This is a genomic window from Frateuria sp. Soil773, from assembly GCF_001428405.1.
Lineage (GTDB): Bacteria > Pseudomonadota > Gammaproteobacteria > Xanthomonadales > Rhodanobacteraceae > LMSL01.
In genome coordinates this window covers 528-55,467 of sequence record NZ_LMSL01000038.1, presented here as the reverse complement: position 1 = coordinate 55,467, position 54,940 = coordinate 528, and the positions used below count along the sequence as shown (strand labels likewise).

At 70.0% G+C, this 54,940-nt stretch carries 53 protein-coding genes (1 of these 53 running past the window's edge); 36 read left to right on the top strand and 17 right to left on the bottom strand.

What is annotated here, in order from left to right; genetic code table 11:
* The 3 genes in view from rdgB to rph are tightly spaced (at most 5 nt apart) and all read right to left on the bottom strand, a layout consistent with a single transcriptional unit that may run on beyond the window.
* Positions 1-446 carry the 5' portion of an RdgB/HAM1 family non-canonical purine NTP pyrophosphatase gene (gene rdgB / locus ASG87_RS11855; RefSeq protein ID WP_056005143.1) on the bottom strand. The gene continues 154 nt to the left of window position 1, outside the view, so only the first 446 of its 600 coding nucleotides appear in the window; the start codon lies at positions 444-446; its stop codon lies off the left edge, out of view.
* A gap of 4 nt (positions 447-450) precedes the next feature.
* Positions 451-969, bottom strand: a complete 519-nt coding sequence (locus ASG87_RS11850) for an N-acetyltransferase (RefSeq protein ID WP_056005140.1) — start codon at positions 967-969, stop codon at positions 451-453.
* 5 nt (positions 970-974) lie between these two features.
* The gene (gene rph, locus ASG87_RS11845; protein ID WP_056005137.1) at positions 975-1,706 is read right to left on the bottom strand and encodes a ribonuclease PH; all 732 of its coding nucleotides are present in this window, start codon (positions 1,704-1,706) and stop codon (positions 975-977) included.
* Positions 1,707-1,786: 80 nt separating this feature from the next.
* Here rph and ASG87_RS11840 point away from each other — a divergent pair, with 80 nt between their 5' ends.
* From ASG87_RS11840 to ASG87_RS11810, 7 genes are all read left to right on the top strand, one after another.
* The gene (locus tag ASG87_RS11840) at positions 1,787-2,650 is read left to right on the top strand and encodes a YicC/YloC family endoribonuclease (protein WP_056005135.1); all 864 of its coding nucleotides are present in this window, start codon (positions 1,787-1,789) and stop codon (positions 2,648-2,650) included.
* Entirely contained in the window at positions 2,647-3,294 is a 648-nt protein-coding gene (gmk, locus tag ASG87_RS11835; RefSeq protein ID WP_056005133.1) for a guanylate kinase, read from the top strand. The genes ASG87_RS11840 and gmk overlap by 4 nt, the downstream gene beginning before the upstream one ends.
* A 79-nt stretch (positions 3,295-3,373) precedes the next feature.
* The gene (locus ASG87_RS11830; RefSeq protein WP_056005131.1) at positions 3,374-4,210 is read left to right on the top strand and encodes an ABC transporter ATP-binding protein; all 837 of its coding nucleotides are present in this window, start codon (positions 3,374-3,376) and stop codon (positions 4,208-4,210) included.
* Complete coding sequence (gene mlaE, locus ASG87_RS11825) at positions 4,207-4,977, top strand: lipid asymmetry maintenance ABC transporter permease subunit MlaE (protein WP_056005129.1); 771 nt, start codon at positions 4,207-4,209, stop codon at positions 4,975-4,977. Before ASG87_RS11830 ends, mlaE begins: the two co-directional genes overlap by 4 nt.
* A gap of 45 nt (positions 4,978-5,022) precedes the next feature.
* On the top strand, positions 5,023-5,892 hold the full coding sequence (gene mlaD / locus ASG87_RS11820; protein ID WP_056005128.1) for an outer membrane lipid asymmetry maintenance protein MlaD: 870 nt from the start codon (positions 5,023-5,025) through the stop codon (positions 5,890-5,892).
* Positions 5,893-5,959: 67 nt separating this feature from the next.
* Positions 5,960-6,634: an ABC transporter substrate-binding protein gene (locus tag ASG87_RS11815; protein WP_056005127.1), complete on the top strand. Its 675-nt coding sequence runs from the start codon at positions 5,960-5,962 to the stop codon at positions 6,632-6,634.
* Positions 6,631-6,927: an STAS domain-containing protein gene (locus ASG87_RS11810; RefSeq protein ID WP_056005126.1), complete on the top strand. Its 297-nt coding sequence runs from the start codon at positions 6,631-6,633 to the stop codon at positions 6,925-6,927. The genes ASG87_RS11815 and ASG87_RS11810 overlap by 4 nt, the downstream gene beginning before the upstream one ends.
* A gap of 70 nt (positions 6,928-6,997) precedes the next feature.
* Here ASG87_RS11810 and ASG87_RS11805 read toward each other — a convergent pair whose 3' ends face one another.
* A complete protein-coding gene (locus ASG87_RS11805) occupies positions 6,998-7,831 on the bottom strand; it encodes a VacJ family lipoprotein (RefSeq protein WP_056005125.1) in 834 nt (277 codons plus the stop codon).
* Positions 7,832-8,033: 202 nt separating this feature from the next.
* Here ASG87_RS11805 and rpoZ point away from each other — a divergent pair, with 202 nt between their 5' ends.
* The 8 genes from rpoZ to ASG87_RS11765 all read left to right on the top strand — a co-directional run bounded on the left by rpoZ (position 8,034) and on the right by ASG87_RS11765 (position 16,720).
* On the top strand, positions 8,034-8,324 hold the full coding sequence (gene rpoZ, locus ASG87_RS11800; protein ID WP_056005123.1) for a DNA-directed RNA polymerase subunit omega: 291 nt from the start codon (positions 8,034-8,036) through the stop codon (positions 8,322-8,324).
* Positions 8,325-8,436: 112 nt separating this feature from the next.
* Positions 8,437-10,605, top strand: a complete 2,169-nt coding sequence (locus ASG87_RS11795; RefSeq protein WP_056005121.1) for a bifunctional (p)ppGpp synthetase/guanosine-3',5'-bis(diphosphate) 3'-pyrophosphohydrolase — start codon at positions 8,437-8,439, stop codon at positions 10,603-10,605.
* Between the two features lie 10 nt (positions 10,606-10,615).
* Positions 10,616-11,152, top strand: a complete 537-nt coding sequence (locus tag ASG87_RS11790) for an isochorismatase family protein (RefSeq protein WP_056005119.1) — start codon at positions 10,616-10,618, stop codon at positions 11,150-11,152.
* An 89-nt stretch (positions 11,153-11,241) separates the two neighbouring features.
* A complete protein-coding gene (locus ASG87_RS11785; protein WP_056005117.1) occupies positions 11,242-11,625 on the top strand; it encodes a RidA family protein in 384 nt (127 codons plus the stop codon).
* A gap of 81 nt (positions 11,626-11,706) precedes the next feature.
* Positions 11,707-13,818, top strand: coding sequence for an ATP-dependent DNA helicase RecG (recG, locus tag ASG87_RS11780; protein ID WP_056005115.1), 2,112 nt, complete (start codon positions 11,707-11,709; stop codon positions 13,816-13,818).
* Positions 13,819-13,901: 83 nt separating this feature from the next.
* Positions 13,902-14,831 carry a nucleoside hydrolase gene (locus ASG87_RS11775; protein ID WP_056005113.1) on the top strand — a complete coding sequence of 310 codons (930 nt, stop codon included), beginning with the start codon at positions 13,902-13,904 and terminating at the stop codon, positions 14,829-14,831.
* 96 nt (positions 14,832-14,927) lie between these two features.
* Positions 14,928-15,173, top strand: a complete 246-nt coding sequence (locus ASG87_RS11770) for a type B 50S ribosomal protein L31 (protein ID WP_056005111.1) — start codon at positions 14,928-14,930, stop codon at positions 15,171-15,173.
* Positions 15,174-15,424: 251 nt separating this feature from the next.
* The gene (locus tag ASG87_RS11765) at positions 15,425-16,720 is read left to right on the top strand and encodes a citrate synthase (protein WP_056005109.1); all 1,296 of its coding nucleotides are present in this window, start codon (positions 15,425-15,427) and stop codon (positions 16,718-16,720) included.
* A gap of 67 nt (positions 16,721-16,787) precedes the next feature.
* On the opposite strand, the gene ASG87_RS11760 is transcribed toward ASG87_RS11765, so the two are convergent.
* Both ASG87_RS11760 and ASG87_RS11755 read right to left on the bottom strand, forming a co-directional pair.
* On the bottom strand, positions 16,788-17,465 hold the full coding sequence (locus ASG87_RS11760; RefSeq protein ID WP_056005107.1) for a hypothetical protein: 678 nt from the start codon (positions 17,463-17,465) through the stop codon (positions 16,788-16,790).
* An 82-nt stretch (positions 17,466-17,547) separates the two neighbouring features.
* Positions 17,548-20,073 (bottom strand): penicillin-binding protein 1A, encoded by a 2,526-nt coding sequence (locus ASG87_RS11755; protein WP_056005105.1) that lies wholly within the window; start codon positions 20,071-20,073, stop codon positions 17,548-17,550.
* 254 nt (positions 20,074-20,327) lie between these two features.
* Here ASG87_RS11755 and ASG87_RS11750 point away from each other — a divergent pair, with 254 nt between their 5' ends.
* The 11 genes from ASG87_RS11750 (at position 20,328) to ASG87_RS11700 (ending at position 32,853) form a co-directional block, all read left to right on the top strand.
* Positions 20,328-21,386: a pilus assembly protein PilM gene (locus ASG87_RS11750; RefSeq protein ID WP_056005103.1), complete on the top strand. Its 1,059-nt coding sequence runs from the start codon at positions 20,328-20,330 to the stop codon at positions 21,384-21,386.
* Positions 21,386-22,153 carry a PilN domain-containing protein gene (locus ASG87_RS11745; RefSeq protein ID WP_056005100.1) on the top strand — a complete coding sequence of 256 codons (768 nt, stop codon included), beginning with the start codon at positions 21,386-21,388 and terminating at the stop codon, positions 22,151-22,153. The genes ASG87_RS11750 and ASG87_RS11745 overlap by 1 nt, the downstream gene beginning before the upstream one ends.
* Complete coding sequence (pilO, locus tag ASG87_RS11740) at positions 22,150-22,818, top strand: type 4a pilus biogenesis protein PilO (protein ID WP_056005098.1); 669 nt, start codon at positions 22,150-22,152, stop codon at positions 22,816-22,818. The genes ASG87_RS11745 and pilO overlap by 4 nt, the downstream gene beginning before the upstream one ends.
* Positions 22,819-22,850: 32 nt before the next feature.
* The gene (locus ASG87_RS11735) at positions 22,851-23,357 is read left to right on the top strand and encodes a pilus assembly protein PilP (protein WP_235499635.1); all 507 of its coding nucleotides are present in this window, start codon (positions 22,851-22,853) and stop codon (positions 23,355-23,357) included.
* Positions 23,358-23,412: 55 nt separating this feature from the next.
* Complete coding sequence (locus ASG87_RS11730; protein ID WP_056005094.1) at positions 23,413-25,686, top strand: type IV pilus secretin PilQ; 2,274 nt, start codon at positions 23,413-23,415, stop codon at positions 25,684-25,686.
* Positions 25,687-25,830: 144 nt separating this feature from the next.
* Positions 25,831-26,826: a MoxR family ATPase gene (locus tag ASG87_RS11725; RefSeq protein ID WP_056005092.1), complete on the top strand. Its 996-nt coding sequence runs from the start codon at positions 25,831-25,833 to the stop codon at positions 26,824-26,826.
* A complete protein-coding gene (locus ASG87_RS11720) occupies positions 26,823-27,767 on the top strand; it encodes a DUF58 domain-containing protein (RefSeq protein ID WP_235499634.1) in 945 nt (314 codons plus the stop codon). Before ASG87_RS11725 ends, ASG87_RS11720 begins: the two co-directional genes overlap by 4 nt.
* Complete coding sequence (locus ASG87_RS11715) at positions 27,764-28,276, top strand: DUF4381 domain-containing protein (RefSeq protein WP_056005088.1); 513 nt, start codon at positions 27,764-27,766, stop codon at positions 28,274-28,276. The genes ASG87_RS11720 and ASG87_RS11715 overlap by 4 nt, the downstream gene beginning before the upstream one ends.
* Entirely contained in the window at positions 28,269-29,249 is a 981-nt protein-coding gene (locus tag ASG87_RS11710) for a VWA domain-containing protein (protein ID WP_056005086.1), read from the top strand. The genes ASG87_RS11715 and ASG87_RS11710 overlap by 8 nt, the downstream gene beginning before the upstream one ends.
* Positions 29,246-31,141: a VWA domain-containing protein gene (locus ASG87_RS11705; protein ID WP_056005084.1), complete on the top strand. Its 1,896-nt coding sequence runs from the start codon at positions 29,246-29,248 to the stop codon at positions 31,139-31,141. The genes ASG87_RS11710 and ASG87_RS11705 overlap by 4 nt, the downstream gene beginning before the upstream one ends.
* Entirely contained in the window at positions 31,138-32,853 is a 1,716-nt protein-coding gene (locus tag ASG87_RS11700) for a BatD family protein (protein WP_056005082.1), read from the top strand. Before ASG87_RS11705 ends, ASG87_RS11700 begins: the two co-directional genes overlap by 4 nt.
* Here the strand turns inward: ASG87_RS11700 and ASG87_RS11695 are convergent.
* Positions 32,840-33,361, bottom strand: a complete 522-nt coding sequence (locus ASG87_RS11695; protein ID WP_056005080.1) for an O-acetyl-ADP-ribose deacetylase — start codon at positions 33,359-33,361, stop codon at positions 32,840-32,842. The two genes, ASG87_RS11700 and ASG87_RS11695, sit on opposite strands and share 14 nt — an antisense overlap.
* 67 nt (positions 33,362-33,428) lie before the next feature.
* On the opposite strand from ASG87_RS11695, the gene ASG87_RS11690 reads away from it, so the two are divergent.
* From ASG87_RS11690 to ASG87_RS11680, 3 genes are all read left to right on the top strand, one after another.
* Complete coding sequence (locus ASG87_RS11690) at positions 33,429-33,884, top strand: MarR family transcriptional regulator (protein ID WP_056005076.1); 456 nt, start codon at positions 33,429-33,431, stop codon at positions 33,882-33,884.
* 403 nt (positions 33,885-34,287) lie between these two features.
* Positions 34,288-35,409, top strand: coding sequence for an efflux RND transporter periplasmic adaptor subunit (locus tag ASG87_RS11685; RefSeq protein ID WP_056005074.1), 1,122 nt, complete (start codon positions 34,288-34,290; stop codon positions 35,407-35,409).
* Between the two features lie 18 nt (positions 35,410-35,427).
* Complete coding sequence (locus ASG87_RS11680) at positions 35,428-38,529, top strand: efflux RND transporter permease subunit (RefSeq protein ID WP_056005073.1); 3,102 nt, start codon at positions 35,428-35,430, stop codon at positions 38,527-38,529.
* Positions 38,530-38,548: 19 nt separating this feature from the next.
* Here ASG87_RS11680 and ASG87_RS11675 read toward each other — a convergent pair whose 3' ends face one another.
* From ASG87_RS11675 to ASG87_RS11660, 4 genes are all read right to left on the bottom strand, one after another.
* Positions 38,549-39,895 (bottom strand): PAS domain-containing methyl-accepting chemotaxis protein, encoded by a 1,347-nt coding sequence (locus tag ASG87_RS11675; RefSeq protein WP_056005071.1) that lies wholly within the window; start codon positions 39,893-39,895, stop codon positions 38,549-38,551.
* A 245-nt stretch (positions 39,896-40,140) separates the two neighbouring features.
* Positions 40,141-41,580, bottom strand: a complete 1,440-nt coding sequence (locus tag ASG87_RS11670) for a M20/M25/M40 family metallo-hydrolase (RefSeq protein ID WP_056005068.1) — start codon at positions 41,578-41,580, stop codon at positions 40,141-40,143.
* A 143-nt stretch (positions 41,581-41,723) separates the two neighbouring features.
* The gene (gene mscL, locus ASG87_RS11665) at positions 41,724-42,131 is read right to left on the bottom strand and encodes a large-conductance mechanosensitive channel protein MscL (protein WP_056005066.1); all 408 of its coding nucleotides are present in this window, start codon (positions 42,129-42,131) and stop codon (positions 41,724-41,726) included.
* A 139-nt stretch (positions 42,132-42,270) separates the two neighbouring features.
* Entirely contained in the window at positions 42,271-43,245 is a 975-nt protein-coding gene (locus ASG87_RS11660; protein WP_056005065.1) for an AraC family transcriptional regulator, read from the bottom strand.
* 215 nt (positions 43,246-43,460) lie between these two features.
* Here ASG87_RS11660 and ASG87_RS11655 point away from each other — a divergent pair, with 215 nt between their 5' ends.
* Positions 43,461-44,318: an NAD(P)H-binding protein gene (locus ASG87_RS11655; protein WP_056005222.1), complete on the top strand. Its 858-nt coding sequence runs from the start codon at positions 43,461-43,463 to the stop codon at positions 44,316-44,318.
* Positions 44,319-44,411: 93 nt separating this feature from the next.
* A complete protein-coding gene (locus tag ASG87_RS11650; protein WP_056005063.1) occupies positions 44,412-45,023 on the top strand; it encodes an NAD(P)H-dependent oxidoreductase in 612 nt (203 codons plus the stop codon).
* A gap of 102 nt (positions 45,024-45,125) precedes the next feature.
* On the opposite strand, the gene ASG87_RS11645 is transcribed toward ASG87_RS11650, so the two are convergent.
* Both ASG87_RS11645 and ASG87_RS20505 read right to left on the bottom strand, forming a co-directional pair.
* Positions 45,126-45,812 carry a fumarylacetoacetate hydrolase family protein gene (locus ASG87_RS11645; RefSeq protein ID WP_056005061.1) on the bottom strand — a complete coding sequence of 229 codons (687 nt, stop codon included), beginning with the start codon at positions 45,810-45,812 and terminating at the stop codon, positions 45,126-45,128.
* 166 nt (positions 45,813-45,978) lie between these two features.
* Entirely contained in the window at positions 45,979-46,125 is a 147-nt protein-coding gene (locus ASG87_RS20505) for a hypothetical protein (protein ID WP_162258363.1), read from the bottom strand.
* Here ASG87_RS20505 and ASG87_RS11640 point away from each other — a divergent pair.
* The 4 genes from ASG87_RS11640 (at position 46,066) to ASG87_RS11625 (ending at position 50,558) form a co-directional block, all read left to right on the top strand.
* On the top strand, positions 46,066-47,307 hold the full coding sequence (locus tag ASG87_RS11640; RefSeq protein ID WP_056005059.1) for an efflux RND transporter periplasmic adaptor subunit: 1,242 nt from the start codon (positions 46,066-46,068) through the stop codon (positions 47,305-47,307). The two genes, ASG87_RS20505 and ASG87_RS11640, sit on opposite strands and share 60 nt — an antisense overlap.
* A gap of 69 nt (positions 47,308-47,376) precedes the next feature.
* On the top strand, positions 47,377-48,063 hold the full coding sequence (locus tag ASG87_RS11635) for an ABC transporter ATP-binding protein (protein ID WP_056005057.1): 687 nt from the start codon (positions 47,377-47,379) through the stop codon (positions 48,061-48,063).
* A 10-nt stretch (positions 48,064-48,073) separates the two neighbouring features.
* Positions 48,074-49,240: an ABC transporter permease gene (locus ASG87_RS11630; RefSeq protein ID WP_056005055.1), complete on the top strand. Its 1,167-nt coding sequence runs from the start codon at positions 48,074-48,076 to the stop codon at positions 49,238-49,240.
* A 10-nt stretch (positions 49,241-49,250) separates the two neighbouring features.
* Complete coding sequence (locus ASG87_RS11625) at positions 49,251-50,558, top strand: ABC transporter permease (protein WP_056005053.1); 1,308 nt, start codon at positions 49,251-49,253, stop codon at positions 50,556-50,558.
* A gap of 95 nt (positions 50,559-50,653) precedes the next feature.
* Here ASG87_RS11625 and ASG87_RS11620 read toward each other — a convergent pair whose 3' ends face one another.
* The 4 genes from ASG87_RS11620 to ASG87_RS11605 all read right to left on the bottom strand — a co-directional run bounded on the left by ASG87_RS11620 (position 50,654) and on the right by ASG87_RS11605 (position 54,459).
* The gene (locus ASG87_RS11620) at positions 50,654-52,045 is read right to left on the bottom strand and encodes a TIGR00366 family protein (protein WP_056005051.1); all 1,392 of its coding nucleotides are present in this window, start codon (positions 52,043-52,045) and stop codon (positions 50,654-50,656) included.
* A gap of 131 nt (positions 52,046-52,176) precedes the next feature.
* Entirely contained in the window at positions 52,177-53,088 is a 912-nt protein-coding gene (gene yedA / locus ASG87_RS11615) for a drug/metabolite exporter YedA (protein WP_056005049.1), read from the bottom strand.
* Positions 53,089-53,222: 134 nt separating this feature from the next.
* Complete coding sequence (locus ASG87_RS11610) at positions 53,223-54,110, bottom strand: methylated-DNA--[protein]-cysteine S-methyltransferase (RefSeq protein ID WP_056005046.1); 888 nt, start codon at positions 54,108-54,110, stop codon at positions 53,223-53,225.
* Positions 54,111-54,180: 70 nt separating this feature from the next.
* A complete protein-coding gene (locus ASG87_RS11605) occupies positions 54,181-54,459 on the bottom strand; it encodes a hypothetical protein (protein ID WP_056005044.1) in 279 nt (92 codons plus the stop codon).
* Positions 54,460-54,535: 76 nt separating this feature from the next.
* On the opposite strand from ASG87_RS11605, the gene ASG87_RS11600 reads away from it, so the two are divergent.
* Positions 54,536-54,904, top strand: a complete 369-nt coding sequence (locus ASG87_RS11600; RefSeq protein ID WP_056005042.1) for a Rieske 2Fe-2S domain-containing protein — start codon at positions 54,536-54,538, stop codon at positions 54,902-54,904.
* Positions 54,905-54,940 lie beyond the last annotated feature (36 nt).

Here is a 54,940-nt window from a genome sequence, read left to right as displayed (position 1 = left end):
CGGCCCTCGGCGAGGATGCGGCCGTGCCAGCGCGCCTCGGCGACCAGCGGCGCCGGGTCTTCCGGGTGGCGCAGCAGCACCAGCACGCAGATGAAGAAGGCGCCGCGCCGTTCCGGCGGCACGTCGTCGAGCGCGCGCAGCAGCTTGGCGTTGTTCGCGGCCGCGTCGCCGTGGCCGCCGCTGTAGCGCGCCGAATACAGGCCGGGCGCGCCGTTGAGGTGGTCCACGCACAGGCCCGAGTCGTCGGCCAGCGCCGGCAGCCCGCTGGCCTGCGCGGCGTGGCGCGCCTTGAGCAGCGCGTTCTCCACGAAGGTCAGCCCGGTCTCCTCGGCGTCGGCGATGCCCAGGCTGGCCTGGGGCACGACCTCGAGGCCGCTGTCGGCGAGCAGGGCGCCGAATTCCTTGAGCTTTCCGGGATTGCTGCTGGCGAGGACGATGCGCTGCATGGGGTCATTCCGGGAGTTGGTCGAAGGCGGGCGCGTAATCGACGCGCCCGCGGCAGCCGTCGAGGCCGCCGGGCCGCAGCGCCAGCGCCATGAAGGCGTCGCCGCCGCCGTAGACGTCGTGCAGCCCGGCCTGCGCGGCGGGCGCGAAGCCGAAGCGCGCATAGTAGGCCGGGTCGCCCAGCACCACCGCCAAGCGTGCCGTGCCGGCCTGGCGCAGGACGTCCAGCGAACGGCGGACCAGCGCGCTGCCGACGCCGTGCCGCTGCCAGGGCGGCAGCACGCCCAGCGGGGCCAGGCCGAGCGCGTGGCCGTCGTCGCCGTGTTCGATGCGCACGAGCGAATACATCACGTGCGCGACGACCTCGCCGTCCGCCTCGGCCAGCAGTTCGAGCCGGCTGTCGCCGGCCTGCCGCAGCCGGCGCACCAGCGCGGCCTCGTCCGTCCGCCCGAACGCGGCCTCATGGACGGCCTGGACGGCATCCGGCTCGTCGGGCCGCGGTGCGCGGAAAAGGAGTCGCGCCATCGTTCTCAGGCCGTCGCCAGCGCGGCGCGCTGCGCGGCGACCAGTTCGGCGATGCCCTTCTCGGCCAGCGCCAGCATCGCGTCCATCTCGCCGCGGCGGAACGCATGGCCCTCGGCGGTGCCCTGCACCTCGATGAAGCCGCCGCCGTCGTTCATCACCACGTTCATGTCGGTGTCGCAGTCGGAGTCCTCGGCGTAGTCGAGGTCGAGCACGGGCACGCCCCTGTAGACACCCACCGATACCGCGGCGACCGCGCCGATCACCGGGTTGCGCTTGAGGTTCTCGCGCTTCATCAGCGCGTTCACCGCGTCCACCAGGGCCACGTAGGCGCCGGTGATCGCCGCCGTGCGGGTGCCGCCGTCGGCCTGGATGACGTCGCAGTCGAGCGTGATCACCCGCTCGCCCAGCGCCTGCCGGTTGATACAGGCGCGCAGGCTGCGCCCGATCAGCCGCTGGATCTCCATGGTGCGGCCGCCCTGGCCGCCGCGTGCGGCCTCGCGCTGCATGCGGGTATGGGTGGCGCGCGGCAGCATGCCGTACTCGGCGGTGATCCAGCCCTCGCCCTTGCCGCGCAGCCACGGCGGCACGCGGTCCTCGATGCTGGCGGTGCACAGCACGCGGGTGTCGCCGAAGCCCACCAGGACCGAACCTTCGGCGTGGCGGGTGTAGTGGCGCTCGAGGGTGACGGCGCGCAGCTGGTCGCTGGCACGGCCGCTGGGGCGGGTGGCGGAATTCATCGTGGAGGCGGCCTGGATTGGGCAAGGCGGGACGGGAGAGTTTACCATTGCGCTCTTTTCCTTCATCCCGCAGGCCACCGATGATCCGCAGCATGACGGCCTATGCCTCCGCCGAAGCCGCCGGCCCCACCGGCACGCTCGGTTGCGAGCTGCGCACGGTCAACCACCGTTATCTGGAACTGAGCCCGCGCCTGCCGGACGAGCTGCGCGGCTTCGAGTCGCAACTGCGCGAGCGGATCGCGGCGAAGCTGTCGCGCGGCAAGGTGGACCTCACGGTGCGCCTGCGCGGCAGCGAGGCGCGCGGCGAGGCGCTGCAGGTCAACCAGGCGCTGCTGGCGCGGCTGTCCGAGCTGTCGCTGGACCTGGACGCGCGCTTCCCGAAGATGCGCATCGAGTTCACCGAGTTGCTGCGCTTCCCCGGCGTGTTGCAGCAGGCCGAGGCCGACCCCGAGGCCGTGCAGGCGGCGCTGTTCGACGTGCTGGACCGCGCGCTCGACGCGCTCGGCGCCACCCGCGAGCGCGAGGGCGCCAAGCTGGAGGAGATCCTGCGCGACAAGCTCGACGCGATCGAGCGGATCGTCGCCGACGTGCGTGGCTGGATGCCGGAGATCCGCGCCGGCCTGCGCGCGCGGCTCGAATCGCGGCTGGCCGACCTCAGGCAGCCGGCCGACCCGGGGCGGCTGGAGCAGGAGCTGGTGCTGCAGATCACCCGCTGCGACGTCGACGAGGAGCTCGACCGCCTCGCCACGCACATCGCCGAGACCCGCCGCGTGCTGGGCCTGAAGGAGCCGGTGGGCCGGCGGCTGGACTTCCTGATGCAGGAGTTCAACCGCGAGGCGAATACGCTCGGCTCCAAGTCGGTGGACGCGCGCAGCACCAACGCCGCGGTGGAGCTGAAGGTGCTGATCGAGCAGATGCGCGAACAGGTGCAGAACATCGAATGAACGCCCAGGGCTCTCCGCGCGAAGGCACCTTGTTCGTGGTCGCCGCGCCGTCCGGCGCCGGCAAGTCCACCCTGGTCAACGCGCTGCTGGCCTGCGAGCCGGCGATCTCGCTGTCGGTGTCGCACACCACGCGGCCGCCGCGCGTGGGCGAGGAGTACGGCCGCCACTACTATTTCGTCGAACGGGCGGAGTTCGAGCGGGAGATCGCCGACGGCGTCTTCCTCGAGCACGCCGAGGTGCACGGCAACCTGTACGGCACCTCGCGCACCACGGTGCAGGGGCTGCTGGGGCAGGGGCGCGACGTGTTGCTGGAGATCGACTGGCAGGGCGCGCGGCAGATCCGCCGCAGCCAGCCCGACTGCGTCAGCGTGTTCATCCTGCCGCCCTCGCGGCGCGAGCTGGAGCGCCGCCTGCGCGGCCGCGGCTCGGACAGCGCCGAGGTGATCGAGCGGCGGCTGCACAATTCGCGCGAGGAGATCGGCCACGCGCACGAGTTCGACTACATCATCGTCAACGACCGGTTCGAGGACGCGCTGGGCGACCTGCAGGCGATCGTGCGCGCGGTGCGCCAGCGCAGCGCGCTGCAGTGGCGCCGGCACGAGGCGCTGATCGCCGAGCTGCTGGCCGCGGAGGGGCCGCGGTAAGCGGGCGGAAAGGCCCGCCGCGTAGCCTTCGCCACCGTCTTACGCTACCTTCCATGGCTTTCCCACGGTGCCTTCGCCCATGACCGACCCCGTTCGCGCCACGCCCGCCGACAGCGCCCTGGTGCGCGTGCGCGGCCTGACCACGGTGCTCAACGGCAAGACCATCTTCGACGCGCTGGACCTGGACATCCCGCGCGGCAAGATCACCGCGATCATGGGGCCCAGCGGCACCGGCAAGACTACCCTGCTCAAGCACATCACCGGGCAGATGCGCGGCGACGCCGGCGAGGTGTGGGTGGACGGCCAGAACGTGCCGGCGCTGTCGCGCGAGAAGTTGTTCGAGCTGCGCGAGCGGATCGGCTACCTGTTCCAGAACTCCGCCCTGCTGACCGATTTCGACGTGTTCGAGAACGTCGCCTTCCCGCTGCGCCAGCACGCCGACCTGCCCGAGGTGCTGGTGCGCAACCTGGTGCTGATGAAGCTGCAGGCGGTCGGCCTGCGCGGTGCCGCCGCGCTGATGCCGAGCGAACTGTCCGGCGGCATGGCGCGGCGCGTGGCGCTGGCACGGGCGATCGTGTTCGATCCCATGCTGATCCTGTACGACGAGCCGTTCGTGGGGCTGGACCCGATCGCGCTGAACCAGGTGCTGCGGCTGATCCGCACCCTGAACGAGACGCTGGGCATCACCAGCGTGCTGGTGGCGCACGAGCTGGAGGCGATCAAGCAGGTGGCCGACCACATCTACCTCATCGCCAACGGCAAGGTGGTGGCGCAGGGCGATCCGAAGACCATCGCCGACGACGGCTCGCCGTGGACGCGGCAGTTCTTCGGCGGCGAGATCGACGGCCCGGTGCCGTTCCAGTACCCGGCCGGCGACCTGGCGCAATCGCTCGGCTTCGTCAGGGGGCAGGTATGAACGCGCAGCCGCGGCACAACGTGGTTGCCAACGCGCTGGCGCAGATCGGCGCCTGCGGACTGTTCCTGCTGACCATCCTGGCGGCGGTGCCGCGCAGCTTCCGGCACGGCCGCGAGACGGTGCGCCAGTTGTGGTTCGTCGGCGCGATGAGCCTCACCATCATCATGGTCTGCGGCCTGTTCGTCGGCATGGTGCTGGGCCTGCAGTTGTATTACGTGCTGTCGATCTTCGGCGGCACCGCGGCAAGCGGCACGGTGGTGGCGATCGCGATCTACCGCGAGCTGGGCCCGGTGGTGACCGCGCTGCTGTTCGCCGGCCGCGCCGGCACCTCGGTCACCGCCGAGATCGGCCTGATGCGCGCCACCGACCAGATCGCCGCGATGGAGATGATGGCGGTCGATCCGATCGCCTACGTCGCCGCGCCGCGCTTCCTGGCCGGGCTGATCGCGATGCCGCTGCTGTGCTGCGTGTTCTGCGCGCTGGGCATCTTCGGCGGGCACCTGGTCGGGGTGACCTGGCTGGGCATCGACAACGGCACCTTCTGGTCCAACATGACCGCCACCGTGGACGTGTGGAAGGACGTGGTGAACGGCGTGCTCTACAAGAGTCTCGCGTTCGGCGCGGTGGTCTCGCTGATCGCCGTGTACCAGGGCTACACCACGCCGCCGACCAGCGAGGGCGTGGCCTATGCCACCACCCGCACCGTGGTCGCCTCGTCGATCGCGATCCTCGCGCTCGACTTCGTGTTGACCGCCTTCCTGATGTGACCCGAACGCCATGACCGTTTCCACCCAACTTTCGAGGATCGTGCCGTGAGCCAGAGAAATTCCTATGCCGTCGGCACCGGCCTATTCATCGTGCTCGGCTTCGCCGCGCTGGCCTACCTGGCGACCCAGACCACCTCGGTGGCGAACAGCCGCCAGGGGCGCAGCTACACGGTCGAGGCGCACTTCGCCAACATCGGCCAGTTGAAGGAGCGCGCGCCGGTGAAGGTGGCCGGCGTGCGCGTCGGCCAGGTGCAGTCGATCGCGCTCGACCCGGCGCGCGAGGCGGCGGACGTGAAGCTGTCGATCGACCAGCGCTACAGCAAGATCCCGGTGGACTCGGTGGCGACGATCTACACCAGCGGACTGCTCGGCGACCAGTACGTCGGCATCCAGTACGGCAGCTCGGCCAAGAGCGTGGCCGACGGCGGCACGCTGGCGCTGACCAGGCCGGCGCAGCAACTGGAGGAGATGCTGGGCAAGTTCTTCGGCGCCGGCGGCTCGGCCGACAACCTCGGCGGCACCTACCTGCTCAAGGCCCGCTTCACCAACGTCGGCGCGCTCTCCGCCGGCGCGCCGGTGAAGATGGCCGGCGTGGCCATCGGCAGCGTGCAGTCGGTGCAGGCCGACCCGGTCAAGCTGGACGCCCTGGTGACCCTGGCGATCGACAAGAAATACGGCCAGATCCCGGACGATTCGGCCGCCGCGGTGTTCACCAGCGGTTTGATCGGCACCCAGTACGTTGCGATCCAGCCCGGCGGCTCGCCGGAGCCGCTGAAGGACGGCGACGAGATGGTGCTGACCCAGTCGGCGATGCAGCTGGAAGACCTGATCGGCAAGTTCCTCGTCAACGGCTCGCCCGGCGACAAGAAGCCGGGCGAAGGTTCGTCATCCACTCCCCCGGCCGGCAAGCAGTAGGCGCCGGCCTCCCGCAGTTGAACCGCAGACAGTCGAATCTCAGACAGTCGAACCCAGGAGTTAACCCATGTTGCGCAGTCTGGCTCTCGCCACCGCCATCGCATTCTGCGGCGTGGTCGCCGCACCGGTCTTCGCCCAGGACGCCGCCGCCGCGGCGCCGGCTTCCCAGCAGACGCCCGTGCAGGTGGTGCAAACCATCGCGCACGAGCTGGACAGCACCATCGCCGGCCACCGCGACGAACTGAAGAACGACAAGGACAAGTTGATCGCGGTGATCGACGACGTGTTCCTGCCGCACTTCGACATCGACTACGCCTCGATCCTGGTGCTCGGCCAGCATGCCCGCGAGGCGACGCCACAGCAGCGCGACCGCTTCGCCAAGGCGTTCTACAACTCGATCACCCACCGCTACGCCGAAGGCCTGCTCAACTACACCAAGGGCGCGGTGAAGGTGCTGCCGTTCAACGGCGACCTCAACGACAAGCGCACCGTGGTGCGCACCCAGGTGGTGCTCGACGACGGCAAGAAGCTGTCGGTCGACTACGCGTTCCGCAAGAGCAAGAGCGGCGACTGGAAGGCCTACGACGTGATCATCGAAGGCATCTCCTACGTCACCAACTACCGCAACCAGGTCGATGCGGAGATCCGCAAGGTCGGCATCGACAAGCTGATCTCGAACCTGGAGACCCAGGGCGAGAAGGCGCTGGAGACGATGGAGAAGGAAGGCAAGGCGTCGCCATGAGCCAGGCGTTCCGGCTGTCGCGCGAGGCGCCGCGGGTGCTCGGGGTCGGCGGCGAGCTGACGTTCGCCACCGCGGCCGCCGCGTTGCCGGCGATCGTCCAGGCGCTGGCCGCCGAGCCGTGCGACCGGCTCGACCTGGCCGGCGTGGAGCGCAGCGACAGCGCCGGCCTGGCCTGCGTGCTGGCGGTGCAGGCCGACATGGCGCAGCGCGGGCGCCCGCTGCAGGTGAGCAACGTGCCCGCCGGCATGCGCGCGCTGGCGCTGGTGTGCGAGGTGGACGGCCTGATGGCCTGAGCACGGCTCTCGCCGCCGGCATGGAAAAGGGGCCCGAGGGCCCCTTTTTCGTCGCCGCGTCCCGGCCGGTTCAGGGCTGGCGCGAGGCCTGGCCCGAGTGCTTGTTCTCCCACTGGTGCTGCTCGTCCAGCAACTGCTCGGGATCGAAGTTGCTGTCGTCCAGGCCCTGCATTTGCTGGATGACGGAGGCCGGCGGGTTGCCGTCGTAGATCTGGTACAGCCGGCGCTGCCGGTAGGCGTCGCGCAGGAACACGTAGGGATCGTAGGCCGATTCCAGGAAGCTCTCCGCGTCGATCGCGCGCGCGCGAATGGTCACCAGGTAGAACAGTTGCGGCAGGTACTGCTGGTGGTACTCGTAGTGGTTGTTGCGCGCATAGAGGCTCAGCGGGTCGAAGAAGTAGCTGTCCACCGGCATGCGCCACACGTCGCGCACGGTGGTCGGGCCGACGAAGGGCAGCATCAGGAAGTCGCCCTCGGGCACGCCCCAGCGGGCCAGGGTGACGCCGAAGTCGTTGTCCTCCAGCGGGATGCCGAGCTGGCTGGCCGGGTCGAAGAAGCCGCCCACGCCCAGGGTCAGGTTGACCAGGAAGCGGCCGGTGCTCTGCACCGCCTGCTTCGGGCGCGCCTGCAGCAGGTCGTTGGCCACCGTGATCGGCATGCGGATGTTGGTGAAGAAGTCGCTGAACGCGCGGCGCACCGGCGGGTTGGTGACCTTGCGGTAGCCCACGGCGACGGGCCGGATGATCGCCTTGTCCAGCGAGTCGTTGAACGCGTAGACCTTGCGGTTGAACTTCTCGAGCGGATCGTCGGTACGCGGCTTGGCGATGGCGCAGCCGGCCAGCAGCGCAACCAGGGCCAACGGCAGCACGCGACCGAGCGCGGGGAGGCGGAGTAGGCGGGGCATCGGCGTATAAGGATCCACTACGGGGAAGGGTGCCGCATAAGTGTACCGCTTGGTTTTATAATGTGTACAGGTTTCGGCGGTCTTTCGGCGGGCCTGCCGCCAGCAAACCGCGCATGATACGCGCATGCCGCATTGCCAGCCAAGCGGCGGCTGGCTACACTGTCAACCCTTATAAGTCGCTTTAACGCTTAAGGATTTCACAATGGCACGCATTACCGTGGAAGACTGCCTCGAGGTGGTCGACAACCGATTCGAGCTGGTCCTGATGGCGACCAAGCGCGCCCGCCAGCTCGAAAAGGGTGCCGAGCCGGCGGTCAACCCCGAGCATGACAAGCCGACCGTGGTGGCGCTGCGCGAGATCGCCGACCGCCGCATCGACCAGGCCACCATCGACGAGATCGACAAGGCCGAGCGCGAGCGCGCCGAGCGCGAGGCGCTGGAGTGGGCTGCGGCCGAAGTGGACGACGACCTCTCCAAGGGCGGGGACGACTGATGCAGGACGGCGGCTGTCGAACACGCAGTCGCCGCGCCGCCGTAGCCGGCGGCATCGTCTCGTTGGTCGATCCTGTCTGCGCGGTGGTTACCTGAGCGGGCAGCGCACAGCCTTGCCAGCGGCCACGCCTTCCCCAGTCGTGGAACCGTCCGTGCTGCCTCCGTACGTCCTTGCCCTTAAAGAACGCGTCGCCTACCTGCCCGAGGCGCAGGTGGCACGGGTGCTGCGCGCCTACGAGGTGGGTGCGCACGCGCATGCGGGGCAGGCGCGCAAGAGCGGCGAGCCGTACATCACCCACCCGGTCGCGGTGGCGGGCATCCTGGCCGAGCTGGGGCTGGACGCGGAAACCATCATCGCGGCGATCCTGCACGACACGCTGGAGGACACCGCGCTCAGCCGCGAGGCGCTGGCCGGCGAGTTCGGCGAGGTCGTGGCGGACCTGGTCGACGGCGTCACCAAGCTGGACAAGATGCGCTTCAGCAGCCGGCAGGAGGCCGACGCGGAAAGCTTCCGCAAGATGCTGCTGGCGATGGCGCGCGACATCCGGGTGATCCTGATCAAGCTGGCCGACCGCCTGCACAACATGCGCACGCTGGGCGCCAAGGACAACTCCTCGCGCCGCCGCATCGCCCGCGAGACGCTGGAGATCTACGCGCCGATCGCGCAGCGGCTGGGCATGAACAAGTTCAAGGCCGAGCTGCAGGACCTCGGCTTCCGCTCGCTGTATCCGGACCGCTACCGCGTCATCAGCGAGCGCATCCGCGCCGCGCTCGGCAACCGCCGCGAGGCGATGGCGAAGATCGAGACGGCGCTGTCGGCGCGACTCGCCGCCGACCATCTGCCGGCCCGCGTGGTCGGGCGGATCAAGTCGCCGTGGAGCATCTATTCGAAGATGCGCAGCGAGCACAAGAGCTTTGCCCAACTGATGGATGTGTACGGCTTCCGCGTGGTGGTCGATAGCGCGGTGAGCTGCTACATGGCGCTGGGCGCGGTGCATGCGCTGTACAAGCCGGTGGACCGCCGCTTCAAGGACTTCATCGCGATCCCGAAGGCGAACGGCTACCAATCGCTGCACACCGTGCTGCTGGGGCCGTTCGGCGCGCCGATCGAGGTGCAGATCCGCACCGCCGAGATGGATTCGGTGGCCGAGCGCGGCGTGGCCGCGCACTGGGCCTACAAGACCGACTCGGGTCCGGCCAACAGCGCGCAGGCGCGCGCGCGCGAGTGGCTGTCCTCGCTGGCCGACAGCCAGGCGAACACCGCCTCGTCGGCCGAGTTCATCGAGAACGTCAAGATCGACCTGTTCCCGGACGAGGTCTACCTGTTCACGCCGCGCGGCGACATCCTGTCGCTGCCGCGCAACGCCACCGCGCTGGATTTCGCCTACGCCGTGCACACCGACGTGGGCGACCACGCGGTGGCCGCGCGCGTGGACAAGAAGCTGCTGCCGCTGCGCACGCGGCTGGAATCTGGCCAACTGGTGGAGATCATCACCGCGCCGTCGGCGGTGCCGAACCCGGCCTGGCTGGAGTTCGTGGTCACCGGCAAGGCGCGCACCGCGATCCGCCAGTACCTGAAGCACCTGCAGCACGAGGACGCGGTGGATTTCGGCCACCGCATGCTGGACCGCGCGCTGGACACGCTGGGCACCAACCTCGACGCGATCCCGCCGGCCGTGCTGGACCGCTTCCTGGAGGAGTCCAAGCTGCGCCGGCTGGAGGAGCTGCTGTCCGACATCGCGCTGGGCAACCGCATGCCCGACCAGGTGGCGAGGCAACTGGTGGCGTCGCGCGGTGGCGATGCCGCCGCCGGCCTGCCGGCGGTGCCGCACGCCAGCGAGAAGATCCGCATCACCGGCGCCGAGCGCGGCGTGCTCAGCTTCGGCAACTGCTGCCATCCGCTGCCGGGCGACGAGATCATCGGCTACCTGTCGTCGGGCAAGGGCATCGTGGTGCACCGGGTCGAATGCCCGAACGTGGTGGAGCTGCGCAAGTCGCCCGAGCGCTGCGTGGCGATCGAATGGGGCCGCGAGGTGCAGGGCGACTACCGCGCCGAGCTGCGCATCGAGGTGATCAACCGCCCCGGCGTGCTGGCCACCGTGGCGGCGGCTATCGCCGCCGCCGACTCGAACATCGAGAACGTGGAATACGTCGAGCGCGACGCCGCCGCCGCCACCATGCTGTTCACGATGGAAGTGAAGAACCGCAAGCACCTCGCCGACGTGATCCGCCGCGTGCGCCGCACCGGCGTGGTCAGCGGCGCCTACCGCTATCCGATCTGAGCCCTTGCCCATGACTGCCGCTACCGCACTGATCGTCATCGACCTGCAGGCCGGCGTGCTCGAAGGCTGCTTCGACGCCGACGGCGTGGTGGCGCGCACCCGCGCCCTGGTGGAACGCGCGCGCGCCGCCGCGGTGCCGGTGGTGTGGGTGCAGCACGAGGACGAGTACATGCCGCGCGGCAGCCCGCTCTGGCAGTGGGTGGACGGGCTCGATCCGGCGCCGCTCGAGGTGCGCGTATTCAAGACCTGCTGGGATTCCTTCGCCGACACGCCACTGCGCGAGGTGCTGGAAGGGATGGGCGCACGGCGCCTGGTCGTGGCCGGCGCGCAGAGCGACTACTGCATCCGCACCACGGCGCAGCGGGCCGCGGCGGACGGCTACGAGGTGCTGCTGGCCGGCGACGCCCACACCACCGCGGACAGCGCCTTCGGCGGCGTGGCGATGAGCGGCGAGCAGATCGTGGCGCACGTCAACGGCTACTTCGCCGGCCTGCGCTATCCGGGCACCCGGGTCGGCATCGCCGCGCACGACGTGATCGCGTTCTGACCGGCAGCGTTCCGGCCGGGCATGCGCTGGCCGGATACCCGGGTGGCCGGTTTACACTGGCGGGCCTTACCCGCCACGAGGCCTCCGCCATGTCCCACAGCATCATCCACACCGAGCAGGCGCCCGCCGCGATCGGGCCGTATTCGCAGGCCGTGCGCGCCGGCGACACCGTCTACTTCTCCGGCCAGATCCCGCTGGACCCGGCCACCGGCGCCCTGGTCGACGGCGACATCGCCACGCAGACCCGCCGCGTGTTCGACAACCTCGCGGCGGTCGCGCAGGCCGCCGGCGGCTCGCTGGCGCAGATCGTGCGCGTGGGCATCTACGTCACCGACCTGGCCAACTTCGCCGCGGTCAACGCGGTGATGGCCGAGTACTTCCAGCAGCCGTACCCGGCGCGCTCCACCATCGAGGTCGCCGGCCTGCCCAAGGGTGCGCAGGTCGAGGTCGATGCGGTGATGGTGCTGGGCTGATCGCGCGGGCCGGCATGCGCCGACGCGCCAACCGGAGGCCCACGCTGGGTCGGCGCCGGATGCTCGGCTAGGCTAGCCGCCATGCCTGTTCGACCTTCCCGTTCCCCCGCCGTGCCGGACGATCCCGGCCTGATGCCGGTGGCCGCGCTGCACGGCGTCGGGCCGGCCCTGGCCGAGACCCTGGCGCGGCTCGGGCTGGAACGCGTGCAGGATCTGTGGTTCCACCTGCCGCTGCGCTACGAGGACCGGACCCGGGTCAGCGCGATCGCGGACCTGCGCGCCGGCGAGCGGGCCCAGGTGGCGGGCGTGGTCGAGGCGGTCGAGCGCGGGTTCCGCTACCGGCCGCAACTGAAGGTAGCGATCGGCGACGATTCGCGCCGGACCCTGGTGCTGCGCTTCTTCCATTTCCGCCGCGCCCAGGTCGAGCAGTTGCAGCCCGGCACCCGGCTGCTCTGCTACGGCGAAGTGCGCCATGGCGCGCAGGGGCTGGAGATGGTGCATCCGCAGTACCAGCGGCTGGCCGCGGACGAGCTGGCGACGGTCGACGAGGCGCTGAGCCCGGTCTACCCGACCACCGAGGGGCTGGGGCAGAAGCGCCTGGCCGCGGTGATCGCCAAGGCGCTGGCCCTGCTGCCGGACGAGGCGCGGCTGGAGCTGATCCCGCCGGCGCTGTGCGCCGAGCACGGGCTGGGCTCGCTGCGCGAGGCGCTGCTCTACGTGCACCGGCCGCCGCCGGACGCGCATCTTGGGCAGCTCACCCTGGGCCGGCATCCGGCCCAGCAGCGGCTCGCCTTCGAGGAACTGCTGACCCAGCACCTCAGCCTGCGGCGCATGCGCGCGGCGGTGCGCCGGCGGCGCTCGCCGGTGTTCGACGGGCCGGACGACCTGCGCCGGCAATTGCTGGCGGGCCTGCCGTTCCGGCTGACCGCCGCGCAGCAGCGGGTGGCGCGGGAGGTCGCGGCCGATATGTCGCAGCCCAAGCCGATGCTGCGGCTGGTGCAGGGCGACGTCGGCTCTGGCAAGACGGTGGTCGCAGCGCTGGCCGCGCTGGCCGCCGTGGCGTCCGGCTACCAGGTCGCGCTGATGGCGCCGACCGAGCTGCTGGCCGAGCAGCACCTGCGCAATTTCCGGCATTGGCTGGAGCCGCTCGGCGTAGCGGTGGAGTGGCTGGCCGGCAAGGTGCAGGGCAGGGCGCGCAAGCAGGCCCTGCAGCGCGTGCTGGAGGGCGCGCCGGTGGTGGTCGGCACGCATGCGTTGATGCAGGAGGGTGTGGCGTTCGCGCGGCTGGGGCTGGTGATCGTGGACGAGCAGCACCGCTTCGGCGTGCAGCAGCGGCTCGCGCTGCGCGACAAGGGACTGGAGGGCGAGCAGGTGCCGCACCAACTGGTGCTGACCGCGACGCCGATCCCGCGCACGCTGGCGATGAGCGCGTATGCGGACCTGGACGTGTCCTCCATCGACGAACTGCCGCCGGGACGCACGCCGGTGCAGACCGTCGCCGTTTCCAACGCGCGCCGCGCCGAGGTGATCGAGCGGATCCGCGTGGCCTGCGCCGAAGGGCGGCAGGTGTACTGGGTGTGCACCCTGATCGAGGAATCCGAGCAACTGCGCGCGCAGGCCGCCGAGGTGGCGCACGCGGAGCTGGCCGCGGCACTGGACGGCGGTCGGGTCGGGCTGATCCACGGCCGCATGAAGCCGAGGGAAAAGCAGGCGGTGATGGACGCCTTCAAGGCCGGCGCGCTGGCGGTGCTGGTCGCCACCACGGTGATCGAGGTGGGCGTGGACGTGCCCAACGCCAGCCTGATGGTGATCGAGAACAGCGAACGGCTGGGCCTGGCCCAGTTGCATCAGTTGCGCGGCCGGGTCGGTCGCGGCGCGGTCGCGTCCAACTGCGTGCTGCTGTACCAGCCGCCGCTGGGCCAACTTGCGCGCGAGCGGCTGCAGGTGATGCGCGAGACCAGCGACGGCTTCCGCATCGCCGAGAAGGATCTCGAACTGCGCGGCCCCGGCGAGGTGCTGGGCACGCGCCAGACCGGCCAGCTCAGCTTCCGCATCGCCGACCTGGCGCGCGACGCGCACCTGCTGCCGGCGGTGCAGCAGGTCGGCGCGCACCTGCTGGCCCGGCATCCGCGCGAGGCGGAACGCCTGATCGAGCGCTGGATCGGCGGCGCCGCGCGCTATGCGCATGCGTGAAGCGGGCGGCGCTGCTCTCCGCGCCGGCCTGCGCGCATCGCTCCTTTGCTAAGCTGATCCATTCTCCGCCATCCCATCGCTTCATGACCCGACCGCAATTGCTGATCGATACCGACCCCGGCGTGGACGACGCGCTGGCGATCCTGATGGCCTACGAGCATGCCGACGTCGCCGGCCTGAGCGTGGCCGCCGGCAACGTCGGCCTGGCGCATACCGTGCGCAACGCCTGCGTGCTGGTTGACCTGGTGAAGGCGCGGACGCCGGTGTTCGCCGGTTGCCCGTCGCCGCTGGTGCGCGCGCCGGAAGAGGACGCCGCCTTCGTGCACGGCCGGGACGGCTTCGGCGACGTCGGCTTCGCCGCGCCGGCATCGGCTGCGGCGGCGGAGCAGGCCGCGCTGGCGCTGCTGCGGCTGACCCGCGAGCGGCCGGGCGAGCTGACCCTGGTGGCGCTGGCCCCCCTGACCAACCTCGCGCTGGCGCTGCGGCTGGACCCGAGCCTGCCCGAGCGCGTGGCGCGCCTGGTGGTGATGGGCGGCGCGGTGAACGGGCACGGCAACACCGGCACGCTGCCGGCCGAATTCAACATCGGCTTCGACCCGGAGGCGGCGCACGTGGTGTTCGGTGCGTTCCCGCAGTTCGACCTGGTCGACTGGGAACTGACCCTGCGCCACGCCTTCGACGAGGACGAATTCGACGCCTGGCTCGCCGCCGGCGACCATCGCGCGGACTTCTACGGCAGGATCTGCCAGGTGGCGCGCAACACCAACCGCGAGCGCGGCCGCCGCGGCGTCATCGCCGCCGACGCGCTGGCGATGGCGGTGGCGATCGACCCGTCGCTGGTGCTGCGCAGCGAATCGCGCCACGTGGCGGTGGAACTGGACGGCCGGCTGACCCGCGGCGCCACCGTGGTCGACTGGACCGGCCGGCTGGCCCGGCCGGCGAACGCGCGGGTGGTGCTGGAGCTGGACCAGCCGCGCTTCGCCGCGATGGTGCGGCGGGCGCTGGGCGCGTAGCCCGCCGCCGGCCGCCGCAAGCCCCTGATCCGGCTTGCCATGCGGCGGCCGGGTTCGCTACAATGCCGCTCTTTTCACGCACGCTTTGAGTCCGTCATGAAGCCCGATATCCATCCGAATTACCGCCAGGTGGTGTTCCAGGACCTGTCGTCCGACTTCGCGTTCCTGACGCGCTCGACGATCGCCACCAAGGAAACCGTCAAGTGGGAAGACGGCAACGAGTACCCGCTGATCAAGGTGGATATCTCCAGCCATTCGCACCCGTTCTACACCGGCAAGCAGAAGACGCTGGACGTGGGCGGCCGCGTCGACAAGTTCCGTCGCCGCTACGCGCAGAAGTAAGCGCCGAAGCGATCCGCCGCCCGCAGGGCGCGGCACGGTGACGACCGGAATCCGGACACGGGGCGGGCAGCGGCTCGCCCCGTGTCTTTTCGCGTCCGCCGTTCGACCATCCGCCTACGGATGTTCATCCGGCGTTGTGCGATAATGCGCAGGTTGCATCGTTCGCTTTCCCCGGCGCGATGCCCCATTCCCTTGCCGGCTGGCGTCGTTATCCGGATGCCCCGGCGGTGACATCTGCGAAGGAGGTTCCCGTGTCCGATCCCAAGGTCGTCAAGCTGGTCGACGAGTCGAGCAACCGCAGCACCGAGCTGCCCCTGATCAGCGGCACGCTGGGCCCGGCCTGCATCGACATCAGCCCGTTGTACAAGGACACCGGTCACTTCACCTACGACCCGGGCTACGGCAGCACCGCCAGCACCAAGAGCGCGATCACCTACATCGACGGCGACCAGGGCGTGCTGCTGTACCGCGGCTACCCGATCGAGCAACTGGCGGAGAAGTCCAGCTTCCTGGAGGTGGCCTACCTGCTGCTCAACGGCGAGCTGCCGAACAAGGCCGAGTTCAGCGGCTTCGAGCACCAGATCACGCATCACACGATGATGCACGAGTCGCTGAAGAACTTCTTCCAGGGCTTCCACCACGACGCGCACCCGATGGCCATGCTGGCCGCCTCGGTCGCCTCGCTGTCGGCGTTCTACCACGACGACCTGAACGTGGAGAACCCGGAAGACCGCAAGCTGGCCGCGATCCGCCTGATCGCCAAGATGCCGACCATCGCCGCCGCCTGCTACCGCTACTCGATCGGCTGGCCGCTGCGCTATCCGCGCAACAACCTCGAATACGTCGACCGCTTCCTGCACATGATGTTCGAGGTGCCGAGCGAACCGCTGCAACTGAGCCCGGTGGCCGCCAAGGCGCTGGACCTGCTGTTCATCCTGCACGCCGACCACGAGCAGAACGCCTCCACCTCCACCGTGCGGCTGGTCGGCTCCACCGGCGCCAATCCGTACGCCTCGATCGCGGCCGGCATCACCGCGCTGTGGGGCCCGGCGCACGGCGGCGCCAACGAGGCGGTGCTCAAGCAGCTCGAGGAGATCGGCTCGCCGGACAAGGTCGAGACGGCGGTCAAGCGCGCCAAGGACAAGAACGACAGCTTCCGCCTGATGGGCTTCGGCCACCGCGTGTACAAGAACTTCGACCCGCGCGCGAAGATCATCCGCGAGATGTGCCACAAGGTGCTCGCCGAGCTGGGCGTCAACGACCCGCTGCTCGACGTGGCGATGAAGCTGGAGGAGGCGGCGCTGAAGGACGAATACTTCGTCGAGCGCAAGCTGTACCCGAACGTCGACTTCTACTCGGGCATCATCTACAAGGCGCTGGGCATCCCGACCGAGATGTTCACCGTGATGTTCGCCATCGCGCGCACCGCCGGCTGGATCGCGCACTGGATCGAGCAGCACGAGACCCCGGGATCGCGCATCGGCCGCCCGCGCCAGATCTACACCGGCGCCGACGTGCGCGACTACGTGCCCGCCGACAAGCGCTGATCCCCGCCCGGCAGCACGAACCGCAGGACGCCCCGGCCGGTCGGCCGGGGCGTCCTGCTTTGGGCGGTCAGCGCAGCGCGGCCGACAGTTTGCGTTCGAACGCGTCGTCGGCAGCGTCGTCCTCGGCGAGCAGTTCCTCGACCGCCGCCAGCGAGGCGCGCTGCATCGGCTTCTCGTCGATGCGGTCGAGCGGTGCCTGGCGCAGCGCGTCGAGCGGCATCACGGTGAGGTCGAAGGGGATGTCGTCGGCGGCGAACAGCAGCACCGGGTAGTCGGCCTGCTCGCTGCGGTTCAGGCGCAGCCGGCGCGTCTGAAGTTCCACCGGCACGCCGTGCTCGCGCAGGAACAGCGTGACGGCTTCGGGATCGTCGCTGAACACGTGCAGGCAGACCGCGGAGTGCGCGTCGGCGGTGCCGTCCAGCACCGCGCCGACCAGGCGCGGCTCGTAGGTGGCGAGGAAGCGCATCGCCTCGGCGGCCGCCTCGCGCCGCCGCCGCACCCGCTGCGGCTGGCTGTCGGCGTGGAAGATGCGCTGGTGCTCGCGCAGCGCCTGCTCGATCTCGTGGTTGCGCGGCAGCGCCTGGGCATCGACGATGCCGAGCCGTTCGGCGGCCTTCAGCTTGGCGTGGTGGAAGTCGCGGATGCCGTGCTCGCTCATCAGCCGCGCGGCCTCCTGGGCGACGCGCAGGCGGTTGCGCTGCATGCGGTCCTGCGCGTGGATGCGGTGGTGCTCGCCTCGTGTCATGGTCGCTCCATCGCTGTGGCCGTCCGCGGGAAGCATGCCGCAAGCGAGGCCGCTCCCGCGTGACGGTTTCGTGTCCGCCCGCTCAGAAGATATCGTAGGCGTGCTGCTGCGGGTCGTCCTGTTGCTGCTGCGCGGCCTGGGCGCGCAGGCGGTCGACGTCCTCCACCTTCATCCATTCGTTGATGCCGTCGGGATCGCCGGCGGAGGTGGGCAGGCCGCTCTGGCGGTTGATCAGCACGGTGCTGATCCCGGGCGGCATCGACAGGGTGCTGGAGGGGGCGTCCTTGAGCACCTTGCCCATGTAGTCCATCCAGATCGGCAGGGCCGCCTTGGCGCCGAATTCGCCCCGGCCCAGCGAGCTGAAATCGTCGAAGCCGACCCACGCCGCGGTGGAGAGGTCGCCGTTGAAGCCGACGAACCAGGCGTCGCGGTGGTCGTTGGTGGAGCCGGTCTTGCCGGCCAGGTCGTCGCGGCCGAGCGACTTGGCGGCGAAGCCGGTGCCGCGCAGGATCACGTCCTTCATCAGCGAGGTGATCAGGTAGTCGTTGCGCACGTCGATGACCTGGGGCGCCAGCAGCGGCGGATGCGCGCCGTCGTGCGCGTCGGCGGGCAGCACAGCGTCGCCGACGCCGGCGACGCTGGAGGCCGGCGCCGGCGTGCTGGATGCCTGGGCCACGCCGTTGGCCGGGGTCTTGATCATGTCCGCCGGCGGCGGGCCGGGCGGGCGGGTGTCCAGCAGGCGTTCCTGGCAGGTGCGGCAGGCGCGCGCCGGGTTGGCCACGTAGACGGGCTTGCCGTCGCGGTCGTCGATCTCGCTGATGAAGTACGGCGTGACCAGGTAGCCGCCGTTGGCGAACACCGAGTAGCCGCGCGCCATGCCCATCGGCGACACCGAGGCGGTGCCCAGCGCCATCGACAGGTTGTTGGGCAGGGCATCGAGCGCGAAGCCGAAGCGGGTGAGGTAGTCGCGCGCGTAGCGCACGCCGATCGCGTCGAGCAGGCGCACCGAGACCAGGTTCTTCGATTTCACCAGCGCCTCGCGCAGGCGGATCGGGCCGTCGAACTTGCCGTCGTCGTTGGCCGGCGCCCAGATGCCGTCCGGGCGCGACGGGTCGGGCAGGGCCAGCGGCGCGTCGTTGACGATCGAGGCCGGCGTGAAGCCGCGGTCGAAGGCGGCCGAATAGATGTAGGGCTTGAAGCTGGAGCCGGGCTGGCGCGCGGCCATCACCGCGCGGTTGAACTTGCTGCGCAGGAAGTTGAAGCCGCCGACCAGGGCCTGGATCGAGCCGTCTTCGGGGTTCACCGAGACCAGCGAGCCCTGCACCGCCGGGATCTGGGTCAACTGCCAGTCGCCTTTCTCGTTGCGCGACAGGCGCACGATGTCGCCGCGCTTGAGTACGGCGTCCACCCTCTTGGGCGCGGCGCCGATGCGCGTCTCGCTGATGTAGGGGCGCGCCCAGCCGACGGCGGCGAGATCGAGCGTCGCCGTCTCGCGGTTGGCCATGTACAGCGTGGCCTGGTCCGCCGAGGCGGCGGTGACGATGGCCGGCTGCATGCCGGCGATGTCGGTGTAGCCGGACAGCAGGCGGTCGTAGTCCTCGCTGCCGGCGCTGGCGCCGAGTTCCTGGTGCGCCTCCGGGCCGCGCCAGCCGTGGCGACGGTCGTACTCGATCAGGCCGTTGCGCAGGGCGTCCACCGCGACCTGCTGGCGGTTGCTGGGTACGGTGGTCTTCACCACGTAGCCCTCGGTGAGCGCGTCGTTGCCGAGGCGGTCGAGCACCTGCAGGCGTACCATCTCGGCGAGGTAGGGCGCGTCCAGCTCGATCGGCTGTTCGTGCGGGTAGGCGCGGTTCGGCTCGGCCACCGCCTGGTCGTGCTCGGCCTTGCTGATGTAGTGGTTCTCCAGCATCTGGCCGAGCACCCAGTTGCGGCGGGCGAGCATGCGCCTGGGGTTGTTCAGCGGGTTGACCACCGACGGCAACTGGAAGGTCGAGGCGATCGTCGCGCACTCGGCGGTGGTCAACTGGTCGAGCGTCTTGCCGTAGTAATAGGACGCCGCCGCCGCCACGCCGTAGGAGCGGTGGCCGAGGAACATCTTGTTGAGGTAGAGCTCGAGGATCTGGTCCTTGCTCAGCTCGCTCTCCATGCGCAGCGCGATGAAGATCTCGGTGAGCTTGCGCGAGTAGAGCTTTTCAGGGCTCAGGAAGAAATTGCGCGCGACCTGCTGGGTGATCGTCGATCCGCCGGGGCCCTTGTCGCCGCCGGAGATCACCACGTGCCAGCCGGCGCGCACGATGCCGTGCCAGTCCACGCCCGGATGGCGGTAGAAGTCGCCGTCCTCGGCCGAGAGCACGGCATGCTTGAGCCGGTCGGGCACCTCGGCGATGTTCACCGGGATGCGCCGGGTCTCGCCGAAGCTGGCGATCAGCTTGCCGTCCGCGCTGAGCACGCGCAGCGGCACCTGCATGTGGTAGTCCTTGAGCTTCGCCACCGAGGGCAGCCGGGGCTCGATCAGCCAGTAGGCCACGCCGACGGCGAGGACGGCCAGCAACAGGCCGGAGAAGGCCAGGATCAGGGCCCAGCGCAGCAACCGCTTCAAAATTCGCATGTGTGGTAGATGGTAGCGAGACCTGAGTCAAAACACGCCAGAGTATAGATGTTGCAGTATCTCCCGCCTGAGTCGGGGCTGAGCAGAGCGAAAAAATCAGCCGCGGTAGCCATGGCTCACAATGTGCCGGTCATCACGCCAAAGTGTCGAGAAAGTGCATGTAGGCCGTTGCCATTACGTTAATTTTTGGCTCTAATGCTTGCGCGCATCCACCAGGTTTCTGGTCCGGGGCGTTCAGGGGCAAGGGGGAAAACGTGGGGCTCTTTACACCCAAGAAGCCGCCGCTGATTGGGGTCGACATCAGTTCGACCGCAGTCAAGCTGCTGCAGCTCAGCCAGGCCGGTGGCCGCTATCGCGTGGAACACTACGCGGTCGAGCCGCTGCCCCCCAATGCGGTCGTCGAAAAGAACATCGTCGAGGTCGAGGCGGTGGGCGAGGCGATCCGCCGCGCGCTGGCGCGTTCGGGATCCAAGCTCAAGCACGCGGCGGCGGCGGTGGCCGGCTCGGCCGTCATCACCCGCATCGTGCCCATGTCCGGCGATCTTTCCGACGACGACCTCGAGGGCCAGATCCAGGTCGAGGCGAACCAATACATCCCGTACCCGATCGACGAGGTCAGCCTCGACTTCGAGGTGCTGGGGCCGGTGCGCGACAACCCCGACATGAACAACGTGCTGCTGGCGGCCTCGCGCACCGAGAACGTCGACATGCGCGTGGCGGCGCTCGACCTGGGCGGCCTCGGCGCCCGCGTCGTGGACGTGGAGGCGTTCGCGATGGAGAACGCGTTCGCCATGCTGGTCGACCAGCTCAACGTCGGCCGCGACGCGCTCGTCGCCGTGGTCGACATCGGCGCGACCATGACCACGCTGTCGGTGCTGCGCAACCAGCGCACCATCTATTCGCGCGAGCAGGTGTTCGGCGGCAAGCAGCTCACCGACGAGATCATGCGCCGCTACGGCCTGTCCTACGAGGAGGCCGGCCGCGCCAAGCGCAAGGGCGGCCTGCCCGAATCCTACGAGACCGAGGCGCTGGAGCCGTTCAAGGAATCGCTGATCCAGCAGATCAGCCGCCTGCTGCAGTTCTTCTTCGCCGGCAGCGAGTACAGCAAGGTCGACCAGGTGGTGCTGGCCGGCGGCTGCGCCTCCATCGAGGGCCTGGGCCCGATGCTGGAGGAACAGTTGGGCGTGCCCTGCGTGGTGGCCAATCCGCTGGCGCGCATGTCGCTGTCGCCGCGGGTGCAGGCGCAGGCGCTCGCCCAGGACGCGCCGGCGCTGATGATCGCGGTCGGACTCGCGCTGAGGAGCTTCGACTGATGGCCCACATCAACCTACTTCCGTGGCGCGCCGAGCGCCGCAAGCAGCGCGAGCGCGAGTTCTTCCTGCAACTGGGTGCGGCCTTCGTGGCGGCGGTCCTGGTGCTGATGCTGTGGGTGTTCTGGATGAACCTGCGCATCGACAACCAGAACGAACGCAACGCCTACCTGCAGACCGAGATCAAGCAGGTGGACGAGCGCATCGCCAAGATCAAGGACCTGGAGAAGGTGCGCCAGCGCCTGCTGGCGCGCAAGGAGATCATCGAGCAGCTGCAGGCCAACCGCTCGCAGATGGTGCACCTGTTCGACGAACTGGTTAAGACGATCCCGTCGAGCGCGCGCCTGGCCGGCCTCAAGCAGAGCGGCGACTCGATGTCGCTCGACGGCGTGGCCCAGTCCAACGCGAGCGTCGCCGAGTACATGCGCAACATCGAGGCTTCGCCGTGGATGGGGCACGCCGACCTGCGCAAGACCGAGAACACCCATGGCGACACGCGCATGCCCTATACGTTCGGGCTGGACGTGGCGCTGAGCCGCCCGAAGCAGGATGAAGCCGGACAGGGCGGCACGCCGGTCCTGCTCCCCGCGGCATCCGGCAGCGCGGCGGCCGCTTCTTCGTCTCCGGCGAACTCGTCTCCGGCCAACGCCGCCGCCGTGATCACCGACGTTCCGGCCAAGCCGGCGACGACGGCACCGCCGAAGAGCGCGCAGGCCCCGGCGGCCGGCAAGCCGGCGGGCAATGCAGCGTCGAAAGGAGCCAAGCCATGAAGTTCCTCGACGACCTGCGCAATCTCGACCGCAACAACATCGGCGGCTGGCCCCAGTCGATCAAGGTCTTCTTCACGGTCCTGCTGTTCGGGGTGATCGTGTTCTTCGGCTGGTACCTGTACGTCAGCAACCAGCAGGACGAGCTGGAATCGCTGGTGGGCAAGGAGGAGCAGCTCAAGCAGGAGTTCGCCACCAAGCAGGCGAAATCGGTCAACCTGGAGGCGCTGCAGCAGCAGCTCGACGAGATGCAGGACATGCTGCGCCAGTTGCTGCGCCAGTTGCCCAGCAAAACCGAGATGCCCGAGCTGCTCGTGGACATCTCGCAGACCGCGCTGTCGGCGGGTCTGCAGTCGGACCTGTTCCAGCCCGGGCCGGAAGTGCCCAAGGACTTCTACGCGGAAAAGCCGATCACCCTGCGCATGACCGGCACCTACCACCAGTTCGGTACCTTCATCAGCGGCGTCGCATCATTGCCGCGGGTGGTGATCCTGACCCTGCACGACGTCTCGCTGACGCCGAAGGATGCGGCGGCCGGCAAGGGGGGCGTATCCGGAGCCAGCGGCCAGCTGGTGCTGCAGGGCACGGTGAAGACCTACCGCTACCTGGAAGACGACGAGAGCGCCGAAGCGAAGGCGGCCAATGCCAAGTCCGGGGGGCGGAAATGAACAGATTCGTTCCCGTCACCTCGCGCGGCCTGATGCGCGCCTTCGTGGCCCTCGGCCTGGTACTGGTGCTTGGCGGCTGTACCCGCGGCATGTCCGACCTGCGCGACTGGGTCGCCCAGGAGAAGGCCAAGAAAGGTGCGCCGATCCAGCCGCTGCCGGTGATCAAGACGTTCGAGACCTTCCAGTACAACGACCAGGACCAGCGCGACCCGTTCAGCCCGAGCACTGCCGAGCTGCAGCCGAGCGGCGGCAACGCCGGCCCGCGGCCGGACGAGAACCGCGCCAAGCAGCCGCTGGAGATGTTCGCGCTGGACAGCCTGAAGATGGTCGGCACCGTCGGCGCCGGCGCCGGCATGGAAGTGCTGGTCAAGGATCCGGGCGGAGTGATCCACCGCGTCCACCGCAACGAATACATGGGGCAGAACTACGGTCGCGTCACCGCCATCGCGGATGACCACATCGACCTGGTCGAGCTGGTTTCCAATGGCAATGGTGGCTGGATGGAACGTGCAGCCAGCATCGCGCTCGGCGAGAAATAGGCATACAGGGGCTGATGCAATGAGCAACCAAATCAAACCTATTCGAGGCCGTGCCATGCGCCGAGCGAGCCGTTGCGTGCTGTTGGGCCTGTTGCTGGCCGGCGCCGCCTGGTCGGGCGCTGCCGCAGCGGCGGGCACCACCTTGAAGGACATCAGCTACGACACGCTGCCCGGCGGGCAGGTCGAGCTGCACCTGAACTTCGACAAGGGCCCGGTGCCGCAGCCGAAGATCTTCACCACCGGCAATCCGCCGCGCATCGCGGTCGACTTCGCCGATACCGACAACGCGGCGGCCCGCCACCTCGACATCGGCAAGGGCTCCACCGCCGGCGTCTCGGCCATCGCGGCCGGCGGCCGTACCCGCGTGGTGATCGAGCTGATGCGCGAGTCGTCCTACCGCTCGCGGGTCGACGGCAACAGCCTGGTGCTGACCGTCAGCAACGGCACCGACGCGCAGACCACCACGACGGCCGCGACGATCGACCCGACCAAGGCCCTGCCGTCGTCGATGAACGGCCCGGCGGTGTCCAACATCGATTTCCGCCGCGGACCGAACGGCGAGGGCCGCGTGCTGATCGACTTCAGCGGCGCCGGCGCGCATGCCGAGATGAAGAACCAGGGCGACAAGCTCGTCGTGGACCTCGACCACGTGAACCTGCCGGCGAAGCTGGCGCAGAAGCTGGACGTGCTCGACTTCGCCACCCCGGTGCAGTCGATCTCGACCAAGGCGGGCGTGCGCGGCGGAGCGCGGATGGAAATCGCGGTCAAGGGCGCCGTGGACACCTCGGCCTACCAGACCGCCGAGCAGTACGTGATCGAGGTGGCGCCCAAGAAGAAGGATGCCAAGGCCGACGCCAAGCTGGCCAAGGGACAGGAGCCGGTCTACAACGGCAGCCGCGTCACCTTCAACTTCCAGGACATCCCGGTGCGTTCCGCGCTGCAGCTGCTGGCCGACATCTCCGGGCTCAACCTGGTGGCTTCGGATACCGTGGGCGGCAGCGTCACCCTGCGCCTGGTCAACGTGCCGTGGGACCAGGCACTGGACGTGGTGCTGCGCGCCAAGAGCCTGGACAAGCGCCGCAACGGCAACGTGATCTGGATCGCCCCGCAGAAGGAACTGGCCGACTACGAGCAGAACATCGCCGACGCCCGCCTGAAGGCCGAGGACAATGCCGAGCTGGTCACCGATTACGTGCCGATCAGCTACGGCAAGGCGTCTGACATCGCCAAGCTGCTGACCCAGGGCAGCCTGCAGGGCGGCGGCGGTGCGAGCGGCGGCGGCGCGGGCGGCAACAACAACCGCGGCTTCCTCTCGCCGCGCGGCAGCGTCTCGTTCGACGAGCGCACCAATACCCTGCTGATCAACGACAACCCGCAGAAGATCAAGGAGCTGCGCGACCTGATCGCAGTGCTCGACAAGCCGGTGCAGCAGGTGCTGATCGAGTCGCGCATCGTGGTGGCCACCGATGACTTCACCCGCGAACTGGGAGTGAAGTGGGGTGTGCAGGCTACGCACACCACCAAGGGCGGCAACGTGATCAGCACCAATCCGACCGCGGATGATGCGGGGAAACTGGCTACCGGCGTACACAACAATGCCGTGGCAGACGCACGGGCCATGGCCGAGTATCAGCGCGCCGTGGCGAATGCGCTTGCGAGCGGCCAGCCGGCCAGTTCGGTGCCGCTGCCGACCCGGTCGACCCTCACCTACCCGGGTGGTTTCAACGTGAACATGCCGACCACGTTGAAGGGAGGCAGCCTCGGCCTGGCGATTCTGGGTGCCAACTATCTCGTCGATCTCGAGTTGCAGGCGGCGCAGACCGAGGGCCGCGGCGAAGTGATCTCCAGCCCGCGCGTCATTACCGCGAACCAGCAGGAAGCGGTGATCCGCCAGGGCCAGCAGATCGGCTACGTGACCTATCAGAACAGCACCACCAGCGCGGCAGGCAGCGGCACGGCCACCGTGCAGTTCAAGGACGCCGTACTGGAACTCAAGGTCACGCCGACGATCACGGCCGACAACCGCGTCTACCTGCAGATCAACGTGAAGAAGGATGCGCTCGACGGCTACGTCGATGCCCCGGGCAGCGGCAAGATCCCGACCATCAACACCCGCGAGATCAATACCTCGGTGCTGGTGGACAACGGCCAGACCGTGGTGCTGGGCGGCATCTACGAGATCAACAAGAGCAATACCATCACGAAGGTGCCTGGCCTGGGCGACATCCCCGGCATCGGTGCCCTGTTCCGCTCGACCTCGCGCAACAACAACAAGGCCGAGCTGCTGATCTTCGTGACGCCGCGCATCCTCAGCGATACCTTGCAGTAAGCGGCATCGGTGGATACGGCAAAGAGCGGCTTCGGCCGCTCTTTGCGTCTGGCGGGACGCGATTCCATCCGGCATCAGCGGTACCCCGGCTAAACTTCCTGGCCGTGGCGTGGTCTGATGCCACGATTTCCATGGGAACCGCTGATGGACATGCCCGAACACGAAGCCCAGGACCGCCTGCAGCCGGCCTTCGCGCAACTGCGCGAGGAACTGCGGCGCGAGATCATCGGCCAGCCGCACCTGATCGATTGCCTGCTGATCGCCCTGCTGGCCGACGGCCACTTGCTGGTGGAGGGCGCGCCGGGGCTGGCCAAGACCACCGCGGTCAAGGCGCTGGCGGCGCGCATCGAAGCGGATTTCCATCGCGTGCAGTTCACTCCGGACCTGCTGCCGGCGGACCTCACCGGCACCGACGTGTTCCGGCCGCAGTCGGGCAGCTTCGAGTTCGAGCGCGGGCCGCTGTTCCACAACATCGTGCTGGCGGACGAGATCAACCGCGCGCCGGCCAAGGTGCAGTCGGCCCTGCTCGAGGCGATGGCCGAGCGGCAGATCACCGTGGGCCGCAGCACCTGGCGCCTGCCGGACCTGTTCCTGGTGATGGCCACGCAGAATCCGATCGAGCAGGAGGGCACCTTCACCCTGCCGGAGGCGCAGCTCGACCGCTTCGTGATGCACGTGACCATCGGCTATCCCGACGCGGCCGCGGAGCTGGCGATCCTCCAGCTCGCCCGCGAGCAGGCGCGCCGCGTACTGCATCCGGCGCCGCCGGTGCGTGCGCTGCTGTCGCCGGCCGACGTGTTCGCCGCGCGCGACGCGGCGTTGGCCGTGCACGTGGCGCCGGCCCTGGAGGAGTATCTCGCCCAACTGGTGCTCGCCACGCGCGATGCCGGCCGTTACGGCTCGGAGCTGAAACGCTGGATCGCCTGGGGCGGCAGCCCGCGCGCCACCATCGCGCTGGATCGCTGCGCCCGCGCGCACGCCTGGCTGGCCGGCCGCGACTACGCGCTGCCGGAAGACGTCCACGCGATCGCCCACGAAGTGCTGCGCCATCGCGTGCTGCTGAGCTACGAGGCGGAGGCCGAAGGCGTGCGCAGCGATCAGGTGATCGATCGCCTGCTGGATCTCGTGCCGCTGCCGTGAGCGTCGTTGCAACGAGCGACCGGCAGGTGGAACCGCGCGCCGGCGACGGCCGCGTCCGTGTCGCGCTGGCCGAACTGCTCGCGCAGCGCGCGCGCATCGGCAAGGTGCGGCCGCCGCAGTTGGAAAGCCGGGCGGCGCGTTCGGGCCAGCAATCCAGCCGCCTGTACGGCCGGGGCATGGACTACGCGGAATCGCGGGTCTACCAGGCCGGCGACGACGTGCGCCGGCTCGACTGGCGGCTGACCGCGCGCAGCGGCAAGCTGCATACCAAGCTGTTCCAGGAAGAACGCGAAGGGCGCTTGCTGATCGTGATGGACACGCACGAAAGCATGCGCTTCGGCACGCGCGTGCGCTTCAAGTCGGTGCAGGCCGCGCGCGCCGGCGCGCTGGCCGCATGGCATGCGGTGCGCGCCGGCGAGCGGGTCGGCGCGCTGGCGTTCGGTGCCAGCCGGCAGTTGCTGCGGCCGCAATCGGGCATGCGCGGCGCGCTGGCGGTGTGCGGCGGCCTGGCCGCCTGGGATGCCGCGGAAAGCCTTGCCGAGGAGCCGCTCTCGGAAGCCCTGGCGCGTGCCGACCGGCTGATGCACGGCGCCAGCCGGGTTCTGCTGGTCAGCGACGGACAGAGCTGCGACGAGGCTTCGCGCCGGCACCTGCGCGCGCTGTCGTGGCATTGCCGCGTCGGCGTGCTGGTGGTGGCCGATGCGATCGAGACGAGCCTGCCGCCGCCGGGGCGCTATCCGCTGGAATACGGCGGCGAACGTTGCGAGGTGGTGTTGCAGGGCGAGCGCCAGCGCCGCTCGTTCCAGCAGGCGCTGGGCGAGGGGCGGCAGCGGCTGGCGGACATGGCGCAGTCGCTGGGCCTGCGTTGGCGCTGCATCGATACCGCGGCCGACCCGCTCGAAGCGGTGACCGGCCTGCTCGAGGCGAGAACGCCGCGATGAAGCCGGGGTTGCTGCCGACGCCGCAGGGCCCGGAGCTGCGGGACATCCACCTGCCGCACGATCCGTCGTGGTGGCCGCCGGCGCCGGGCTGGTGGGTGCTGGCCTTCCTGCTGCTGGCGAGCGCGGTTGGCATGATCTGGTGGTGGCGCAGGCGGCGGCGCGTGCGCCGCGCCCATGCACGCGTCCTCGGTGAGATCGATGCGTTGCTGGCCGCGTATGCGGTCGATGGCGACGGTGCCGCGCTTGCCGCCGGCATGCACCAGTTGCTGCGCCGCGTGGCGCGGTGCTACGCGCCGGGCGCGGAGCTGGCGCGCGGCGAAGCCTGGCGGCAGGTGCTGGCGCAGGTGCCGGTGGATGCCGGCACGCTGGCGCCGCTGCTGGCGCTGGAGCAGGCGATCTACCGGCCGCAGCCGTTCGATGCCGCCGCCGCGCATATCGCCATGCGCCGCTGGCTGGCGCGCGCCCTGCGCATGAAGCAGGCAAGGCGGGGGAGAGAGGCGCATGCCTGAGTTCGCCTGGCCATGGCTGTTCCTGCTGGCGCCGCTGCCATGGCTGCTGCGGCGCTGGCTGTCGCCGGCGCCGCCGGGGCAGGCCTTGCACCTGCCGCATGCGGGATTGCATCTCTCGGGCGTCGCGGATACGCCCGCGCGCGGGCGCGCACTCGCGCTGGCGCTGGCCTGGCTGTGCCTGCTCGGTGCGGCGGCGCGGCCGCAATGGGTGGGGCCGCCGCAGTCGCAGCAGCGCAGCGGTCGCGCGCTGATGCTGGCGGTCGACCTGTCCGGCAGCATGCGGCTGGACGACATGCAACTGGCCGGCCAGCCGGTCAGCCGGTTCGGCGCGGTGGAAGCGATCGCCAGCGACTTCATCGCGCGCCGCAGCGGCGACGAACTGGGCCTGATCCTGTTCGGCAGCCGCGCCTTCCTGGTCACGCCGCTGACCTACGATCTCAACGCGGTGCGCGCGCAGTTGCAGGGCGCGGCCGTGGGCCTGGCCGGCACCGAGACGGCGATCGGCGACGCCATCGCGGTGGCGGTGAAGCGGCTGTCCGGCCAGCCCGAGCAGGCGCGCGTGCTGGTTCTGCTGACCGACGGCGTCAACAACGCAGGCAGCATCGTGCCCTTGCAGGCGGCCGCGGCGGCGAAGGCCGCCGGTGTGCGCATCTACACCATCGGCGTCGGCGCCACCCGGATGCGCGTGCCGGATTTCTTCGGCAGCCGGCTGGTGAATCCGTCGGCCGACCTGGATGTGGACATGCTCACGTCCATCGCGAAACAGACCGGCGGCCGTTTCTTCCGCGCCACCGACACCCATGAGCTGGCCGAGGCCTACCGCGCGATCGACGCGCTGGAGCCCATGCCCCAGCACGGACCGCAACTGCGGCCGCGCCACGAGCTGTTCCGCTGGCCGCTGCTGGCGGGCGTGCTGTTGCTGCTGTTCGCCGTGGCGCCGCAGGGGCGGCAGCCGGCCGGGGTGCGCGAATGAGCGCCTGGCAGCAGTTCCATTTCCTGCGTCCGTGGTGGCTGCTGGCGCTGGCCGGCCTGCCGTTGCTGATGTGGTGGCTGTCGCGCGGCCGCTCGGCCCGGCAGGAACTGGCGCGGCTGGTCGATGCCGAGCTGTTGCCGCATCTGCTGCGTGGCCGGCCACGCGCGCGCGGCTGGCACGCGGCGTGGCTCGGCGCGTCCGGCCTGCTGTGCGTGCTGGCGCTGGCCGGGCCGGCCTGGGATCGGGTGGCGCAGCCGCTGTACGCCAACCGCGCCGCGCAGGTCGTGGCGATTTCGCTGTCGCCGCGCATGCTGTCGCGCGACGTCGCACCGAGCCGGCTCGACCGTGCCCGCTACAAGACGCGCGACCTGTTCGCCGCCAACCACGACGGCCTGAACGGCTTGATCGGCTACGCGGGAGAGGCTTTCGTGGTGGCGCCGCTGACCAACGACGCGAACAGCCTGAACGACCTGCTCGAGGCGCTGGCGCCGGACACCATGCCGGTGGAAGGCGACGACGCGGCTGCGGCGATCGAGCGCGGCGCGGCCCTGATCCACGATGCCAAGGTCGGCAGCGGCACGCTGGTGCTGGTCACCGACCGTGCCGATGCGGCGGCCGAGGCCGCGGCGCGCAAGGCGCGGGCCGATGGCGTCACGGTATCGGTACTGGGCGTCGGCACGCCGCAGGGCGGGCCGGTGCCGCTGGAGGAAGGCGGTTTCATGCACGATGCGCGGGGGGGCATGGTGCTCGCCCAGCGCGACGACAAGGGGCTGGCGGCGCTGGCCGCGGCCGGCGGCGGACGCTACGTGGCGATGCGCGACGACCGTGGCGACGTCGAGGCCCTGCACGCCAGCCTGGGCGCCGGTACGGACGTCGCCGCGAGCGGCCAGCGCGGCGAGCAGTGGCAGGACCGCGGCCCCTGGCTGCTGCTGCTCCTGCTGCCGCTTGCCGCCCTGGCGAGCCGGCGCGGTGTGTTGCTGCTGCTGCCCCTGCTGTTGCTGCCGCTGTTGCCGGGAACGGCCCAGGCCACGAGCTGGAGCGACCTGTGGCAACGGCGCGACCAGCAGGCCGCGCAGGCGCTGCATGCCGGTGACGCGAAGCGCGCGCAGCAGCTGGCGCGCGACCCGGCATGGCGCGGCGCGGCGGCCTACCGCGCCGGCGACTATGCGGCGGCCGCGCAGGCGTTGCGGTCGCTGCCCGACGCGCAGTCGCAGTACAACCTCGGCAACGCGCTGGCCAAGGCCGGCGAATACCAGCCGGCGCTGGATGCCTACGACCGCGCGCTGGAACTTGATCCTGGCAATGCCGACGCGAAGGCCAACCGCAAGGCGGTGGAGGACTGGCTGCGCCGGCAATCGCAGCAACAGCCTTCGTCCAACGGGTCGAAGCCGCCGCCGTCGCAGGGCGACGGCAAGCAGCAGTCGCCGAAGAAGCCCGGCGAACAGGACCAGGACGCGAAGGACAAGCAGGACAGCCAGGGCAACAAGCGCGGCGAGCAGGACCAGGGCCGGCCCGACAGCAGCGGCCAGCAGAGCGGGCAGCCGCAGGACGCGCGCGAGCAGTCGCCGGGGGCGGCCAGCGATCCGTCGAAGGAAACCACATCCGGGCCCCCCTCCGCACAGGAGCAGGCCGAGCAGCGCAAGCGCGCCGAGCAGGCGCAGCAGGCCCTGCAGCAGCAGATGAACCAGGCGCTCGGCGGCAAGGGCAAGCCGCCGGCCGGCCACGAGCTGGGCGCATTGAGCCAGGACGATCCGCAGTCGAAGCTGCCGCCCGAGTTGCGCCAGGCGCTGCAGCGCGTACCGGACGATCCCGGCGCGCTGCTGCGGCGCAAGTTCGAGCTTGAATACCGGCAGCGCCACGGCGGCGCGCAGGCGGAGGATGGACAACCATGACGGCCCGACGCTTCCTGCTGTGCTGGCTGCTCGCCTGGCTGCTGCTGCCGGCGCTGGCGCAGGCCGCCGAGGTGCAGGCCACGCTCGACCGCAACCAGGTCCAGCTCGGCGAAACGGTCACCCTCAACCTGCGCGTGCAGGGCGGCGGCAGCGTCGATGCGCCGGACCTCGCCGCGCTGGCGCAGGACTTCGACGTGCTGGGCACGTCCAGCAACACCAGCGTGAGCATCGTCAACGGCGCGCGCAGCGCCGAGCTGACCTACGGCATCGCCTTGCGGCCGAAGCACGTCGGCCAGTTGCGGGTTCCCCCGCTGGCATTCGCCGGCGGCCGCACCTCGCCATTGCAGTTGCAGGTCGTGGCGCCCGATCCGCAGGCGAACGCTGACGGTAGCCGGGACGTGTTCGTCGAGGCTTCCGCGCAGCCGGGCAAGGTCTACGTCGGCCAGCAATTGCTGTTCACGGTGCGGCTGTACTTCACCGCCAACCTCACCAACGGCGCGCTGGACGATCCGCAACTGGCCGGCGTGGACGTGCGCAAGATCGGCAGCGACCTCAATTACGACGCCGAGCGCGGCGGCCGGCGCTACCACGTGGTCGAGCGGCGCTACGCGATGATCCCGCAGCGCGCCGGACGCATCGACATTCCCCCGGTGGCGTTCCAGGGCGAGCTGGCGGATCCGAACGATCCGGACAGCTTCTTCGGCATGGGCACGGCCACCACTGCCGCCTCGCCGCCGACCACGGTCGAGGTGCAGCCGGCGCCGGCCGGCTGGGGTGGTGCGGCCTGGCTTCCGGCGCGCCAGTTGCAGCTCACGCTGGACGGCCTGCCGGCCGACGGCAAGCTGCGGGTGGGGCAGTCGCTCACGCTGACCATGACGCTGCAGGCGACCGGCCTGCCGTACGAGGCGCTGCCGGCATTGAGCCTGCCGTCTCTGGACGGCGCCACGGTGTATCCGGACAAGCCGGTGACCGGCACGCGCGGCGACGGCCAGTGGATCGTCGGCAGGCGCCAACAGGACTTCGCGGTGGTGCCGGATCGCGCCGGCACGCTAACGATCCCGGAGACCACGCTGAAGTGGTGGAACGTACTGACCGGCAAGGCCGAGGTGGCACGCATCCCGGCGCAACACCTCACCGTGCTGGCCGCCGACGGCAGCCGCGCGCCCGCACCCGCGCCTGCGGCAACGACCGGTGGGGCTGCGCCGGCGGCTTCCCTGGCACCCGCGCCGGCGGCCAGCCATCGCTGGCCGTGGGGCTGGCTGGCCGCTGGCGCATTGGCGGTATTGCTGTGCATCGGCCTGCTGGGTATCGGTGTGGGCTGGTGGATGGGGCGGCGCGCCGCCGGGCGCCGGCCCGGTGCTGCCGCTCCCATGGATGCGGCGCCGAGACCGGCATCGGCGCGGCAGTTGCGCGCGGCGTTCATGGCGGCCGCGCGCGGCGACGATCCCGCGGCGCAGGCGCGCAGCCTGCTGGCGTGGGCGCGGACCGAGCGCCCCGGCCTGCCGCACCTCGGCGCGCTGGCCGCCGCGCTGGCGGCGGAGCCGCAGCGCGCGGCGATCGCCGCCTTGCAGCGCCGCCAGTATGCCGATGCGGCGGCCGGCGCTTCGCCGGGACTGGCCGAGGCATTCGCCGGCGGCTTCGCATGGCGCGAGGCATCGGGTGGGGGTGACGACGCGCCCCTGCCGCCGCTCTATCCGTTCAAGCTGCGTTGAGGGCGGCCCGCCAGATGGACGCCATCGCTTCGTCGTGACAGCAAAGCCGTACCCCGATCGCTTCCGTGCCGGCCAGCGCGGCGTCGATCGCCGCGATCGCCACCGGCGCGGCGCGTTCCGGCGGGTAGCCGTAGACGCCGCAACTGATCGCCGGGAAGGCGATGGTGCGCAGGCCATGCGTCTGCAGCAGTTCCAGCGAGTGCCGGTAGCAATCCGCGAGCAGGCCGGCCTCGCCGTGCCCGCCGCCTTGCCAGACCGGGCCGACGGTGTGGATCACGTAGCGCGCGGGCAGCTCGAAGCCCGGCGTGATGCGCGCCTCGCCGGTGGGGCAGCGCACGCCGGGCGCGGTTTCCGGCAGCGCGCGGCAGGCGGCGAGCAGTTGCGGGCCGGCGGCGCGGTGGATCGCGCCGTCCACGCCGCCGCCGCCGAGCAGGCTGCGGTTGGCGGCGTTCACGATGGCGTCGACCCGCAGGCGGGTGATGTCGGCAATCACGAGGGAGATCGTCATGGGCGTGGCCTGCGCCGGGACGGCGCCGTATGCTGCGCGAGGTGAGGACGTGGAGGGCGAGACAACTATGACCAGACCGGAGGACATTCCGTTCGGCTACCTGCTCAGCGACGTGACGTTGCTGTTCCGCAAGCATTTCGATCGCCGCGCGGTGCGCTTCGGCCTGACCCGCGCGCAGTGGCGCGCGATCAAGATGCTGCACCATCGCGAGGACCTGCGCCAGAACGAGCTGGCCGAGTTCCTGGAAATGGAACCGATCGCGGTGGGGCGGGTGATCGACCGCCTGCAGGCCGCCGGCTTCGTCGAGCGCCGGCCGGACCCGAAGGATCGCCGCGCCTGGCGCCTGCACCTGACCGCGCAGGCGCGCGCGGTGGTGGACGACATGCAGGAGATCGGGCGCGGCCTGCGCCGCGACGCCACGGTCGGGATCGAGGCCGCCGAACTGGAGCAGGCGCTGGCGGTGATCAGCCGGATCAAGGACAACCTGCAGGCGCTGGAGCAGTCGGACGACGACGCGACGTAGGGTCCTTGTCCGGAATCCATTCGCCGGGCAGGGACCGCGACGCGATGTGCCTGCTCGTCATTCCTGCGAAAGCAGGAATCCAGCGTCGTTGGGTTTTCGAAGAAACCATCACTGGATTCCTGCTTTCGCAGGAATGACGATGCGTCGGTTGGACCGACCGATGGACCGTGACAGGTTCTTGGAGGCTTTGAACAAGTGCCAAGGCAGCGGCACGCGCCAGTGCCATTCGTCGCCTCCATCCGGTGCGGCGGCGCCGGCATAGTGGGAAGCTGCCGTGTCAGGTAAACCGGAGCCGGCCTGCCGCGTTTCCACTGGTTTGCCGCCGCGGCGCCGGCCCCACGTACGCCCGACGCGGCTTGCCCATGCGGAAGCGGGGCACGGCGCCATCACAGCGAAGCGAAGCATGTCCCCGAAGAAAATCGCCCTCGTTCTCGTCGCCCTGCTGCTGGTCGCGCTGGGCGTGCATTACTTCGCCCGGCCACCGTCGCGCGGCGCCCAGGGCGGCAAGCCGGCCGCCGCCCCGGTGCCGGTGCAGGCGGCCACCGCGGAGCAGGGCGACATCGACCTTTCGCTGAAGCTGGTGGGCAGCGCCGAGGCCTGGTCGACCGTGACCCTGCGCGCGCGCGTCACCGGGCAACTGGAAACCCTCGCCTTCGAGCCCGGCTCGCGCGTGCGCAAGGGCCAGTTGCTGGCGCAGATCGACCCGCGCCTGCTGAAGGCGCAACTGGACCAGGCGCGCGGCAGCGTGGCGCGCGACCGGGCGCAGTTGCAGAAGGCGCAGGCCGACCAGCGGCGCTATGCCGACATGCTCGCCAAGGGCTACGTCTCCAAGGCCGACTTCGACACCTACCAGGCCAACCTGGCAGTGGCCAAGGCCGCGCTGCAGAGCGACCTCGCCGCGCAGGAGCTGGCGCAGACCCAGCTCGACTACGCGCGCATCGTGGCGCCGTTCGACGGCGTCACCGGCGCGCCGCTGGCGTGGCCGGGCGCGCAGGTCAGCGCCGACAGCACCGACATCGTGGTGCTCAACCAGGTCGAGCCGATCCGCGTCGCCTTCAACATCCCCGAGCGGAACCTGGCCGCCGTGCGCGCCTCGCTGGGGCGCGGCGCGGTGGCGGTGCAGGCGACGATCCCCGGCGACGCGGGCAAGCCGCTGGCCGGCTCGCTGGAATTCGTCGACAACGCGGTGGACCACACCACCGGCACGATCGTGCTGAAGGCGCGCTTCGACAACCCCGACCAGCGCCTGACGCCGGGGCAGTTCGTGCAGGTGACGCTGCCGACCACGCGCATCGCGAAGGCGATCAGCATCCCGGTGCAGGCGCTGCAGAGTTCGTCCAGGGGCAGTTTCGTGTTCGTGCTCGGCGCGGACGGCACGGTGGGCCAGCGCTACGTGACGACCGGCCCGGGCACCGGCAACCGCATCATCGTCACGCAGGGGCTCAAGGCCGGCGAACGGGTGGTGACCGAAGGCCAGATGCTGCTGGTCGACGGCAGCCACGTCACCGTCAGGCAGGGCGGCTGATTGCATGGGCACGAACCGATGAACCTGCCCCAGCTCTGCATCCGCCGGCCGGTGATGACCACGCTGCTGATGACGGCGTTGCTGGTGTTCGGCATCGTCGCCTATCCGCGGCTGCCGGTGAACGAACTGCCCAACGTCGACTTCCCCACCATCAGCATCAGCGCCAGCCTGCCGGGCGCTTCGCCGGAGACGATGGCCTCGGCGGTCGCCACCCCGCTGGAGGGCAAGCTGTCGACCATCGCCGGGATCAGCTCGATGAGTTCGACCAGCGCGCTCGGTTCCACCTCGATCACGCTGACCTTCGAGCTGGACCGCAACATCGACGCGGCCGCGCAGGACGTGCAGTCGGCGATCTCCTCCGCGCTGCGCCAGTTGCCGAAGGAGATGACCACGCCGCCGACCTTCCGCAAGGTGAACCCGGCCGACGCGCCGATCCTGTACCTGGCGATGAGCTCGTCCACCCTGCCGCTGCCGCAGGTGGACGAGTACGCCGAGACCGAGCTGGCGCAGCAGTTGTCGATGGTCGACGGCGTGGCGCAGGTGAACGTGTACGGCTCGCAGAAGTACGCGGTGCGCATCAGCGTCGACCCGGACAGGCTCGCCGCCGCCGGCATCGGCATCGACCAGGTGCAGGACGCGATCGCCGACGCCAACGTGAACCAGGCGACCGGCTCGCTCTACGGCCACCGCCAGCAGTTGCCGATCCGCAGCGACGGCCAGTTGCTGCGCGCGCCGGCCTACAACGGCGTGGTGGTGGCCTGGCGCAACGGCGCGCCGGTGCACGTGGGCGACGTCGGCCATGCCGCCGACAGCGTGCAGGACGACCAGAAGGCAAGCTGGTACAACGGCGAGCGCGCCATCGTGCTGGCGATCCAGCGCCAGCCCGGCGCCAACACGGTGGAGACGGTGAACCGCATCAAGGCGGTGCTGCCGGGCTTCAGCGCCGGCCTGCCGCCGTCGGTGAAGCTGGAGACGCTGTACGACCGCTCGCAGTCGATCCGCGCCTCGGTGGACGACGTGCAGTTCACCCTGCTGCTGGCCGGCGTGCTGGTGGTGTTCGTGATCTACCTGTTCCTCGGCAACCTGTCCGCCACCCTGATCCCGGCGGTGGCGCTGCCGATCTCGGTGATCGGCACGTTCGGCGTGATGTACGCGCTCGGCTACAGCCTGGACAACCTCTCGCTGCTGGCGCTGACCCTGGCGGTCGGGTTCGTGGTGGACGACGCGATCGTGATGCTGGAGAACATCGTGCGCCACATGGAGGCGGGCATGCCGCCGTACGAGGCGGCGGTGAAGGGCTCCGGCGAGATCGGCTTCACCATCTTCTCGATGACGCTGTCCCTGGTCGCGGTGTTCATCCCGGTGATGTTCATGGGCGGCATCGTGGGCCGGCTGTTCCACGAGTTTGCGGTGACCATCAGCGTGGCGATCCTGATCTCTGGCGTGGTCGCGATCACGCTGACGCCGATGCTGTGTAGCCGCTTCGTGCGGGCGCACGACCACGAGAACAAGAACTGGCTGGTGGGCGGCTTCGACCGCGGTTTCGGCACGGTGCAGCGCGGCTACACCGCCAGCCTGCGCTGGTGCATGGCGCGGCCGCGGCTGGTGCTGGCCGGCTTCGCGGTGAGCCTGCTGGCGACCGCGCTGCTGTTCGTCGTCGCGCCGAAGGACTTCATCCCCGCCGGCGACACCGGCCAGTTGCGGGTGAACACCGAAGGCCCCGAGGACGTGTCGTTCGACGGCATGGTGGCGCGCCAGCAGCGGCTGGCGGAGATCGTCGCGAAGGATCCGAACATCGCCGGCTACATGTCCAGCGTCGGCGCCGGCGGCTCGCGCTCCACCATCAACAACGGCTCGATCCTGCTGCTGCTGAAGCCGGCCGACCAGCGCCGGCTCGCCCCGGACGGGATCATCCAGGAGCTGCGGAAGAAATTCGCCAAGGTCGAAGGTATCCGCACCTATATCCAGAATCCCCCGGCGATCCAGGTCGGCGGGCGGCAGAGCAAGGCGCAGTACCAGTACACCCTGCAATCGATCGACCTGCAGTCGCTGTACGACTGGTCCGGCAAGGTGACCCAGGCGTTCGCGCGGCTGCCCGGCTTCCAGGACGTGACCAACGACCTTGACCTCAACAGCCCCTCGATCATGGTGGACGTGGACCGCGACAAGCTGGCCCCGCTGGGCCTGACCATGGCGCAGGTGCAGAGCGCGCTCGGCGCCGCGTTCGGGCAGAACCAGATCTCCACCATCTACGGCTCGGCCACGCAGTACTGGGTGATCCTGCAGGTGGAGCGCTCGCTGCAGGACGATCCGGCGGTGCTGTCGCGGCTCTACGTCACCTCCAGCAGCGGCAAGGCGGTGCCGCTGGACACGGTGGCCAGCTTCGCGCGCAAGCCGCAGGTGCTCACGGTGAACCACCAGGGCCAGTTGCCGGCGGTGACGGTGTCGTTCAACCTCGCGCCGGGCGTATCGCTGAGCGACGCGGTGGCGAGCATGAACCAGGCGATGGACGGCATGGGCCTGCCGGCGACGATCAGCGGCAGCGTGCAGGGCACCGCACAGGCGTTCCAGGACTCGATGCAGGGCATGGGCCTGTTGCTGCTGCTGGCGGTGTTCGTGATCTACCTGGTGCTGGGCATCCTGTACGAGAGCTTCATCCATCCGCTGACGATCCTGTCCGGCCTGCCGGCGGCGGCGGTCGGCGCGCTGCTGACCCTGGTGCTGTTCCGCGCCTCGCTGGACCTGTTCGCCTTCGTCGGCATCGTGATGCTGATCGGCATCGTGAAGAAGAACGCGATCATGCTGATCGACTTCGCGCTGGAACGGCAGAACAACGAGGGCATGGCGCCGGCCGAGGCGATCTTCGACGCCTGCCGCGTGCGCTTCCGCCCGATCATGATGACCACCATGGCGGCGTTCGCCGGCACGCTGCCGATCGCGCTGGGCATCGGCGCGGGCGCGGAGACCCGGCGCCCGCTCGGCCTGGCCGTGGTTGGCGGCCTGGTGGTGTCGCAGGTGCTCACGCTGTACCTGACGCCGGTGATCTACCTGTGGATGGACCGCGTGCAGCGGCGTTTCGCGCGCGCACCCGGCGCACCGGCGGGCGCCGCCCCGCACTGAGCCGCCGGGGCCGGGATCGTCAGGCGGCCGTCGCGGCGCCCAGCCGCAGTTCGCGGATGGCGTCGCTGACCTCGGCGATGCCGCCGGCCTGGGAGTGCGCGGCACGCGCGATCTGGTCGACGCGCTCGTTCACCTGGGCCGTGGCGTCCACGATGGCACGCATCGCCGCGCCGGCCTGCCGGGCGCTGTCGCTACCCTCGGCCAGCGCGTCGATGGTGTTCTGGATCAGTTCGCGGATGTCGCGGGCCGATTGCGCGCTGCGCTGGGCCAGCGCGCGCACTTCCTGGGCGACCACGCCGAAGCCGCGCCCGTGCGCGCCGGCGTGCGCGGCCTCGACCGCGGCATTGAGCGCCAGGATGTTGGTCTGGAAGGTGATGTCGTCCATCACGCCGATGATCTCGGCCATGCTCTGCGCGCGCAGATTGATGTCGCCGATGGTGTCCACCAGCCGCTCGACCAGGATGCCGCCGGAGTTGGCGCTGCCGTTGGCCTCGCTGGCCAGCCGGTTGGCGGTCCGCGCCTCGCCGGCGATCGCCGGCACCGAGTCGGAGAGCGATCCCAGCGACCGCTGCAACACCTGCGCGGCGAGGGTCTGCCGGGTCACATCGGTGGCGTACTTCACGATCTTGAACGGTCGTCCGGCCGCATCGAAGATCGGGTTGTACGAGGCCTGGATCCACACGTCGCTGCCGTCCTTGCGCACGCGGCGATAGAGCGCCGCGTCGTATTCGCCGCGCCGCAGGCGCGCCCAGAACTGGCGGTATTGCTCGCTCTCGCGCTCGGCGGGGGCGACGAACAGCCGGTGGTGCCGGCCGACCACTTCCTCGCGGGCGTAGCCCAGCGTGGCGAGGAAATTCGGGTTGGCGTCGAGGATGATGCCGTCGAGGTCGAAGCTGATCACCGCCTGCGCCCGGTCGATCGCGGCCAGTTGCCCCTCCATGTCGGCGTTGCGCAGGCGCTGCGCGGTCACGTCGACGGCGTGCTTGATCACCTTGCGCGGGCGGCCGCGCCGGTCGAGGACCGGGCTGTAGCTGCCCTGGATCCATACCTCGCGCCCGTCCTTGCCGATCCGCCGGAACAGGGCGCTGTGGTGCTGCCCCTGGCCCAGCGCGCGCCAGAATTCGCGGTAGCCTTCGCTCTCGCTTTCCGCCGGATCGACGAAGAGGCGGTGATGCCGCCCGATCACTTCCGCGCGGTCGTAGCCGAACGCCCGCAGGAAGTTGTCGTTGGCGTCGAGGATGACGCCGTCGAGGCCGAACTCGACGATCGCCTGCGCTGCGTGCAAGGCGCGGATCTGTCCTTCCAGCTCGGTGCGCGAATGCCGGCGGAGGAGGAGGTTGGCAAGCAGGGTCCTTGGATGCTTCATGGCAGAGATTCCCTGGTGACGTGAAGGTCTTCCTGCGGGAGATGTCCATTGCCGCCACCGCTGCGTCGCGCCTCCCAGCGCCGGCAGCGGCGTACCGCGCCGCCGGCGCTTCGGGCCGATGGCGATACCAAGCGCTGTAGCGGCCCGGCGCGGGCGAACTTTAGGGCGCGCCGGGCGTGTGGCGCGGGCACGAAAAAGGGGCGGCCCGCAGGCCGCCCCGGATGGGCCGGGCGCTTGGCTCCCGGTCAGTCCTCGGCGCCGTCCTTGGCGAAGGCGCCCGGCGCGGAGCCGAAGTCGCCGTCGGCCTGCGCGGCCATGTACGAGAACGCCGCGTACACGGCCACGTTCTGCGCCAGCTCCTTCGGATCGATCTTGTCCAGCGTGTCATTGGCGGTATGGTGCCAGTCGAAGTAGCTGGTGCCGTCCTGGGTCAGGCTGAGCGCGGCCATGCCCTTGCCGTGCATCTGCGACAGGTCGGAGCCGCCGCCGCCCGGACGCTTCGCGTCGTAGGCCACGCCGACCGGCGCGAGCACCTTGGCGATCTGCCCGATGGCGCCGCGCGCCTGCGGCTTCACGCTGGCGGTCATGCGCCAGATCTTGCCGGCGCCGAAGTCCGATTCCGTGCCGAGCTGGAACTTGGCGACTTCGCCGGCGTGCCTGTCGGCATAGGCGCGGCCGCCCCACAGGCCCATCTCCTCGTTGGCGAAGGCGATCACGCGGATGGTGCGGTCGGGGCGCTGCGGCAGGTCGCCGATCAGCTTGGCCGCGGCCATGGCGATCGCCACGCCGGCGGCGTCGTCGATGGCGCCGGTGCCCGGGTCCCACGAATCCAGGTGGCCGCCGATGGCGACGACCTGGTCGGGATATTTCCTGCCGGTGACCTCTCCGATCACGTTGGCGCCGGTGTATTCGCCGGCGATGCCGCAATCCAGCTCCATCTTCACGCTGACCGGCTTGCCGTAGGCGAGCACGCGGTCGAGCTGGTCGGCGTCGGGATTGGCCAGCGCCGCGGCGGGAATCGCCTTGGCCTGGTCGCGGAAGCCGGTGACGCCGGTGTTGGGCGTGCGGCTGTGCGGATCGGTGCCGGCGGCGCGCAGCAGGTAGCCGACGGCGCCCTTGGCCTGCGCCACCACCGGGCCCTGCACGCGGATCGGCGAGCCGATGCCGTAGTCGTGGCCGTCCTTGTGCCGCTGCATGCGGAAGTCGACGTAGACGATCCTGCCCTTGATCGTGGCCGGGTCGGCGGCCTCCAGCGCGGCCAGGCTGCCGAACTTCACCACCTCGGCGGTGAGCCCGCCCTTCGGCGTGGCGGGCGAGTAGCCCAGCGCGGTCAGGGTCAGCGGCTGCGGGAACGGGGCGACGATCTGCGCATGCTCGCTGCGGCGCTCCCACAGCGGGAAGGTGACCGGCTCGGTGTAGACCTTGTCGAAGCCGAGCGCCTTGAACTTGGCCACCGCCCAGTCGCGCGCGCGCTGGTCTGCCGGACTGCCGGCCATGCGGGCGCCCACCTCGGTGGTCAGCGATTCGACGATCTTGTAGCCGGTGTCGTCGCGCAGGGCCTTGTCGCGCAGTTGTTCGGCCGTCTTTACGGCCGCGGCGGGGATCGTGGTGGAGTCCGCGGCACTGGCGATGCCGGTGGCCAGGAGCAGGCTGCCGGCCAGCAGGGAGAGGGGGAGACGGCGCATCGGGGGACTCCGCTGGGGAAACCCCGATTATGGCGCGGCCGTTACACGCCGCTTAGGCCAGAAGTCATGGGTGGGCGAGGAGTGAGAGGAGAGAAGTGAGAGGTGAGACCGGCTCTCTCTCGCTCCTCACTCCTCCTCACTCGCTACTGCTTTTTCAGTAGATCGCGGATCTCGGTCAGCAGCACCACGTCGGCCGGCGGTGCGGCGGGCGCGGCTTCCTGCTTGCGGCTGAGCTTGTTGACCGCCTTGACCATCAGGAAGATCGCGAACGCGATGATGAGGAACTGGATCAGGGTGTTGATGAAGGCGCCGTACTGGATCGCCACTTCGGCCACCTTGTGCGCCGGGTCGCTGTTGTCGGCCGGCTTGAGCACCCACTTCAGCTGCGCGAAATCGATGCCGCCGGTAAGCAGGCCGATCGGCGGCATGATGATCTGGTCCACCAGCGAGGTGACGATCTTGCCGAACGCGCCGCCGATCACCACGCCGACGGCCAGGTCGATAACGTTGCCGCGCATGGCGAATTCTTTGAATTCTTTGAGCATGCTCATGCCTTTCCCTCCCTAGTAGGTCTGCCGGATGGCAGGCGCCACTCTAGCGCAGCGCGCGAAGGCGCGACAGCGATGCGAGGCGCCGCGATCCGGGCGATGCGCACTCGGCGTTCCCGCCATTTCGCGTTTTGCGACGGGGCTACCCGCGGCCGGTCGCCGCGTCCGCGTCGCGGGCCGTGCGTGCGGCGCTCGGCGACATGCCGACATGCCGCTTGAAGGCGCGGGTGAAGGCCGCTTCCGACTGATAGCCCAGGTTTCCCGCCAGCGTGCCCACCGGCACGTTGCGTTCGCGCAAGCTGGTGAGGGCGACTTGCATGCGCCACTGCGCTACGTACTGCATCGCCGGCATGCCGACCAGCGCGGTGAAGCGCGCCGAGAAGGCCGAGCGCGACATCGCCGCGGCCTCGGCCAGCGAGGCCAGCGTCCATGGCTGTTCCGGCCTGCGGTGGATCAGGGCGATGGCCTGGCCGATCTGCCGGTCGCGCAGTGCGTGCAACCAGCCGGCTTGGGTGCCGGGAACGGTCTCGATCCAGGAGCGGATGGCCTGGATCACCAGGATGTCGGCCAGGCGCGAAACGATCGCGTCGCCGCCCGGACGCAGGTTGCGGGCCTCGGCGGCCATGAAGCGCAGCAGGTCCGACATCCACGACAACGACGGGTCTTTCGCAGGGCTGATGTGCAGGGTCAGCGGAAGCATGTCGACCAGTTGCTTCGCCACGGCGTGGTCGAATCGCACCGCGCCGCAGATCAGGTGCGCCGGTGTGCCGTCGCCGCCGTGGCGCAGCACTTCGTAGCGCTCGCTGACCTTCTCGCGCGGCAGGTCGAACAGCGGTTCGCAGTGCGTTCCCGGCACATCGCCCAGCTCATGGCCGGTGCCGTGCGGAAGCAGCACGAAATCGCCCGGGTGGAGCTGGCGGGGCGGGCAGCCGCCGACCTTCAGCCAGCACGTTCCGGCCGTGACGACGTGGAACATCAGGTGCTGCGGCAGCGGCGGCAGCGCCAGCCCCCACAGCGCGGCGAACTCCGAGCGGCAATAGAACACGCCGCTCATGCGCAGGAGATGCAGCGCTTCGTCGAGCGGATCGGCTGGAGACCAGGGCGTGGGGGGACGCATGCACGAAGTATGGGCGCGATCGGCGTTTCGTCCAATCGGCCGCGGGCCGTCGGCGGCGCGCCGGAGCCGGACGACGCGCCTGGACGACAAGCTCTGGACGATCAGGCAAAAGAACGCGATGCCGGGTCATGGATCGTCTTCCGCTGCCATCCCAAAGTACCGATGCAAGAACCTCAGCCCCTCAACCCAAACCTCATTCGATGGAGACGAACCGCATGACCGATACGACACAGACGACGCTGGTGCTGGGCAGCTCCGGCAAGACGGGTCGCCGCATCGTGGAGCGCCTGCGCGCGCGCCGGGTCGCGGTGCGCGGCGGTTCGCGCTCGGGCGAGCCGCGCTTCGACTGGGAAGACCGCGGTACCTGGGCGGGGGCGCTCCGGGGCGTGTCATCCGCCTATGTCTCCTATTATCCGGACCTGGCCGCGCCGGGCGCCGCCGACGCGATTGCCGCGTTCGCCGCGCAGGCGCTCGACCTGGGCGTGCGCCGGCTGGTGCTGCTGTCGGGCCGGGGCGAGGAGGAGGCGCAGAACGCCGAGCGTGCGCTCCAGGCTTCGGGCACGGACTGGACCGTGCTGCGCTGCAGTTGGTTCATGCAGAACTTCAGCGAAAGCTTCTTCCTCGATCCGCTGCTCGCCGGCACGCTGGCGCTGCCGGTGGGCGACGTGCCGGAGCCGTTCGTGGATGCCGACGACATCGCCGACGTGGCCGTGGCCGCGTTGACGGACGACCGGCATCTCGGCCAGGTGCTCGAACTGACCGGCCCGCGCGCGCTGAGCTTCGCGCAGGCGGTGGCGGAGATCGCCCGCGCATCGGGCCGCGAGCTGCATTATCAGCTGGTATCGATGGACGCGTACGCGGCGGAGGCCGTGGCCCAGGGCATGCCGCAGGAGATCGTGGGTTTCCTGGGCTACCTGTTCACCGAAGTGCTCGACGGCCGCAACGCGAAGCCCACCGGCGACATCGAGCGTGCGCTCGGCCGCAAGCCCCGCGACTTCGCGGACTTCGCGCGCGACGCGGCGGCGGTCGGCGTCTGGGCGGCAGGCGATGCGAAGCCGGACTTCGTGCGGTGAGTGACCTCGTACACCGCCATGCCGGAGCAACCCGCGCTGCTGGGCCGGTGGAGCGGGCGGCATACTGGCACCCTTCGCCAATCGGGAGCGTGCATGAAAGCGCTGGTCGTCATGGGCCATCCCTGCCCTGAAAGCTTCAACCACGCCATTGCCGGGACGATCGCCGGCGCATGGCGGGCGGCAGGCTGCGAGGTGGCGTTTCACGACCTCGTGCAGGAAGGATTCGATCCGCGGCTCACCGCCGCCGAAGCGCGCGGCGAGGCCTCGGCCGATCCCCTGGTCCAGGTCCATGTTGCGCAGCTTCTCGACTGCGACCTGCTGGCGGTCGTCCATCCCAATTGCTGGGGCGCGCCGCCGGCGATCGTGAAAGGCTGGATCGATCGTGTGTTCGCGCCCGGCGCCGCCCATGGTTTCGCCAAGGGCGAGGACATGGGCGACGAGCCGGTCGGATTGCTCAAGGCGAAGGCCGCGCTCGTGGTCAATACCGGCAACACGCCGGCCGAGCGCGAGCGCGCCGTGTTCGGCGATCCGCTGGAACGCATCTGGTGCGATTGCCTGCTGCACTACTGCGGCGTGCGGCAGGTCGTGCGCCGCCTTTTCGGCGTCGTCGCCACCAGTTCCCCCGACGAGCGCCGGGGCTGGCTGGCGGACACCGAGGCGCTCGCGGCGCAGGCGCTGCGGCAAGCCTCGCATCCGGATGCCTGAGACGGCGCACCGGGCTTTTGGCCGGGCCATCAGGCGACCGATGGTTCCGGCATCGGCGCGCCTTACCCGGCGTACGGTGGAATCAGCCCGTCGCGGCGGCGCTCAGGCGATCCGGCCGTCCAGTTCGGCGATCCCCGCCAGCTCGGCATGGAAGCGGTCGCCGCGCTGCAGGGCCGCCACGCCGGCCGGCGTGCCGGTGAAGATCAGGTCGCCCGCCTTCAGCTCGAACAGCGCGGACAATGCCGCGATGATGTGCGGCACGTCGTGCACCATCTCGCCCAGCGTGGCCTGCTGGCGCACTTCGCCATTGACGCTCAGGCGCAGCACGGTGTCCGTGCCCGGCGCGGCCTCGCCCGCGGGGCGCAGCGCGGAGACCGGGGCGGAATGGTCGAAGCCCTTGGCCACGTCCCACGGATGGCCCTTGGCCTTGGCCTGCGCCTGCAGGTCGCGGCGGGTCAGGTCCAGGCCCACGCCGTAGCCCCAGACCAGGTCCAGCGCCTCGGCCGGGGCGAGGTCGCGGCCGCCGCGGCCCAGCGCGACCACCATCTCCACCTCGTGGTGCAGGTCGGCGGTGGCCTGCGGATAGGGCACGTCGGCGCCGTCGCTCACCACCGCGTCGGCCGGCTTGCAGAAGAACATCGGGGTGTCCTTGTCTACCGTGGCGCCCATCTCGCGCGCGTGGTCGGCGTAGTTGCGGCCGATGCAGAACACCCGGCGGACCGGAAAGCGTTGCGCGCTGCCGGCGACCGGCAGGCTGGGGCAGGCGGGGAGAGGAATGGCGTAGTCCATCCGCCTAGGGTATCCCAGCCGGCCGTGCCGTTGCCCGCTGCCCGGCAACGACGCCTGGGACGGAGGAAGGTGACGGCGGCTTTCTGCATCGTTGCGCAGCCGTACGACCCCAATCGGGCCTTCAGCATGCATCGCCATCAGTGGCCGCCAAGCTGGGTGACACCTGTCACTTTCGATGGTTGATGCCATGGCTCTGGCGGTGCGAGGCTTCGTCGGCCATCATTCCTCCTTCCGTGGGGACAAGGGAGTCGGCGTGGATAACGGGCATCTGTTGAAGGAGCTGCGCATCGAGCGTGGCCAGCGCGAAGAGCATGGGCAGGGTCCGGGCCGCTGGCCGTGGATCGTAGGCGCGATCATGCTGGTACTGGCCGCGGCAGGTGGCATCGGCTGGTGGGTGCTGGGCCATCGGGCGATCGAGGTGCAGACGGCCACGGCGGTTTCCCCGGCCAGCGGCGGTGAGGCCGGCGCCGTGCTGCAGGCCACCGGCTATGTCACCGCGCGCCGGCAGGCGACGGTATCGGCGCAGATCACCGGCACGCTCACCGCGGTGCTGATCGAGGAAGGCGATCGCGTCAGCAAGGGCCAGGTGCTGGCCCGGCTCGAAGACAGCGCCTATCGCGCAAGCCTCGATGCGGCCTTGGCCGGGGTACAGGCCGCGCAGGCCCAGGTGGCCCAGTTGCAGGCGCAGTCGGACCAGTCGCGGCACGACGCCAGCCGGCTGCAATCTCTGGCCGCGCGCGGGCTGGTATCGAAGCAGCAGGCCGAGCAGGCGCGTACCACCGCAGTCAGCACCGAGGCGCAACTCAACGCGCAGCGCAAGCAGGCGCTGGTGGCGCAGGCGCAGGCGGCCGAGGCCAGGGTCAATTTCGACTACACCGTGGTGCATGCACCGTTCGGCGGCGTGATCACCACCAAGGACGCGCAGGTCGGCGAGATCGTCTCGCCGCTGTCCGCCGGCGGTGGCTTCACCCGCACCGGCGTGGGCACGATCGTGGACATGGATTCGCTGGAAGTGGACGTGGACGTCAACGAGGCGTACATCGGCCGGGTCAAGGCGGACATGCCGGCCGAAGCGGTGCTCGACGCCTACCCCGACTGGAGGATCCCCGCCCACGTCATCGCCGTGGTGCCGGCCGCCGATCGCGGCAAGGCCACGGTGAAGGTGCGAGTGGCGCTGGAGCAGAAGGATGCCCGCATCGTGCCGGACATGGGCGTGCGGGTGTCCTTCCTCGAGCAGAAGGCGGCGGTGGCGACGCAGGCGCCCAAGGGCGTGCTGGTGCCGGCCAAGGCGATCGCGCAGCGCGACGGCCGCAACGTGGTGTTCGTGGTCGCCGGCGACAAGGCCGTGCGGCGCGATGTGGCGCCGGTCGCGCAGGACTACGGCGAGATGAAACTGCTGCCGGCGGCGGTGCAGGCAGGCGACCGGGTGGTGGTATCGCCGCCGGATACGCTGCGCGACGGCGCGGCGGTGCTGGTCAAGGAAACGGGCAAGTAACGGCAACGCGGCATGGACGGTCGACCCTTCCGGTTCGACGATCCCCGGCCCAACTGAAGAGGACATGGCATGGGCAATCTGATCGAGATTCGCGATCTTTCCAAGGTCTACGAGCGCGGCAAGCAGAAAGTCGAGGTGTTGCACCACATCAACCTGGACATCGCCGAGGGCGACTTCCTCGCGCTGATGGGGCCGTCCGGCTCGGGCAAGACCACCTTGCTCAACCTGATCGGCGGCCTGGACAGCGCCAGCGGCGGCAGCATCGCCGTGGGCGGCCAGCGCATCGACCAGCTCGGCGCGGGCGCGCTGGCGAAGTGGCGCGCGGCCAACGTGGGTTTCGTGTTCCAGTTCTACAACCTGATGCCGATGCTGTCGGCGCAGCGCAACGTGGAACTGCCGCTGCTGCTGACCAAGCTCTCCGCGGCGCAGCGCAGGAAGAACGCCGCCATCGCGCTGCAACTGGTCGGCCTGCAGGAGCGCGGCTCGCACAAGCCGAGCGAGCTGTCCGGCGGCCAGCAGCAGCGCGTGGCGATCGCCCGCGCGATCGTGTCCGATCCCACCCTGCTGGTCTGCGACGAGCCCACCGGCGACCTCGACCGCCAGTCGGCGGAGGACGTGCTCGGCCTGCTGCGCACGCTCAACCGCGAGCACGGCAAGACCATCGTGATGGTCACCCACGACCCGAAGGCCGCCGAGTACGCGAACCAGACCCTGCACCTGGACAAGGGCACGCTGGTCGAGCAGGCCACGGCCTGAGGAGGCGGCGATGAAATACCTTCACCTGATCTGGGCGGCGCTGTTCCGGCGCAAGACCCGCACGATCCTGACCCTGGTGTCGATCATCGCGGCATTCCTGCTGTTCGGCCTGCTCGACGCGGTGCGCACCGGCTTCGACGACGCCGGCAAGAGCGCAAACGGCGCGCAGCGGCTGCAGACCGGCTCGAAGCTGTCCTTCATCCAGACCCTGCCGCAATCGCTGGAGGCACGGATCGCGCAGGTGCCCGGCGTGAAGATGGTGACCTACGCCAACTGGTTCGGCGGCGCCTACCAGGACCCGCACAACCAGGTCTTCAGCTTCGCGGTGGAACCGAACTACATCGACCTGTACCCGGAGATCGAGGTGAGCGCGGCCGAGCGCAAGGCGTTCGACGACACTCGCACCGGCGTGCTGGTGGGCGAGAAGCTGGCCGAGCGCTTCCACTGGAAGGTGGGCGACAAGATCCCGCTGCAGTCCACCATCTTCCCGAACCGCGAGGGCAGCAAGAACTGGACGTTCGATGTCGTCGGCATCATGCACTCGAAGGACAAGAAGGCCGGCGGCTGGTACGACCAGATGTTCCTGCTGCACTGGAAGTACTTCGACGAGACCACGCCGTACAACCGCGGCCAGGTCGGCTGGTACGTCACCCGCGTGGCCGACGTGAACCAGGCCGACCGCGTGGCCAAGGCGATCGACGCGATCTCGGCCAACTCAGACCACGAGACGCGTACGCAGACCGAGGAGGCGGCCACGGCCTCGTGGATGAAGCAATTGGCCGACGTTGGCCTGATCGTCACCTCGATCATGGGCGCGGTGTTCTTCACGCTGCTGCTGCTGTCGGGCAACACCATGATGCAGGCGGTGCGCGAACGCACGTCGGAGCTGGCGGTGCTGAAGACGATCGGCTTTTCCAGCCGCTCGGTGATGTCGATGGTGCTGGCCGAATCGGTGCTTCTGCTGTTGCTCGGAGGCGTGCTGGGTCTAGCCATCGCGATGCTAGTGATCGAGGGCCTGCAGAGTGCGATGGGCGGAGCCATCCCGATGGCGCCGGTCGATGCCAGCATCTGGACGCACGGATTGCTGCTGATGGTGGCGATCGGCCTGCTGGTCGGCTTGCTGCCGGCGATGCGTGCGATGCGCCTGAACATCGTCGACGCGCTGGCCGGGCGCTGAGGAGGACGACATGGTGACTTTTCTTCTGTTGGTATTGCTCGTGGCGGTGCTGGCCGTGTGGGTGGTGCTGCCGTGGTACGGCGTGGTGGCGCTGGCGGTGCTGTTCGCCGGCTGGATGCTGTTTACCCGCCGCGGCAGGCAGGCGGCGTCGGTGGCCGGCGTGGGCATCAGCACGCTGGGCCAGCGATTGGGTTCCTCGGCGGTGATCGTGATCGGCATCGCCGGAGTGGTCGGCGTGCTGGTGGCCCTGCTGGCGATGGGCGAGGGCTACGGCGAGACGTTGCGCAAGACCGGCAGCGCCGACACCGCGATCGTGATGCGCGGCGCCTCGGCCTCCGAGGTGATGTCGCTGCTCGGCCGCGACAGCGTGGTGCTGATCCCGCAGGCTGTTGGCATCGCCAAGGACGCGAAGGGGCAGCCGATCGCCTCGCCTGAACTGGTGGTGGCGGCGAACCTGCCGATCAAGAGCGGCAGCGCGGACGACGAGGGCAGCGTACAGTTGCGTGGCATCGGCGAGCAGGCCTGGGCGGTGCGGCCGAACGTGAAGATCGTGACGGGCCGCACGTTCAGGCCCGGCATGCGCGAGCTGATCGTCGGCCAGGGCGCCGCCAAGCAGTTCGCCGGCCTGGAGCCGGGCCACGAGGTCCGCCTGGGCAGCCAGTCGTGGACCGTGGTCGGCGTGTTCGCCGCGGGCGACGCGATGGACTCGGAGGTGTGGGGCGACGCCGACGTGGTGGCCGACACCTATCGCCGCGGCAGCAGCCGCGCCTCGGTCACCGTGAAATTAGTCGACCCCGGGGCATTCGCCGCGTTCAAGACCGCGCTGGAGACCAATCCGCAGCTCAAGGTGGACGTCAGCACCACGCTCGACTACTACAGCAAGCAGTCCGAGGGCATGACCAAGGTAATCCGCGCGATCGGCATCACGGTGGGCATGATCATGGCGATCGGCGCGATGTTCGGCGCGCTCAACACCATGTTCGCCGCGGTCGCCGCCCGCGCCCGCGAGATCGCCACGCTGCGCGCGATCGGCTTCCGCGGCCTGCCGGTGGTGGTGGCGGTGATGCTGGAGACGATGCTGCTGGCCCTGCTCGGTGGCGTCATCGGCGGCCTGTTCGCCTGGCTGGTGTTCAACGGCTACAGCGCCTCCACGCTGGCCGGCGGCTCGGTCGGCAAGCTCAGCTTCGAGCTGGCCGTGACGCCCGCGTTGCTGTGGACCGGGTTGAAGTGGGCGCTGGCGATCGGCTTCATCGGCGGCCTGTTCCCTGCCGTACGCGCGGCGCGCCTGCCGGTGACCACGGCCTTGCGCGAACTCTAGAGGCCGGCCGGAAAAGCGGGAGCGGGTGGAGCAGGCGATCGGCGGGCATTGGGCATACCAATCTCACTTGTCGCTCCTCTCCGCCCGCTCCTCCTTCAGGGCATCACCGGCGGCACGTAGCTCAGCGTCAGCCCCAGCAGCCACAGCATGCCCAGCACCAGCGGCACGTGCACCAGCAGTTGCATGAAGGTGAAGCCGACCACGTCGCGCGCCTTGAGGCCGAGCACGCCGAGCAGGGGCAGCATCCAGAACGGGTTGATCAGGTTCGGCAGCGCCTCGGCCGCGTTGTACACCTGCACCGCCCAGCCCAGGTGCACGTGCAGGTCGTTCGCCGCCTGCATCACGTACGGCGCCTCGACCAGCCACTTGCCGCCACCCGAGGGCACGAAGAAGCCCAGCACCGCCGAGTAGGCGCCCATCACCGCCGGGAAGCTGTCGGTGGAGGCGACGCGCACGAACAACTGCGACAGGTGGTGGGCCAGGGTCTCGCCGCCGCTGCCGGGCGCATGCGTGAGCAGGGCGGCGATGCCGCCGTACAGCGGGAACTGGATCAGCACGCCGGCCGTGCTCGGCACCGCGCGCGCCACTGCGTCGAGGAAGCTGCGCGGCCGCCAGTGCAGCAGCAGGCCCACGGTGAGGAACAGGAAGTTGTAGGTGTTGAGGTTGGCGATCGCGGTCACTGCCGGCTTGGCGACGAACTCATGGCCCAGCCAGCCCAGCCCGAGCAGGCCGATCAGCACGGACAGCAGCGGGCTGTATTCCAGCCATTCGCCTGGGCGCGTGCGCGGCGGCAGTGCAGGCGTCGCCATTGAGTCGGTCACGCCGAAATCCTGCGCGGTGCGGGCGTTGCGGTCGGAGGGAGCGGTGAACCAGCACACCAGCAGCGACACCACCACCAGGCTGGCGGTGAGCACGACCGACTGCCACAGGAAGATCGTCTCGCCGAAGGGCAGCACGCCGGTGATGTTGAGCAGGCCCGGCGGCATGCTCTTCGGGTTCGCCTGCAACTGCGCGGCCGACGAGGACAAGCCCATCGCCCAGATCGCGCCGAGGCCGAGGTAAGCCGCTGCGCCGGCGGCGCGGTAGTCCATGCGCAGGTCGCCGCGCCGCGCCAGCGCGCGTACCAGCAGGCCGCCGAACACCAGCGAGAAGCCCCACGACAGCAGCGAGGCGAGCATGCTGACCAGGGCCACGTAGCAGACCGCGCCGCGGCCGCTGCGCGGTACCCGCGCCAGCACATCGATAAAGCGTGCCACCACCGGCGCGGTGGCGACCACGTAGCCGCCGATCACCACGAAGGCCATCTGCATGGTGAACGGGATCAGGCTCCAGAAGCCGTCGCCGAAGGCGTTGACGGTGACCGTCGGCGTCGCGCCGAAGCCCAGCGCGGCCAGCGCCACGATGACCACGCCGAGCGCGGCGAACACCCAGGCATCTGGAAACCAGCATTCCGACCATGCCGCACTGCGCAGTGCGGCGCGCGCCATCAGGCCTTCTCTTGCTACGTTCATGCGGGATGTCCCGGTCGGTGATCGGGACATGGTCGCGCGCGCCCAGGGCGCGGGCAAGGCGACGAAGGTCGAAACATCCGGCCTCCGCAGGGCCGGAGCGGCGCGCGCTATCCCTTGCGCAGCTTCGCCAGGGTGATCACGCCCACGCCCACCAGGATGATCGCCATGCCGGCCAGGTCGAACGGACCCACGTGCTCGCCGGCCAGCAGCACGCCGAACAGCACCGCCACCGGCGGGTTCACGTAGGCGTAGCTGGTCGCCAGCGCCGGCCGTGCGTGCCTGAGCACGTAGAGATACGCACTGAACGCGATGATCGAGCCGAATACCGCCAGGTAGGCCACGGCCAGCGTGGCGCGAGCGGTCGGATGCGCCGGCAGGTGCTCGCCGCTGCCGAACCCGACCAGCAGCAGGGCGACGCTGGCGCACAGCATCTGCGCCGCCGTGTTCATCGGGCCGGCCGGCATGTCCTGCCGGCGGCTCCAGGCCGAGCCGAATGCCCAGCTCATCGCCGCGACGATCAGGGCCAGCGCGCCGATGCGCGAGCCGGACAGGCCGCTGCCCAGGTTCAGCACGATCACGCCGGCGAAGCCGATCAGCAGGCCCACCGTCTCGCGCCGGTTCGGCCATTGCCCGTACAGGCCGGAGAACACCGCGGCGAACAGCGGCATGCTGGCCACCGCCACGGCGGCGATGCCGGAACTGACGCGCTCCTCGGCGAAGCACACCAGGCCGTTGCCGAAGCCGAGCAGCAGCACGCCGGTGATGGCGGCATTGCGCCACTGCAGGCGGGTCGGCGCGGCCAGCCCGCGCCAGCGCAGGAAGCCGTACAGCGCGATGCCGGCGCACAGGAAGCGCAGGCCGGCCAGCAGGAACGGCGGATAGCTTTCCAGCGCGAAGCGGATGCCGAGGTAGGTCGAGCCCCAGATCACGTACAGCGCGAACAGCGCCAGCGGGATCAGCACGCGGGGATCGTCCAGCGCACGCGCGGGGGCGCCGGCAGCGGTGGTGGTGTCGTTCATGGCGGAACCTGGGAGGGACATCGCGGGGCCGATGTGCGCACGATTCTACGCAAAGGCCGACGATACGGCGCGTGCCGCCGGCCCGGTAGCGAGCATTCGGAAAGGCTCGCTTGAACGGCGTTCAAGCCTCGCCGTCAGCCGTGTCCGGCCCCGGCCCCGGCTTCGCGGCCGGCGTGCCGGCGCTCGCGCGCCAGCAGCTCGCGCTTGCGTTCCACACCCCAGCGCCAGCCGCCCAGGCTGCCGTCCTCGCGCACCACGCGGTGGCAGGGCACGATCAGGGCCAGGCGATTGTTGCCGCAGGCATTGCCGATCGCCCGCGCCGCCTTCGGGCTGCCCAGCTCGGCGGCCAGCTCGCCGTAGCTGCGCGTCTCGCCGGCGGGAATCCGGGTGAGCGCGTTCCACACCCGCCACTGGAAGGCGGTGGCGGCGATGTCGAGCGGCGGCATCGCGGGCACGGCCTCGTCGCTCCAGCCCAGCTCGTTGGCGATGCGGGCGATCACCGCATCCAGCCATTCCTCGCGGCCGGCATCGACCCGCGTGCGCTCGGCCTGCGGGAACTCGGCGGCCAGGCGCTGCTCCAGCTCGGCGTCGCCGCCGCCCAGGGTCACCGCGCAGATGCCGCGCGTGGTGGTGGCCACCAGCAGGCGGCCCAGCGGGGTATCGGTGGTGGTGTAGCGGATGCTGGCGCCGGCGCCGCCGGCGCGGTAGCTGGCCGGGGTCATGCCGAGCAGGTGGTCGCTGTGCTCGTACACGCGGCTGCCGGACCCGAAGCCGGCGTCGTACACCGCATCGGTCACCGCCGCGCCTTCGCGCAGGGCCGCCTTGAACTGGCCGAACCGCCGCGCGCGGTGGTACTCGGCCGGGCTCATGCCGTAGCGGCGCCGGAACATGCGCTGCAGGTGGCTGGGGCTGAGCGATACCGCGGCGGCGAGCGAATCCAGGCTCGGCGCGGTCTCGGCCTGTTCGAGCAGGCGGCGGACGTGTTCGAGCGGGTGGTCGGCGCGGGTCATCCGGGCATTCATGGCGGGCCTCCGTCAGGGCATGCCCGCAGTCTGGGCGGCGGCCGCTGGCGCGGCCATCCGCTTCTTGCGCTCAGTGGGCGACGGGGCGGCCCTGGCGGATCACCACGAAGTCGCCTTCCAGCACTTCCGGCTGGTGGCGGGCGGGCTGCGCCGCGGGCCGACCGGCGGCGACGCGGCCCCGCTTCCATTGGCGCAACGCCAGCAGGATGCCGCCGCCCACCAGCAGCACCCCGGCCACGACCAAGCCGAACACCAGCAGCACGCCGATCACGGCCAGGCCGAGGATCAGCGACAGGACGCGCGCAAGCGGATGGCGGTGGCGGTGCATGGGAGGCAGGACGAAGCGCATGTTAAAAATCCGTGTGGTAAAATCAACGACTTACGTGTGCAACGATGGGGCTTTGCGGCCCTCGAGACAAGTGCCGATGGATACCGTGACTTCCCGCCTGCTGTGCCGGCTCGAGGAGATTCCCGATGGCGAGGCGACCGCCGTCGACGCCGTGCTGGCCGACGGCGAGGAAAGCCTTATCGTGCTGCGCGAAGGCGACGGCGCGCGCGCCTGGCTCAATGTCTGCCCGCACGCGGGACGACGGCTGGACTGGGCGCCGGGCAAGTTCCTGGTCACCCGCGGCACGCTGGTCTGCGCCGTGCACGGCGCCAGCTTCCGCACGACGGACGGCGAATGCGTGGGCGGGCCCTGCCGTGGCGATCGCCTGCGCGCGGTGCCCGTGACGGTGGAGAACGGCGAGGTGCTGCTCGCTGCCGGATCGGTACCGGATGCAGACGGCGCTTGATCTCCTGATCTACCCAGCTTGCCTTGCTCGGATCTT

What these genes read in the sequence shown, in the direction of transcription:
- ASG87_RS11850 (WP_056005140.1), bottom strand. Translation starts at nt 969, where the DNA reads ATGGCGCGACTCCTTTTCCGCGCACCGCGGCCCGACGAGCCGGATGCC.
- rph (WP_056005137.1), bottom strand. Translation starts at nt 1,706, where the DNA reads ATGAATTCCGCCACCCGCCCCAGCGGCCGTGCCAGCGACCAGCTGCGC.
- ASG87_RS11840 (WP_056005135.1), top strand. Translation starts at nt 1,787, where the DNA reads ATGATCCGCAGCATGACGGCCTATGCCTCCGCCGAAGCCGCCGGCCCC.
- gmk (WP_056005133.1), top strand. Translation starts at nt 2,647, where the DNA reads ATGAACGCCCAGGGCTCTCCGCGCGAAGGCACCTTGTTCGTGGTCGCC.
- ASG87_RS11830 (WP_056005131.1), top strand. Translation starts at nt 3,374, where the DNA reads ATGACCGACCCCGTTCGCGCCACGCCCGCCGACAGCGCCCTGGTGCGC.
- mlaE (WP_056005129.1), top strand. Translation starts at nt 4,207, where the DNA reads ATGAACGCGCAGCCGCGGCACAACGTGGTTGCCAACGCGCTGGCGCAG.
- ASG87_RS11815 (WP_056005127.1), top strand. Translation starts at nt 5,960, where the DNA reads ATGTTGCGCAGTCTGGCTCTCGCCACCGCCATCGCATTCTGCGGCGTG.
- ASG87_RS11810 (WP_056005126.1), top strand. Translation starts at nt 6,631, where the DNA reads ATGAGCCAGGCGTTCCGGCTGTCGCGCGAGGCGCCGCGGGTGCTCGGG.
- ASG87_RS11805 (WP_056005125.1), bottom strand. Translation starts at nt 7,831, where the DNA reads ATGCCCCGCCTACTCCGCCTCCCCGCGCTCGGTCGCGTGCTGCCGTTG.
- rpoZ (WP_056005123.1), top strand. Translation starts at nt 8,034, where the DNA reads ATGGCACGCATTACCGTGGAAGACTGCCTCGAGGTGGTCGACAACCGA.
- ASG87_RS11790 (WP_056005119.1), top strand. Translation starts at nt 10,616, where the DNA reads ATGACTGCCGCTACCGCACTGATCGTCATCGACCTGCAGGCCGGCGTG.
- ASG87_RS11785 (WP_056005117.1), top strand. Translation starts at nt 11,242, where the DNA reads ATGTCCCACAGCATCATCCACACCGAGCAGGCGCCCGCCGCGATCGGG.
- recG (WP_056005115.1), top strand. Translation starts at nt 11,707, where the DNA reads ATGCCTGTTCGACCTTCCCGTTCCCCCGCCGTGCCGGACGATCCCGGC.
- ASG87_RS11775 (WP_056005113.1), top strand. Translation starts at nt 13,902, where the DNA reads ATGACCCGACCGCAATTGCTGATCGATACCGACCCCGGCGTGGACGAC.
- ASG87_RS11770 (WP_056005111.1), top strand. Translation starts at nt 14,928, where the DNA reads ATGAAGCCCGATATCCATCCGAATTACCGCCAGGTGGTGTTCCAGGAC.
- ASG87_RS11760 (WP_056005107.1), bottom strand. Translation starts at nt 17,465, where the DNA reads ATGACACGAGGCGAGCACCACCGCATCCACGCGCAGGACCGCATGCAG.
- ASG87_RS11755 (WP_056005105.1), bottom strand. Translation starts at nt 20,073, where the DNA reads ATGCGAATTTTGAAGCGGTTGCTGCGCTGGGCCCTGATCCTGGCCTTC.
- ASG87_RS11745 (WP_056005100.1), top strand. Translation starts at nt 21,386, where the DNA reads ATGGCCCACATCAACCTACTTCCGTGGCGCGCCGAGCGCCGCAAGCAG.
- pilO (WP_056005098.1), top strand. Translation starts at nt 22,150, where the DNA reads ATGAAGTTCCTCGACGACCTGCGCAATCTCGACCGCAACAACATCGGC.
- ASG87_RS11735 (WP_235499635.1), top strand. Translation starts at nt 22,851, where the DNA reads ATGCGCGCCTTCGTGGCCCTCGGCCTGGTACTGGTGCTTGGCGGCTGT.
- ASG87_RS11730 (WP_056005094.1), top strand. Translation starts at nt 23,413, where the DNA reads ATGCGCCGAGCGAGCCGTTGCGTGCTGTTGGGCCTGTTGCTGGCCGGC.
- ASG87_RS11725 (WP_056005092.1), top strand. Translation starts at nt 25,831, where the DNA reads ATGGACATGCCCGAACACGAAGCCCAGGACCGCCTGCAGCCGGCCTTC.
- ASG87_RS11715 (WP_056005088.1), top strand. Translation starts at nt 27,764, where the DNA reads ATGAAGCCGGGGTTGCTGCCGACGCCGCAGGGCCCGGAGCTGCGGGAC.
- ASG87_RS11710 (WP_056005086.1), top strand. Translation starts at nt 28,269, where the DNA reads ATGCCTGAGTTCGCCTGGCCATGGCTGTTCCTGCTGGCGCCGCTGCCA.
- ASG87_RS11705 (WP_056005084.1), top strand. Translation starts at nt 29,246, where the DNA reads ATGAGCGCCTGGCAGCAGTTCCATTTCCTGCGTCCGTGGTGGCTGCTG.
- ASG87_RS11700 (WP_056005082.1), top strand. Translation starts at nt 31,138, where the DNA reads ATGACGGCCCGACGCTTCCTGCTGTGCTGGCTGCTCGCCTGGCTGCTG.
- ASG87_RS11695 (WP_056005080.1), bottom strand. Translation starts at nt 33,361, where the DNA reads ATGACGATCTCCCTCGTGATTGCCGACATCACCCGCCTGCGGGTCGAC.
- ASG87_RS11690 (WP_056005076.1), top strand. Translation starts at nt 33,429, where the DNA reads ATGACCAGACCGGAGGACATTCCGTTCGGCTACCTGCTCAGCGACGTG.
- ASG87_RS11685 (WP_056005074.1), top strand. Translation starts at nt 34,288, where the DNA reads ATGTCCCCGAAGAAAATCGCCCTCGTTCTCGTCGCCCTGCTGCTGGTC.
- ASG87_RS11680 (WP_056005073.1), top strand. Translation starts at nt 35,428, where the DNA reads ATGAACCTGCCCCAGCTCTGCATCCGCCGGCCGGTGATGACCACGCTG.
- ASG87_RS11675 (WP_056005071.1), bottom strand. Translation starts at nt 39,895, where the DNA reads ATGAAGCATCCAAGGACCCTGCTTGCCAACCTCCTCCTCCGCCGGCAT.
- ASG87_RS11670 (WP_056005068.1), bottom strand. Translation starts at nt 41,580, where the DNA reads ATGCGCCGTCTCCCCCTCTCCCTGCTGGCCGGCAGCCTGCTCCTGGCC.
- mscL (WP_056005066.1), bottom strand. Translation starts at nt 42,131, where the DNA reads ATGAGCATGCTCAAAGAATTCAAAGAATTCGCCATGCGCGGCAACGTT.
- ASG87_RS11660 (WP_056005065.1), bottom strand. Translation starts at nt 43,245, where the DNA reads ATGCGTCCCCCCACGCCCTGGTCTCCAGCCGATCCGCTCGACGAAGCG.
- ASG87_RS11655 (WP_056005222.1), top strand. Translation starts at nt 43,461, where the DNA reads ATGACCGATACGACACAGACGACGCTGGTGCTGGGCAGCTCCGGCAAG.
- ASG87_RS11650 (WP_056005063.1), top strand. Translation starts at nt 44,412, where the DNA reads ATGAAAGCGCTGGTCGTCATGGGCCATCCCTGCCCTGAAAGCTTCAAC.
- ASG87_RS11645 (WP_056005061.1), bottom strand. Translation starts at nt 45,812, where the DNA reads ATGGACTACGCCATTCCTCTCCCCGCCTGCCCCAGCCTGCCGGTCGCC.
- ASG87_RS20505 (WP_162258363.1), bottom strand. Translation starts at nt 46,125, where the DNA reads ATGCTCTTCGCGCTGGCCACGCTCGATGCGCAGCTCCTTCAACAGATG.
- ASG87_RS11635 (WP_056005057.1), top strand. Translation starts at nt 47,377, where the DNA reads ATGGGCAATCTGATCGAGATTCGCGATCTTTCCAAGGTCTACGAGCGC.
- ASG87_RS11630 (WP_056005055.1), top strand. Translation starts at nt 48,074, where the DNA reads ATGAAATACCTTCACCTGATCTGGGCGGCGCTGTTCCGGCGCAAGACC.
- ASG87_RS11625 (WP_056005053.1), top strand. Translation starts at nt 49,251, where the DNA reads ATGGTGACTTTTCTTCTGTTGGTATTGCTCGTGGCGGTGCTGGCCGTG.
- ASG87_RS11620 (WP_056005051.1), bottom strand. Translation starts at nt 52,045, where the DNA reads ATGGCGCGCGCCGCACTGCGCAGTGCGGCATGGTCGGAATGCTGGTTT.
- yedA (WP_056005049.1), bottom strand. Translation starts at nt 53,088, where the DNA reads ATGAACGACACCACCACCGCTGCCGGCGCCCCCGCGCGTGCGCTGGAC.
- ASG87_RS11610 (WP_056005046.1), bottom strand. Translation starts at nt 54,110, where the DNA reads ATGAATGCCCGGATGACCCGCGCCGACCACCCGCTCGAACACGTCCGC.
- ASG87_RS11605 (WP_056005044.1), bottom strand. Translation starts at nt 54,459, where the DNA reads ATGCGCTTCGTCCTGCCTCCCATGCACCGCCACCGCCATCCGCTTGCG.
- ASG87_RS11600 (WP_056005042.1), top strand. Translation starts at nt 54,536, where the DNA reads ATGGATACCGTGACTTCCCGCCTGCTGTGCCGGCTCGAGGAGATTCCC.